The sequence below is a fragment of the Streptomyces sp. NA02950 genome, assembly GCF_013364155.1.
Classification (GTDB): domain Bacteria; phylum Actinomycetota; class Actinomycetes; order Streptomycetales; family Streptomycetaceae; genus Streptomyces.
Genome location: NZ_CP054916.1, coordinates 1,710,719 through 1,766,950, shown reverse-complemented (window position 1 = coordinate 1,766,950; position 56,232 = coordinate 1,710,719). Strand labels below are relative to the sequence as shown.

The window sequence follows — 56,232 nt, the reverse complement described above, 5'->3', positions numbered from 1 at the left end:
CCGGACTGCTGCGCGTCCTGGACCGGCTGTACGACACCCCCGCGCAGGTGGTCACCGACTGGGGCGAGGTGCTGGCCCAGAACACCATGGCGGCCGCCCTGTTCGGTGACCTCACCGCACGGCCGCCGGGGGACCGCAATCTCGTCCGGTCCTTCTTCACCCGGCGGACCGGCCCGGGACTGCCCGAGACCGCCGGGGAACGCGAGGAGCGTGAGGAGCGCCAGGATCGCGCCCGGAACCTGGTCGCCGATCTGCGGGCCGCCCTCACCGCCCGCCCCGACGACCCCGGCCCCGCCGCGCTGGTGGCCGAACTGCGGGCCGGGAGCCAGGAATTCACGGCGCTGTGGGAGGCCGGCGCGGCGGCGGTACGGCGCTCATCGATACGGCGGTTTCGGCATCCGGTGGTGGGGGATCTGGAGCTGGAGAGCGAGGTGCTGCTGAGCGCGGACCACGCCCAGCGGCTGATCGTGTACACCGCCCGTCCCGGCAGTACGGCCGCCGAACGGCTGGAACTGCTCGCGGTCGTGGGCCTCCAGGACCTCGCCCCGAGCGGATGAGTCCCCGGTCGCCCGGCCGCGTCGCCAGTTGTGCCGGTCGCGCGACGGTCGCGTCCCCGCGGCGGCGTCTGACGGCTCTGGCCCCGCTGCCGGTGGACGAACCGGCCGACCGCGCGCGCCGGGGCGCTCGGCCGGACCCACCCCACGCCCCGCCACGAGGCGTACCGCGGCGTCAGCCGGAGGTGCTGCGCTGCGCCGATTCGGGCTTGTGGGCCGCGTCGCCCGGCGCGTGCGCGGTTTCCCGGGCCGCTCCGCGCAGCACGCCCGCACCCGCCACCAGGCCCAGCGCGCCCACCGTGACCAGGCAGAACGACACCGTCAGCGAGGTCATGTCCGCGATCGAGCCCATCGCCGCGGGGGCGATCAGACCGGAGGTGTAGGTGATCGTGGCCACGCCCGCGATGGCCTGGCTGGGGGCCGGGCCGCTGCGGCCCGCGGCGGCGAACGCCAGCGGCACCACCACCGCGATGCCCAGCCCGATGAGGCCGAAGCCCGCGATGGCGAGCCCCGCGTTCGGTGCCGTGACGACCAGGAGGCCGCCGAGCGTGGCGAGCACCCCGCCCGCCCGTACCGTGCGGACCGAACCGAACCGGCCCACCACCGCGTCGCCCGCCAGCCGGGCCCCGGCCATGGTGCAGGAGAAGGCCGTGGTGCAGGCGGCGGCGACCCCGGGGGAGGAGTCCATGACGTCCCGCAGATAGACCGCCGACCAGTCCAGGCTCGCTCCCTCGGCGAACACCGCGCAGAACCCCACCGCGCCGATGATCAGCGCGGAGCGGGGCGGAAGCGCGAAACGGGGCGGCGGATGCTCCTCGGTGGCGCTGTGCAGATCCAGCACCCAGTGGCAGGCGATCGCGCCCAGCAGGGTGAGGGCCCCGGCGGCGATGGCCAGATGCGGCCGGGCGTCCGCCTCGGCGTGGGCCGCGACCGTGCCCGCCGCCGAGCCGATGAGCGCGCCCGTGCTCCACATCCCGTGCAGCCCGGACATGATGGGCCGCCCAAGCCGGGTCTCGATCTCCACGCCGAGGGCGTTCATGGCAACGTCGGACATCCCGGCGGTCGCGCCGAACACGAACAGCGCGCCGCACAGCCAGACCGGGCCGGGCACCAGCGGGGGCACCGCGAGCCACAGGCACCACAGGGCCAGCAGTCCGCGCAGTGCCGCACGGGCGCCGAAGCGGTGGCTGATCCGCCCCGCCAGCGGCATCGCGAAGGAGGCCCCGATCGCGGGGAAGGCGAGCGCCAGGCCGAGTTGGCCCGCGCCGATGTCCAACCGCTCCTGGATCCAGGGGATGCGGGTGGCGAAGTTGCCGGTGACCGCGCCGTGCACCGCGAACACCGCCGCGACGGCCCTCCGCGCCCGCCGTATCGGGACCATCTGAAGGGCCCCGGATTCCGTACCACTGCTCATGGCTGTCGCTCCCTCCCCGAAGCGCGGCCCTTCCCTTGTCCTGCCTGTCCTGTCTTTCCCCGCCCTGTCCTGGCTGTCCTGTCCTGATGCCGGTGGGAAACTATCAGGGAGCCTGCCTGATAGATAGGCGATGTCTCCGGACGTCCGTCTGGAAGGATTCCGGCATGACCTCGACGCGTGGCCCCGCCATGGGCCGCACCGCCTCTCCGCGTACGGCACGGGCCATCAACGACCGCCTCGCCCTGCATCTGCTCAAGGACGAGGGCCCGTTGACCGCGGGCCAGCTCAAAACGCTGACCGGTCTCTCCCGCCCCACGGTGGCGGACCTGGTGGAGCGGCTGCGAGCGGCCGGACTGATCGCGATCGTGGGGGAGGCGGGGGCGGAGCGGCGCGGGCCCAACGCCCGGGTGTACGGGATCGTCGCGGAGGGCGCGTACGTGGCCGGGGTGGATGTCCGCACCGACAGCGTCGCCGTCTGCGTCGCGGATCTGCTCGGCCGGACGCTGGCCGAAGCGTCGCTGCCGGTCGCCCCGGACGCCGACCCCGCGCGGACCGTCGCGGACGCGGTGGCCCTGGTGGAGCGCACCGCCCGGCGGGCCGGGGCGGACCGGCTGCACCACATCGGGGTGGGCGCACCCGGTCTGGTCGACCCGGCCACCGGGGTGCTCAACTCCCCGGCCGGACTGCCCTCCTGGCACCGCGAGCTGGCCGACGCGCTGCACGGCGGGCTGGCGGCGCCGGTGCTGCTGGAGAACGAGGTCAACCTCGCCGCGGTCGCCGAACAGCGGCTCGGCGTGGTGCGCGACCGGGACACCTTCGTCCTGCTGTGGCTCGGTCACGGGGTGGGCGCGGCCGTGGTGCTGGACCGGGTGCTGCGGCGCGGCGCCTCCGGCGGCACCGGCGAGATCGGCTTCCTGCCGGTGCCGGGGACGACGGGACTGCCCTCGGCGACCGGCTGCGACGGCGGCTTCCACGCTCTCGCGGGCAGCCGCGCGATCTGCGCGCTCGCCCGGGAACACGGTGTGGACGCGGCGTCGGCGGGCGGTACGGACGACGCGGGGGCGGCGGAGGCGGTACTGCGGGCGGCCGTCGCGGCGGGGGAGCGGGCCGCCCCCTTCCTGGACGCACTCGCGTCGCGCGTCGCCCTCGGCGCCGCGGCGGTGACCGCGGTGCTCGACCCGGGCTGTGTGGTGCTCGGCGGTGAGATCGGCCGCGCGGGGGGTACGGCCCTCGCCCATCGCGTCGAAGCGCACGTCGCCCGGATGTCCCCCCTGCGCACCGAGATCCGCCCCGGAACCGTCGGCGGCGGGGCGGTCCTCCGCGGCGCGGTCCTCACCGCGACGGACGCGGCCCAGAACGCCCTGTTCGGCGCGGACCACGCGGACTAGCTGCCGGTCGGGCCCGGCCTCGGCCCCGTCCACACACGCCGGTACGGCACCGCCATCGCCCCTGTCGCGGCCGATCCGCGACCGGTTGGGACGCGGCGGCGGCCCCCGGTCTTGCTCCACGCGCGGTAGGGCACCGCAACCGACCTCCTGCCGCGGCCGGTCCGGCACGGCCCTCGCCTCGTCGCAATCCCGCGCGGCCGAGCCGCGGCCCGAGCGGCGGGCCGCTGGTCACCGGCCTGCCGCGGTGGCCGCCCCGGTCGGGCCCCGGCTTCGCGGACCCGGGCCACCCCCCGGGGGTGAGGGAGGCCACAGGGGGTGGGCCTCCATGTCTGCTGATCGTCATGGCAGACTGGGCGCGTACCAGTGACGTCAGCGCACTCCGGGGTCGGTGAAAATCCGAACCGGCGGTTACAGTCCGCGACCCGCCCGCCGCCAGCGGCCGGTTGACCAGGTGAAATTCCTGGACCGACGGTGAAAGTCCGGATGGGAGGCAGTGCGCGGCGAATGCGACATCACCGGTGCGCCGCCATCGGCGGTCCGCGCTGTTTGGGTGTGGGCCCGTCTGCCGAGCCCGGCGTGCCGACGGCGCCGTTGTTCGCTTGTGTCGTTTCCGACAGCCCCGGAGTCCGTGCCCGAAGAGGCAGGAGGACCCGGTGGCCACCGCAGCCGAAGCCGACGCGATGCGCCATGCCGTCGCGCTCGCAGCCCGCGGCCTCGGCCACACCAGCCCCAACCCCGTCGTCGGCTGCGTCATCCTCGACGCTCGGGGCCGCACCGTCGGTGAGGGCTGGCACCAGCGGGCCGGCGGCCCGCATGCCGAGGTCCACGCGCTGCGCGCCGCGGGTGAGCGGGCCCGTGGCGGGACCGCGCTGGTCACCCTCGAACCCTGCAACCACACCGGCCGCACCGGGCCCTGCGCCCAGGCGCTCATCGACGCCGGGGTCGCCCGCGTCCGTTACGCCGTCGCCGACCCCACCGCCGCGGCCCGGGGCGGTGCCGCCACCCTCGCGGCCGCCGGAATCGATGTCGCGGCCGGACCGCTGACCGACGAGGCCGAGGCGGTCAACGAGGCCTGGCTGACCTCGATGCGGCGCGGCCGCCCCTTCGTGCTGTGGAAGTACGCGGCCACCCTGGACGGCCGCAGCGCCGCGGCCGACGGCACCAGCCGCTGGATCACCTCCGCCGCGTCCCGTGCCGATGTGCACCGGCTGCGCGCCGAGGCGGACGCCGTGATCGTCGGCTCCGGCACGCTGCGCGCCGACGACCCCCATCTGGCCGTACGTGACCGGGACGGGGTCACCCAGCCGCTGCGGGTCGCCGTCGACACGAACGCGACCGCCCTGAAGCCCGACGCCCGCATCCTGGACGACGCCGCGCCCACCCTCGTCGCCGTGGCCGAGGACGCCGACACCGGACACCTCCCGGCCGGCACGGAGAGCGTGCGGCTGCCCCGCGCCGCGGCGGGGCGCGGCCTCGACATCGCCGCGCTGCTGACCGCCCTGCACCACCGCGGGGTGCGCTCCGTACTGCTGGAGGGCGGGCCCACGCTCGCCGGGGCGTTCCTCGCCGCCGGGGTCGTCGACAAGGTCGTCGGCTATCTGGCCCCCGTTCTGCTCGGCGCGGGCCCCGCCGCCCTCGCCGACGCCGGAATCACCACCATCGCGCAGGCGTTGCGCCTTACCACGGCCGACATCACGCGGCTCGGGCCCGATCTGCGCGTCACCGCTGTTCCCGCAGCCCCCCTCGCCGAGGAGAACTGAAGTGTTCACCGGAATTGTCGAAGAACTGGGTGAGATCGTCGCCATCGAGAACCTGGGCGACGCCTCCCGCTTCCAGGTGCGCGGCCCCGTCGTCACCGACGGTGCGAAGCACGGCGACTCCATCGCGGTCAACGGCGTCTGTCTCACCGTCGTGGACCTCGACGAGGGCTCCGCGGGCGGCGAGTTCAGCGCCGATGTGATGGCCGAGACCCTGAACCGCTCCAGTCTCGGCGCGCTCGCCGTGGGCTCCCGCGTCAACCTGGAGCGCCCCATGGCGCTCGGCGGGCGGCTCGGCGGCCATATCGTCCAGGGCCATGTCGACGGCACCGGCACCATCGTCGAGCGCAAGCTCTCCGAGCACTGGGAGACCGTCAGGATCTCGCTCCCCGCCGATCTGAGCCGCTACGTCGTGGAGAAGGGCTCCATCACCGTCGACGGCATCAGCCTGACCGTGGTGGACGCGGGCCTGGACTACTTCACCGTCAGCCTGATCCCGACGACGCTCGCCCTCACCACCCTCGGCGTCAAGCAGACCGGAGACCCGGTCAACCTCGAGGTGGACGTGGTCGCCAAGTACGTCGAGCGGATGCTCGGCGACCGCGCCCACGGCCCCGCCGCCACCCCCGGCCCCACACCCGCCCGCGCGTCCGGAACCACCGACGGGGAGGCCGTCTCATGACCGCCCTCGACCGGCTGGTCGCCGGGTCCGGACCGATCCACCGCGAGGCCACGGGCGTGCCCGTCCCGAGCGCGCCCGTCCTTGGAAGGAGTGCCATGAGCGAGGCATACGCGGAGACCGAGCCGCACACCGCCGAGCCGCAGCCGACCACAACCCCCGCGCCCCTGCGCGCCGCCGGGGCGTGGCCCGACGAACTGGCGCTGGACTCCGTCGAGCGGGCCGTCGCCGACATCGCCGCGGGCCGCCCCGTCGTGGTCGTGGACGACGAGGACCGGGAGAACGAGGGCGATCTCATCGTCGCCGCCGAGAAGATCACCCCCGAGATCGTCGCCTTCATGATGTCCGAGTGCCGCGGGCTGATCTGCGCCACTCTTGCGGGCACCGACCTCGACCGGCTGGAACTGCCCCAGATGGTGGAGCAGAACTCCGAGTCCATGCGTACCGCGTTCACCGTCTCGGTCGACGCCACCGCCGAGCACGGCGTCAGCACCGGTATCTCCGCCGCCGACCGGGCCACCACCCTGCGGCTGCTGGCCGATCCGCACAGCACCCCCGGCGACTTCGCGCGCCCCGGCCACATCTTCCCGCTCCGCGCCCGCCCGGGCGGGGTGCTCGCCCGCGACGGTCACACCGAGGCCGGGGTCGACCTGGCCCGGCTCGCGGGGCTGCGCCCGGCCGCCGCGATCGTCGAGATCGCGGGCGAGGACGGCGCGATGCTGCGCCTGCCCGACCTGGTCACCTTCGCCCGTAAGCACGATCTGGCGATCATCTCCATCGAGAACCTGATCGCCCACCGCAAGGCGCTGGAGCCCGCCGTGCGGCGCGAGGCCAAGACCCGGCTGCCCACCGCCTTCGGCGACTTCCAGGCGTACGGCTACCGCTCCACCGCCGACGGCGTCGAGCACATCGCCCTCGTCCACGGCGAACTCGGCGACGGCGAGGACGTGCTGGTGCGGGTCCACTCCGAATGCCTCACCGGCGATGTCTTCCACTCGCTGCGCTGCGACTGCGGCCCCCAGCTGCACGCCTCGCTGGAGCGGGTCGCCGCCGAGGGCCGCGGTGTGGTGCTCTATCTGCGCGGCCACGAAGGGCGCGGTATCGGGCTGCTGTCCAAGCTGCGCGCGTACCAGCTCCAGGAGCTCGGCCGGGACACCCTGGACGCCAATCTGGAGCTGGGGCTGCCCGCCGACGCGCGGGACTACGCCGCGGGCGCGGAGATCCTCACCGACCTCGGGGTGCGCTCCCTGCGGCTGATGACCAACAACCCCGAGAAGACCACGGCCCTGGTCCGCCACGGACTGCGGGTCCTCGGCCGGGAGCCGATGCCGGTCCAGGCCGGGGAGCACAATCTGCGGTATCTGCGGACCAAGCGGGACCGGATGGGGCATGACCTGCCCTGGCTGGACGGCGATCGCGCCGAACCCGTGTCCGCGTGCGGTAACCAGTAGCCGGGCCGCGCCGCATACGGCAACACCGGTAAAAATCCGATCAGAACGACCCGTACATCCCCGTACGAGGGCAAGAAACGCACCGAGGAGAGACGTGAGCGGTAAGGGTGCCCCCGAACTGTCCGTGAAGAACTGCGGCGACCTGCGGGTGGCCGTCATCGCCGCCCAGTGGCACGAGAAGGTGATGGACGGGCTGGTCGACGGCGCCCTGCGCGCCCTCGGTGAACTCGGCATCTCCGAGCCCACCGTGCTGCGGGTGCCGGGCAGCTTCGAGCTGCCGGTGGTCGCCAAGGTCCTGGCGGGACGCGGCTACGACGCGATCGTGGCCCTCGGGGTGGTCATCCGCGGCGGCACCCCCCACTTCGACTACGTGTGCCAGGGCGTCACCCAGGGCCTCACCCGGGTCAGCGTGGACAGCGGGGTCCCCATCGGCTTCGGCGTGCTGACCTGCGACACCGAGGAGCAGGCCCTCGACCGCGCCGGGATCGCCGGATCCAGCGAGGACAAGGGCCACGAGGCGGTCACCGCCGCCGTCGCCACCGCCGCCACCCTGCGCTCGGTCGCCGAACCCTGGCGCTGAACCGGACCGGCCCGCACCAGTAGGATGACGGGCATCATGGCCAACAAGACGTTCGAGGAGCTCTTCGCCGAGCTCCAGCAGAAGGCCGCCACGGCCGACCCCGCCACCTCCCGCACCGCCGAGCTGCTCCAGTCCGGTGTGCACGCCATCGGCAAGAAGGTGGTGGAGGAGGCCGCCGAGGTGTGGATGGCCGCCGAGTACGAGAGCGACGCGGCGGCCGCAGAGGAGATCTCGCAGCTCCTCTACCACCTTCAGGTGATGATGGTCGCCAAGGGCATCTCCCTCGACGACGTCTACGCTCATCTCTGAGCCGTCCGTCCCTGAGCCTCGGGTGTCCGGGACCCCGGGGCCCGTGCCACCCCCTCGCAACCGATCGCTACCGAAGGAAAGAACTCTCATGCTGCGCATCGCCGTCCCCAACAAGGGTTCACTGTCCGAGCCTGCGTCGGCGATGCTCCATGAGGCGGGCTACCGGCAGCGCAAGGACCGCAAGGAGCTCGTCCTCGTCGACTCCGACAACGACGTGGAGTTCTTCTTCCTGCGCCCCCGTGACATCGCCGTCTACGTCGGCTCCGGCCGGCTCGACATCGGCATCACCGGTCGCGATCTGCTGCTGGACTCCGGCTCCCAGGCCGAGGAGATCATGCAGCTCGGCTTCGCCGGGTCCACCTTCCGCTACGCGACCCTCCCCGGCACCGCCAAGGACGTCAGCGAGTTCGGCGGGATGACGGTGGCCACCTCCTTCGCCGGACTGGTCACCAAGCACCTCGCCGACCACGGGGTGGACGCCGCGGTGGTCCACCTCGACGGGGCCGTCGAGACCGCCATCCAGCTCGGGGTCGCCGAGATCATCGCGGATGTCGTCGAGACCGGGACCACCCTGCGCAACGCCGGTCTGGAGATCATCGGCGAGCCGATCCTCCAGTCGGAGGCCGTGGTCATCCGCCGTACCGGCGCCCCCGCGGACGACCCCAAGGTGCAGCAGTTCCTGCGCCGGATGCAGGGCGTCCTGGTGGCCCGGCGCTACGTGATGATGGACTACGACATCCGCGTCGAGCACGTCGAGCGCGCCGTGGCGCTCACCCCCGGCCTGGAGTCGCCCACCGTCTCCCCGCTGCACCACGAGGGCTGGGTCGCGGTCCGCTCGATGGTCCCCTCCAAGGACGCCCAGCGGATCATGGACGAGCTGTACGACCTGGGGGCCCGGGCGATCCTCACCACCGGGATCCACGCCTGTCGGCTCTGACCGCGGCCATCACGGCCACCGCGCCCGCCCCGCCCACCCGCTTCCCACGAGAGACCGACCACGTGTCCTCCGCCGCGCCCCTGCCCGCCCTGCCCGTCACCTTCCGGCCGACCAGGACCCGGGCGGTCCTGATGACCGTCGGCACCGCCGTTGTCATCGCGCTCACCGCGGTCGGACTGCTCCTGGAGCGCCTGAGCCCGGGGGAGAAGGCCAGCTTCGTCATCACCGGCCTGATCTTCTTCGGGGTGCTGGTGCTGCTCAGCCGCCCCAAGGTGGTGGCCGACACGGACGGGGTGACGGTGGTCAACCTCACCACCAAGCGCCGTCTGGAGTGGGCGGAGGTGCTCCGGGTCAATCTGCGGCCCGGCGATCCATGGGTCTTCCTGGACCTCGCGGACGGCACCAGCCTGCCCGCCATGGGCATCCAGCCGGGCATCGCCAAGGAGCGGGCCATCAACGACGCGCGGGCGCTGCGGGCCCTGGCCGAGAAGCACGGCACGGGCGGTGAATCGGCCTGATCCGGGCCTCCGCGGCCGGTCCGCGGCGGCCGGGCGGCGCTCCGTCGGCCCGAGGGGCCTGCCCGTGACGCCCCATCCTTGATTACCCTGTTGCCGGGGCCGAACGGTGCCCCGCCCCGCCATCTCCTGTTCGCGCGCCCCGCGCGGCCGGCGGGCTCCCCTGCGACCCGAGGAGTGACTCCCTCCGCAGATGGACGGATCGTCCTGTAGTACCTGCGCCGCCGCCGGCCAGAAGGCGGCGGCATGAGCACCACCCAGTCCCTTCTGCTGCTCTCCGCGGCCCTCGTTCTCATCCTCGCCAACGGCTTCTTCGTAGCGGCGGAATTCGGCCTGGTCACCGTCGAGCGACCGGACGCCGAACGCGCCGCCGACGAGGGCGACCGGCGCGCCCGCACCGTCGTCGAGGCGCTCCGCGAGCTGTCCTTCCAGCTCTCCGGCACCCAGCTGGGCATCACCATCACCTCCCTGGTGGTCGGCATGCTGGCCGAGCCCGCGCTCGGCCATCTGCTGACCGTGCCGCTGGAGGCCGCCGGACTGCCGCACGGAGCCGTGTCCGGGGTGGCCGTTGTCATCGGCATGCTGGTGGCGTCCGCCGTCCAGATGGTCATCGGCGAGCTGGTGCCCAAGAACTGGGCCGTCTCGCGGCCGCTCCAGGTCGCCCGGTTCGTCGCGGGCCCGCAGCACGCCTTCGCCCGCTTCTTCCGGCCGGTCATCGCCCTGCTCAACACGGTCGCCAACCGGCTGGTGCGGATGCTGGGCGTGGAGCCCACCGAGGAGCTGGCCTCCGCCCGCACCCCCGGTGAGCTGGTCTCGCTCGCCCGCCACTCGGCGCGGGCCGGCGCGATCGAGCAGGACACCGCCGATCTGTTCGTCCGGACCCTGTCGCTGGGCGATCTCACCGCCCAGCACGTGATGACCCCGCGGGTCCGGGTGAGCGCCCTTCAGTCCACGGCGACCGCCGAGGACGTGCTCAACCTCACCCGCGCCACCGGGCTCTCCCGCTTCCCGGTCTACCGCGAACGCCTCGACGAGGTCATCGGGATGGTGCACCTCAAGGACGCCCTCGCGGTGCCCGCGCACGACCGGCTGCGCACCCCCGTGGGCGGGATCGCCCAGCCCCCGCTGCTGGTGCCGGAGACCCTGCCGGTCCAGCCGCTGCTGGAGCAGCTCCGCAGCGAGCAGCCGATAGCCGTGGTCGTCGACGAGTACGGCGGTACGGCGGGCGTCGTCACCCTGGAGGACATCGTCGAGGAACTGGTCGGCGAGGTCCGCGACGAACACGACGACGAAGACGCCGATATGCCCGACCTGATCCAGATCGTCACCGAGGACGGCCGTCACGCCTGGGACGCCGACGGCGGCTGCCGCGTCGACGCCCTGCGCCGGATCGGCCTGGAGGCACCCGACGGGCCGTACGAGACCGTCGCCGGACTCGTCGCCGACCTGCTGACGCGGATCCCCGCCCCCGGCGACACCGCCGAACTGCCCGGCTGGAAACTGGCCGTCCGGCAGGTCGGCCACCACCGGGCGGAGCTGGTACGCATCGTCCGCACCAAGACGGGTACGCCGGTGGGGCAGGCGGGCACCGCCGCCACCGTCACCTGTCCGGCTGCCAGTACGGCCGCCGGTACCGCCGCCGGGAAGGGGACCGAGCGATGAGTCTCGTCCAACTGCTCTTCGCCGCCCTGCTCGTCCTCGCCAACGGCTTCTTCGTGGGCGCCGAGTTCGCCCTCGTCTCGGTGCGCCGCAGCCAGATCGAGCCGCGTGCGGCCGAGGGCTCCGGTCGCGCCCGTACGGTGCTGACCGGTCTGGAGAACCTGCCGCAGATGATGGCGGCCGCCCAGTTCGGCATCACCGTCTGCTCGCTGACCCTCGGCGCGGTCGCCGAGCCGACCGTCGCCCATCTGCTGGAGCCGGTCTTCCACGCCGTCCATCTGCCCGCCCAGTTGGTCCACCCCTTCGGCTACGCCATCGCGCTCGCCGTCGTGGTCTTCCTCCATCTGGTCATCGGCGAGATGGTGCCGAAGAACCTGGCCATGGCGGCGCCCGAGAAGACCGCGCTGTGGCTCGGCCCCGGCCTGGTCGGCTTCGCCCGGCTGTGCCGCCCGGTCACCGCGGCGCTCGGGGCCTGTGCCCGGCTGGTGCTGCGGCTGTTCCGGGTCGAGCCCAAGGACGAGGTCGAGGCGGTCTTCACCAGTGAGCAGCTGACCCATCTGGTGGAGGACTCCCGGCAGGCCGGACTGCTCGAGCCCGGTGAGCACGAGCGGCTCGCCGACGCCCTGGAACTGGGCAGCCGCCCGGTCACCGATGTGCTGCTCGACCGGGCGGGCCTGGTCACCGTCGACCCCTCGGTCACCCCGCGGCAGATCGAGGAGCTGACCGTACGGACCGGCTACTCGCGCTTCCCGGTGCGCGGCCCCGGCGGTGCCTTCATGGGCTATCTGCATGTGAAGGACGTCCTGGACCTGGAGTTCCCGGAGCGCGCCGTACCGCAGCGGGTCTGGCGGCCGATCGAGACCCTGCGCGCGGAGCTGCCCCTCGACGACGCCCTCACCGTGATGCGCCGGGCCGCCTCGCACCTCGCGGCCGTCACCGACGCCTCGGGGAAGGTGCTGGGTCTGGTGGCCCTGGAGGACGTCCTGGAGATACTGGTCGGCGAGGTCAGGGACCCCGCCCACCGGGCCGTGAAGCGCCGCCGGGTGGCCGTGCCGCGCGGTGCCTCGGCGGAGCCGAAGGGAACGGAACCGGCGGAGCGGCCCGCCATGGTGGCGCGCTAGCGCGCTGACGCGCCGCGGCACGTGCCATGAGGGGCGCGCCCGGCTGCGGCGGCGTCCGTGGCTGGTCGCGCCCACGCGGCGGAGCCGCACATCGACACAGCCCCGCGCCCCTGAGGGGCGCGGCGGGGCGGTCAGGACAGCGGGTCCTGCGGGTCGCGGTACATCGGACCGCGGCCCGACAGGACCTCCCCGTACGCCTGCATCAGATCCGGCAGCCGCAGTGTGGCCAGATCGTCCCGGGTCGGGGTGCCCGTCCATCCGGACAGCCGCAGATCCCGGTACGCACAGCTCTTCTCGTACAGCGTGCGCAGGAAGCGGCCGTTGCCCAGCTCGTCGATCCAGCCCTGGTCCACCACATGGCCGCTGATGCTGCGCAGCTCCTCCACGGCCTCCTCGTCCCACACATCGCCGTTCTCCGCTGCCAGCACCTCGCCGATGCGGGTCAGCTCCAGCGGACGGTAGCTGGGGAAGTCCACCCGGGTGGTGAAGCGCGAGCCGAGGCCGGGGTTGGCGGCCAGCAGCCGGTCCATGCCCTCCGGATAGCCCGCCAGGATGACCACCAGCCGGTCGCGGTTGTCCTCGGCGCGCTTGAGCAGCACCTGAAGGGCCTCGTCGCCGTACGCGTCGCCCTTGCTGTAGCCGGAGTTGGACAGGCTGTACGCCTCGTCCACGAAAAGCACTCCGCCCAGTGCCGAGTCGATCAGCTCATTGGCCTTCACGGCCGTCTGGCCCAGGTACTCGCCGACCAGATCGGCGCGCCCTGCCTCCACCAGATGGTCGCCGCCCAGCAGCCCGAGCGCGTAGAAGACCCGGCCGAGGATGCGGGCCACGGTCGTCTTGCCGGTGCCGGAGGGGCCGGAGAAGACGAAGTGCCGCTTGGGGGGCTGGACCGGCAGGCCCTGCCCGGCGCGCAGCCGCGCCATGTGGAGCTGTGCGGACAGCGCCCGCACCTGCCGCTTGACCGGCTCCAGGCCGACCATGCGCTCCAGCTCCTGCAACGCGCTCTCCAGCAGCGCCGGATCGGAGGGCCCGGGCTGGGCGGGCGTCCCGGACCGCTCACGGGTGCCGCCGGAACCCGCCACGGCGGCGCCGAGGAGCGCCGCGCCACCGCCGGGTCCGGGCTCGCCGCCCGTCCGCAGCTCACGGCCGTCGCCCGGGTCGGCGGCGGGCAGCGGGTCGGGGTCGGCCGCCGCGCCGTCGCGGAGGTCGCCCGCGTCCTGGCCGCCGACTCCGGCCAGCGAGACGGCCGCCAGGTCCGCGGGCTCGTCCAGCCCGTCGGACTCGGCTATCGCCGCGAGCCGCGCCGAGGTGTCCATGAAGGTGGGATCGATCCGGTGCACCGCGCGGTACAGGGGGAGCGCGGCGGCGCTGCGCCCGGTGCCCTCGTGGGCGCGGGCGAGCCAGTAGCGCAGCTCCTTGCGCTGGGGCTGTTCGCTGCGGCAGCGCATCAGGGCGGCGGCGAGCAGCGGTTCGGCCTGGCCGAACATCTCCAGCCGGACCCGGGCCATCCCGCCGAAGAGCCCGGCCTCGATGCCGAGGAGCGGATCGTCCAGCAGTGGTTCGGTGTGCCGCACCAACTGCTCCCAGTCCTTGACGAGATAGGCGCGGCAGGCGTGCAGAAAACGGGCCTGGGGGTCCGCCTCCACCGGCGGGCAGCCGGCCAGCGCCCGGTCCAGCTCGGGGACATGGCGGCCGTCCAGCCAGTGGGAGGCGTGGGCGAGTAGCAGATCACGGCTGGTCTCCAGCACCGGCTGGACCCACCAGCCCAGCCAGTACCAGGAGTTGAGGGTACGGCGGTGGCGGGCGCGCTGTTCACCGAAGCGGTCGCGGTGGCGGTACATCCGCAGCAGCGCGGTGGCGGTGTCGGCGCGCAGTGCGTGCAGACCGAGCCAGGCGTCGGCCATACCGGGGTCGTGCCGCACGGCGGCCCGGAACTCCTCCTCGGCCTGTGCGTAGGCGCCCATCGTGTAGGCGTCGACGGCCCTCAGCCAGGCGAGGTCGGCCGGGGCGTGCGATCCTTGCGAGCCGAAATCCATCACGTCCCCCACCACCCCTGCCCCCGTGGATGCCGCAGGGGCGACTGCCCCTTGGGCATCGTACCTGCGCAGGCGGCACCGGCCGAGGGTGCCGCACTGTTGTTCGTCGCAATCGCACAATGCCGAGCGGGTGTGCACGGGGGCGTATATGGGGCGCGAACAGCCACGCCCCGCCACACAGCGCATGGTCACCGAGGGTGAGCCGGGCTGTGCGCAAAGCACCGGAAAACCGGCGCCAGACAGGACGAAGCCCCCGATCACGGGGGAACAACCGGGGGCTTCGCGTTGTGGGGCGACTCGTACGAGTCGCACATTGAGAACGTAAGACCTGTATGGCCCCCAGGTCAAGCCGAGTTGGGGCACGCGTCGCACCTCGGGCACCGAGTGGCGGACTGGTCGGCCAGGCTAGCTCACGCTGTGTGAGCCGGGGGGTCGTTTCGGTCGACCACTGCCGGTCCCGGCAGCAGCGCGTACCCCTTCGTTCCCTGCGCCACCAGGGTGTCGGCGTGCGGACGCGAGGGGTCGGCGGCGAAGTGCAGACGTTCGGCGTGTCGCCAGCCGTCCCAGAATGCGGACAGCTCCGGTCCATCGCGGAGCTCGCCACGCCGCCAGGAGAGATGGTCGGGCAGCTCCATCCACAACAGATGGGCCAGCCGTGGGCGTACGGCGCGACGGCCGCTGCCCACCCCCTCCAGCAGGACGACCGGAGCGGGATCCAGCCGCCGCCGGTCCGCCGCGAAGCGGCGCGCCACCCAGTCGTACGGGGCGTACCGGGCGGCGGTGCCGCGGGCGAGCGGGTCGAGGACCTGCCGGTGCAGCCGCTCCGCCCACCCGAACAGCTCGTCATGGGTGGCGAGGTCGTCGGTGTGCAGGACCGGGGCGCCGCCGAGCGCCGCCGCCAGCCGCCCCGCGAAGGTCGTCTTCCCCGAACCGGCGTGTCCGTCCACGGCGACGATCCGCACCGCACCGCAGGAGGCCGGCAGGGCACGCAGCCGCCGGGCCAGTACGCCGAGCGTGTCGGTGCTGCCGGTGCTGCCCGGGGTGCCGGTGGGCTCGTTTGTACCGGGTGTGCCGGTCGGTTCGGGTGAGTCCATCGCCGCCCAGCCTACGGCGCCCGCCGTACACGTTCACTCCACTGGTCCACACCAATATTGATGAGCGAACGGGGTGGGAATCACTGGTCTGAGACCACCCGTGGCGGCCATAGTTGTGCGACTGTCACGCACCCGCCGCCCCATGGGACGACTGGACGACGACTGGGGGAACCCCGTATGAGCAGATCCGGATCCACGCCCCGCCGTTCCGTACTCGCCGCCGCGCTCGGTGTCGCGGGCGCCGCCGCCGTCTCCACCGCCGGCGCCTCCGCGGCCCCGGCCGGGACCGCCCGCCCGGCCGGGGCGCCGCGGCCGGAGGCGGGCGCGGCGCGGAAGCCGAAGGGCAAGGCCGCGGCGGTCGCGGAGTACCACGGCTGGAGCAGTGCCGCCGACTGGAAGGCCGGGACCGCCAAGGGCGTCCGCGCCCAGTCCGGCACCCGTCCCGGCATCGTGATCGCCACCCCCGCGGGCACCGCGGACTACACCGATCCGCACACCGGCACCAAGGCCGCGTGGGAGTACGCGACCTGGACCTCCCCGGTGCGCAAGCTCTCGATCCCCGCGACCGAGGCCATCGTCTCCTGGAACGCCCGCACCCCGGCCGGTGCCTGGATCCAGGCCGAGCTGAAGGCCACCTACTCCGACTCCACCAGCACGCCCTGGTACGTGATGGGCCGCTGGGCCTCCGACGACGGCACCGCATCCATCCGGCGCACCTCGGTGGACGACCAGAGCGACGGCAAGAGCTCGGTGTGGACCGACACCCTCTCCGTCGACGCCCCGGAGAGCGGGCTGCGGCTGGTCTCCTACCGGATCCGGCTCACCCTCTACCGCAAGCCCGGCACCACGCTCACCCCCACCGTGTGGCGGGTCGGCGCGATGGGCTCGGACGTCCCCGACCGCTTCGAGGTGCCCGCCTCCGAGCCGAGCCCGGGCGGCGTGCGTGAACTCACCGTCCCGCGCTACTCGCAGGAGATCCACAAGGGCCAGTACCCCGAGTACGACAACGGCGGCGAGGCGTGGTGCAGCCCCACCTCCTCGCAGATGATCATCGAGTACTGGGGTCGCAAGCCCACCGCCGACGACCTCGCCTGGGTCAACCCCGACTACACCGACCCCCAGGTCTGCCACGCCGCCCGCGCCACCTTCGACTACCAGTACGACGGCTGCGGCAACTGGCCCTTCAACGCCGCCTACGCCGCCACCTACCGCGACCTCCAGGGCGTGGTCACCCGGCTCGGCTCGCTCACCGACGCCGAGAAGCTGATCAGCGTCGGCATTCCGCTGATCACCTCGCAGTCCTTCCTCAAGACCGAGCTGGACGGGGCGGGATACGGCACCTCGGGCCACCTGATGACCGTCATCGGCTTCACCGCCGACGGCGATGTCATCGCCAACGACCCGGCCTCGCCCACCAACGACGCGGTCCGCCACGTCTACAAGCGGCGCCAGTGGGAAAATATCTGGCTGCGCACCAAGCGCTACAACGCCGACGGCAAGGTGGTCTCCGGCACCGGCGGCGTCTGCTACCTCTACTTCCCGGCCAAGCCCACCGCCGCCCAGTGCCGGGTGCTGAAGGAACTCGGCATCGGCTGAGCTCCCACCCCCGCGCCCTGGTCCGCTCGCGGCGCTCCGCCTAGTCCGCTCCACCCCGCGTGATCTTCCACATCCGGGTGGCCACCTGGAGGTTGAGCCTGCTCTCCACATCCGCGAGATCCATCCCGGTGATCTCGCGGATGCGCCGCAGCCGGTAGCGCAGGGTGGAGCGGTGGATGACCAGGGCCGCCGCGGCCTCGCTGTAGTGTCCGCCGCAGTCGAAGTACTGGGACAGCGTCTCCACCAGGGCGCTGTGGTGCCGGGCGTCGTAGTCCAGCAGCGGGCCCAGCCACTCCCGGACGAACCGGTCCACCTCCCGGTGGTCACCGCCGGGCGGCAGGATCCGGTAGAGCCCCAGGTCGTCGAAGAAGGTCATCCCGTGCGCGGGGCGCGAACGGCTGCGCACCTCCAGCGCCCGCAGCGCCTCCTGGTAGGAGCGCGGCACCTCGTGCGGACCCTCGCAGCGCCCGCCCACCCCGATCGCCCCGGCCCCGCTGCCGACCTCCCGGCTCAGCGCCCCGTACAGCGAACGCGCGCCCGGCACGCCCCGGGCCACCAGCACCGCCGTACCGCCGCGCCGGGTGGGCAGCACCGGCAGGCCCAGGCCCGCGGCCGTCCGGACCACCGCGTCCAGGAACGCGTCGTCCACCGCCCGGCCGGACCAGCGCACCGCGATCACATGGTGCGGACCGTGCAGATCGTGGCCCACCGCCTCGGCACGGGCATGGGCGCCGGGTGCGTCCGTGTCCGCGAGCAGATCGTCGACCAGTTCATGCCGCAGCCGCAGCTCCACCTCGGCCAGTTCCCGCAGATGCGCCAGCTCCAGGGCGAGCGAGGTCGCGGCGTGGTCCAGGGCCCGTACCGCCCGCTCGTCGGCCCGGCCCCCGGGATCCACCAGCGACAGCGCGCCCAGCACCTCACCGCGCCGGGCGGCCACCGCCACCAGCCGGTCCCTGGCCCGCACCGGATGCGGCCGCCGGGCGGCGTCGCGCAGCAGCTCCTCGCGGTGGGCCGGGTCGGGCTTGGGATACGGATCCGGGCGGCCCGGCCCCGCCCAGGCGCGGAGATTGCCGAACCGGTCCTCGATCGCCGCGGGCAGACCGGTGACCCGGTGCAGCGCCCGGACGATGCCGTCCTCACCGTCGCCCCGGGCGGCCGCGCGGGCCAGGGCGTCATGGACCGCGCGCAGATGCCCCAGGTCGGACAGGGAGGAGTGGAGTCGCCGCCGGATCTCCTCCCGCTCGTCCCGGGCCCGGCGGGCGTCCGCGGCATGGGCCCGCTCCCGGCGGTGGGCCGCGGCGATGGACAGCGCCGCGGCCGTCTGCCGCACCAGCACCGAGAGCAGGAACCGCTCGTCGTCACCGGGCCGGTCGCGTGAGCTGACCACCAGCGCACCGCGCAGCCCGCCCGGCTCACGCAGACCGAACGCCCAGCCCCAGGCCCGCCGGGGGAACCGCACCGGCCCGTCCCGTCCCGCCAGCTCCCGCACCTGGGCGTCGAGGGCGGCGGTGGCCCGCGGCCCGTTGTGCGGACAGCGCACCAGGGCATCGCCGAGCAGCAGATAGCCCGCCTCGGCACGGCCCGGCCCGACCGCGCTGACCTGCGCCATCGCCCGGCGCAGTATGTCGGCCTCGTCCCTGCTGTCGAACATCGTCAGACAGCGCGACAGCAGATCGTGGATGACGCCTGAGGGAGCCATGGACGGCGGAGTACCCATTTCCTGAAGAATCACCCCATACAGCGTCGAGTCTTCTGTATCCGCGGGGTGGCTCCCGCGGGGCACTCTCGACCCGCCAGGTGCAGGCGCACCGACCTCCACTCTTGTCACACTTGTCACCAGTGGCGGTCCACCGCCACTGGTGACACCGGTGGCGACGCCATGCCGACGGCGGCGGCGAAGGGCGAAGGCGATGACCATCGAAACGGATCCGCATCTGGAGATGGTGCGGGACGTCACCCCGCGTACCCTCGAGGGGTGCGAGGAGTGTCTGCGCATGGGTTCCCTCTGGGTCCATCTGCGGCTCTGTCTGACCTGCGGGCATGTGGGCTGCTGCGACTCCTCGCCGCTCAAGCACGCCCGCGTCCACGCCGCCGATCAGGGCCACCCCGTCATGGCGTCCATGGAGCCGGGGGAGGACTGGCGGTGGTGCTACGAGCACCACGCGCCGGTCTGAGACCGGGGGGAACGCGCGAGGATGTGAGCCGCCCAACATCCCCGCGCTCCACCGGAGATGGGGGACGACGGGCACAGCTCCGCCCGGGCCGGGGCGGATTGGCGGACAGTGTGCTCAGCATCACCGTCCCCGTTCCGGGTGGCCGAACCCCGCCGTATCGGCCCCGCCGCTGCCCCCGGCCGTCATGGGTCCGGACGCCGCGGCATACGCCGCCTGAGCACCCCGGTCACCGCCTCCGCGGACCGCCGCATTCCCGCGCCGTCCTGCGGCGGGGCCCGATCCGGAGGGGTGCGCGATGGCGCGATCCGGACGGTGGCAGGTGCCGCTGACAGGTGCCCGGCTTCTCCCGGCTTCTCCCTTCTCCCCGGCTCGATACGGACTGTCGATTTCCGTTTTTCCTTTCCCCGCCGAGCGGTTGATCAGTAATCTCGCCTCAGCAGCGGGTTGCCCTGCCGCTCTTCGTCGTGCTCCACTTCCCCGAGGACGCGGACGACCCGAGGGCGGCCCCGGAAGCCGGAAGAGGGCGAAGGAAGTGCAGGACGTGGACTGGCGGCCGGAGGGAACGAGCGCCGCGGACAAGGGCGGAACGGGCCGGGCGGGCCATTCCGCGGAGCATGCGATATGACGTCGGAGCCGGGCGGGCCGAGACGTGACGGCGACGCCGGAGAGGGCGCCGTCGAGGAGCGTACCGAAGACGCCGCCCGCGCGGCGGACATCAGGCTGAAACGCTTCGCGGCGCTCTGGAGCCGCGCTGTCCACCCGGTCGCGGCCACGACCGTGACCCTCGAGGAGTTCGAGGACCATCTGCTGCCGCTGGCCCGCCAGTTGGCCACGGCGCTGCACACCCGTCCCTTCGACACCGCGGCGGCCTACGAGGTCGGGGCCGCCCTGGTCGACGCCCAGTGCACCGAACCCGAGGCGCTGCCCGCCGTCCTGGGCGCCGTCGACGCCCATCTGGTGGACCACTGCCCGCCGGACGAGCTGGACGAGGCCGAGGCGCGCGCCCGCTGCGCCCGGTTGCAGCACGCGCTGGCCGCCGGGTTCGTCCGCGAGCTGCGCGCCCGCGAACGCGACGCCCAGCAGGCCATCTCCCGGGCGGCGCTGGCCGCCCGTACCGAGGCCGAGAGGGCCCTGCACGCCAGCGAGGCCAAGTTCCGGGCGGTGTTCGAGGGTGCCGTCATCGGCGTCGGTATCGCCGCGCTCGACGGCGAGATCCTCGTCGTCAACGACCCCATGGCCGCCATGTTCGGCGGACGGGACTTCTTCCGGCCCGGCCGCAACGTCAACGAGTTCGTCCACCCCGACGACGCCCCGGGCGCCCATGAGCTCTACCGCCAGCTGGTGCACGGCGAGCGCGACCACTTCCGCATCGAGAAGCCGCACTACCGCGACGACGGCAGCGTGCTGTGGACCAATCTGACGGTCACCCTGCTCCGCGACTCCACCGGTGCCCCGCAGTACCAGCTCACCCTCGCCGAGGACATCACCGAGCACCGCGAACTCCAGGAGCGGCTGCGCTACGAGGCCACCCACGACGAACTGACCGGACTGCCCAACCGGGCCCTGTTCCTCGAACGCCTCGACCAGGTGCTCGCCGCCGACGCGGACGCCGAGCGGTTCGGTGTGTGCTACCTCGACCTCGACGGCTTCAAGGCCGTCAACGACAGCCTCGGCCACTCCACCGGCGACCGGATGCTCATCGCCGTCGCCGAACGGCTGCACGCCTGCCTCACCTCCCCCGACGAACTCATCGCCCGCGTCGGCGGCGACGAGTTCATGGCCCTGGTCACCGGCCCCTCCGCACAGGCCGACGGCACCGCGCTGGCCCGCCGGATGCTCGCCGCGCTGGCCGAGCCCGTCCGCGTCGAGGGCCGCGAACTCCAGGTGCGGGTCAGCATCGGCGTCGTCGACGGCCGGGCCGGTGAGATCGGACGGGCGGAGGTGCTGCGCAGCGCCGACATCACCATGTACCGGGCCAAGGCCGCGGGCGGCAACCGCTACGAACTCGCCGACGCCGACTCCAACGCCCGGGTGATCGCCCGGCACAGCCTCACCAACGGTCTGCCCTCCGCCCTGGAGAAGGGCGAGTTCTTCATCGAGTACCAGCCGCTGGTACGGCTCGCCGACGGCACCGTACGCGGCGCCGAGGCGCTCGTCCGCTGGCTGCACCCGGTGCACGGGGTGCTCGGCCCCGACCAGTTCATCCCGCTGGCCGAGGACACCGGCCTGATCGTCCCGCTCGGCCGCTGGGTGCTGGAGCAGGCCGCCCGGCAGGCCCGGAAGTGGCGGGACGGCGCCGAGGACGACGGCGAGCCGCTGCGCGTCAACGTCAACCTCTCGCCGTGCCAGCTCAGCCACCCCACCCTGGTCTCCGACACCGTGGCGGTGCTGGAGAACGCCGGGCTGTGCCCCAGCACCCTGTGCCTGGAGGTCACCGAGAACGACCTCATCGGCGCCGACGAGGACGCCCTGCGGCCGCTGCGCCAACTCGCCGACCTGGGCGTGGACATCGCCCTGGACGACTTCGGCACCGGCTACTCCAACCTCTCGTACCTGCGGCGGCTGCCGGTCAGCCAGCTCAAACTGGACCGCTCCTTCACCCGCGGTATGCAGCGCGCGCCGGCCGACCCCGTCGACGTCAAGATCGTCGAGGGGATCGTCTCGCTCGCCCACACCCTCGACCTCGCCGTGACCGTGGAGGGCGTGGAGACCGCGGTGCAGGCCGAACATCTGCGGATGCTCGGCTGCGACACCGCGCAGGGGTGGTACTACGCCCGCCCCGGCCCGCCGGAGCGGCTGCACACCCTGGCACTGGCCGACGCCAGCTGAAAGGCGCCGGAGCCGCAGTCGACCGACAGCGGCGGGGGCCGGGCTCCGGAGCCGCTATCCGGCGTCCAGCAGCCGTGAGCGGATCAGGAACCGGACGCCCTCCGGCGCCTCCAGCGAGAAGCCGCCGCCCCGCCCCGGCACCACGTCCACCGTCAGATGCGTATGCCGCCACCGCTCGAACTGCGACGCCGACATCCAGAAGCCCACCGGCCGCTCGACCCCGTCCACCACCAGCTCCCCGAGCAGTACGTCGGACGCACCGGTACGGAACTCGCCCAGCGGATAGCACATCGGCGCGCTGCCGTCGCAGCAGCCGCCCGACTGATGGAACATCAGCGGCCCGTGGACCGCGCTCAGTCGGCGGATCAGGTCGGCGGCGGACGGGGTCAGCGCGATCCGCGACACCTCGGACATCCTGCGGCTCCTCTCCTGACCGGCACCCCACGGTACCGACCCAGCCAACCCGCTCCCACGTTGCGAGATGGTTGCACGGGTGCGTGCCCGGCCGCGCGGGGTGCGCCGACGGCGCCCCCTCGGCCGCTCGGCCGCTCGGCCGCTCGGCCGTTCCGTCACGCGGACAGCAGCTGCCGCAGATGTCTGCGGTCGGTGGCACCGGTCTTCTGGTAGATCCGGTACAGGGTGTTGCTCACGGTCCGCGGTGAGATCACCAGTTGGCCCGCGATCTCCTTGTCGGTCAGCCCCTGGGCCGCCAGCCGTGCCACCGTGCGCTCGCGCGCCGACAGCGGTGTGCTCTCCCCGAGGAAGTCCAGGGGCGGGGTGACCACGTCGTCGCAGCGCTTGAGCAGCGTACGGGCCTGGGCCGTCGCCGCGGTCGCGGCCCGGCCGCGGCCCGCTCGGTGGTGCAGCCGCGCGAGTTCGGCGTAGCCCTCGGCCGCGTACAGATGGGCACCGGTCTCGGCCAGCGTCCGCGCCGCCTGCCCCAGGAGCCTGGCGTCACCGTCGGCCACCGCGCGGGCGTAGAGCAGCCGGGCGCGCAGCGACGGCCCCTGGACGGGGTGTTCGCGGTGCACCGCGGGATGCTGCTCCAGGCCCAGGCGCGCGCACTCGTGCAGCACCGCCACCACATCCGCGTAGCCGTCGTGGGAGAGCGCGTCCTCGACGGCGTCGTGCAGGACGCGGGTGGCGCCCTTGACGTCCCCGGCGCGGTGGGCCCGGCGTGCGCGGGCCAGCCGCAGGGCGCCGCGACAGTGGCCGCCGAACAGCCCGCCGAGGGTGTCGTCGCCGCTGACGTCGCCCTCGGCGGGACCGGCCCCGGACGGCAGACAGCTCATGGCCAGCTCGGAGTAGACGCGGGACATGGCCTCCCACGGCTGCCAGCCGACCTGGTAGGCGGGGGTGAAGGTGAGGTACGCCAGGGCCTGGCGCGGGCGGCCGCGCTCGTACAGCACCGCGCCCAGGGAGAGCCCGCGCTGTGCGTCGACCCGGGTCGCGTACTCGCGGGTGGCCGCGTGGTACTCGCGGGTCAGCAGGATCTCCGCCTCCTCGAGCCGGCCGGCGAACAGCAGTGCCACCGCGTGCAGTTCCTCCAGGGAGTCCTGGATCAGCGGCCAGGCGGTCGAGGAGGGCAGCTCGGTGTCCTCCCGCAGCCGCCTGTAGTGCTCCAGGGCGTCCGACGGCCGCCCCTGGTAGCACAGGGTCGCCATGGCGAAGAGGCCCGACTCCAGCCGGTGCGTGGCCAACGGGGCGCGCAGCAGCGGCGCGCAGTGCTCCAGCGCCTCGCCGAAGTGCCCCCGGAAGAAGCACACCATCCCGCTGACCAGCGCCGCGTCGGCCGCGGGCAGCCCTCGCGCCATCTCCTCGGCGTCACCGGGACGCCCCTGGAAGACGAAGGCGCGCGCCCGGACGGGATCCAGCGCCGCGCCGTACTCCGGGTGTTCGGCACGCACCGCCGTGACGAAGGCGTGGAGTTCCACGAACTCGGCGCGGGCCAGGAGTGTACGCGCCCTGACCTCGGCCGCCTCCGCCGTGCCGTAGTGGTCCCAGGCCGCGGCGGCCAACCGGACCGCGGTCGGCAGCTCATGGGCCCTCAGGGCGTCCTGTGCCGCCTCCAGCAGCGCGTCCTGGGCGGGCACGTCCCCGGCGTCCAGATGCCACTGGGCCAGCAGGATCCGCTCGGCCGGGAGCCGCACCCCGGGACCGGGCAGCGCGCCGGTCCAGGTCCGCAGATAGTGCTTGCGGCGCAGCGGCGCCACGCCCTGGCGCAGCACATGCCCCAGATACGGGTGGGCGATGCGGACCGCCGCGGCGGTGGGCCCGGCGGCCCGGCGGCGCGGGTCGGGGACCTGGATCAGCCCCCGGTCCTCCAGGTCCAGCAGGGTGGGCAGCCCGACGAGACCCTCCAGGACGTCCAGCCGGGCGGGCTCGGCCAGCGCGATCAGCTCCAGGGCGCGCCGGGACTCGGTACCGAGCGGCCGGAGTCTGCGGTCGGCCAGGTCGCGCAGCGCGTCGGAGGTGGGCAGGGCGTCGTCGAGGTGCCACCAGCCCCCGTCCTGCCGCAGTACGCCCTGGGCGAGCGCGGCGCGCACCAACTCGCGCAGCAGCAGGGGGTTGCCCGCGGACATCCGGGCCAGCCGGGCGACACCGGTCTGGGCCAGCCGGTCGCCCAGCAGGGCACCGGCCAGCCGCCGGGAGGCCGGGACGTCCAGCGGTGCCAGATCCACCCGGGCGAGGTGCTGGTCCTTCCACAGCGCGTGCAGATGCGACGGGGCCTCGTCGGGGTTGACGGCCAGGAGCATCTTGTCGCGGCGCCGCCGGAGCAGGAGCAGCAGCGGTTCGATCGCCTGCGGCGACAGCAGATGGGCGTCGTCGATCCACAGCAGACGTGGCCGCCGGGCCTCGGCGTGCAGCAGCCGCCGGACGGTGGGCAGTACGCTGCCGGGCGCCAGCCGGTCGACTCCGGTGACGGCACCGGCCGTGGGCACCGGCGCGCCGCCGGGGTGCGGCGGGAGGATCGCCGCGGTGAGTTCCTCTCCGAGACGGCTCTTGCCGATCCCGGCGGGTCCGGTCAGCAGTACACCGCCGGGTCCCTGGCGGCGGCCGAGCACGGTGAGGCCCGCGGTCAGCTCGCGCTCCCTGCCCACGAGGGGCGGCTCGCTGGTCAGACCGACCGTGTGGAGTGCGTCCGCCTCGTCGGGGGACGAGGGCGTCGGCCCTCCGGAGTACGGGGGCGGCGGGGACGGTGCCGCGGGAACTGCGGTAGCCATCGAGATGTCCTTCAGCGTTCGGAACGGGCAGCGGGTCCGCCGTACGCAGCCGTCGGCATGCGGCACCGCCAGCTTGGGCCCCGGGGCCCGTCGCCCGAATCCGTGACATCACTGGTCCGTCCCCGAGGACCGGCTCGGCTCCGTGGGCCGAGCCGGTCCTTCCTCGCAGAGGATCCCCCGGCCGCGGGGCCCGGACATGAGCAAGTCGTACTCAACGGGCGACCGAAGCCGCCGGGACCGGCCTCCCACGGCGGGGAGTAGCGACTACTCGCGGAATGGCGCCGCGGCGGAGTGACGATGCTTTCCTCGCATTGCGGATCCGCGATGCGGAAAACCCGGTGAGGAGATAGCCATGACCGAGCCCGATGGCATACGGAACGATGAATTGCCGAACGGTGACATGCCGGACAAGGGCGCCGAACGCCGTCGCGTGATGATCTGGGTCGCAAGCGCCGTGGTGGCCGCGATCGTCGTCCCGGCCGGGGTGTACGCGCTCGACTCCGATGACCACGGCCGCTCCGGCCCCGCCACGTCGGAACGGAGCGGCACCGGAAAGGAATCCGGCTGGATCGAGGAGTCCTTCTTCGCCCGAGTGCCCAAGGACGGTGTCTTCGAGACGCACCAGGGGAATCTCCCGCTGGCGGTGTTCCCCTCCGGGATCGCGAAATTCACCGAACCCGAACTGCGGAAGGCCTTCGCCCTGGGCGGGAAAATCCGCGACAAGAACGGCAAGGTCGTCGGTTTCTCCACCGAGATCGAGGAGGTGCTGCCGAAGACCGACTTCGAGTCCGGCACGATGCTCACCCACACGGTCTGGACCCTGTTCTTCCCCGGCCGCGGGTCCCTCGTCCTCGACCAGATCGAGAACTCGACGAAGGTCGCCACCAAGGTCTTCAAGCCCGCCTTCGCCGGCAGGAAGCCCTGGGTGGGCAGGCTGAACGCGACCACGACAGCGGGCCCCCGGAAGGACGGCCGCGGGGTCATCCTCGGCGGCACCGGGGAGTTCGCGGGCATTCGCGGCAGCGGTATCGAGATCGCCGACCTCAGGCGCTTCGACCCGGCGACCGGGAGCCTCAAGGGCGTCTTCGAGCTCCGTTTCCGCTACAGGCTGCCCCGCCGGTGAGGGCGCAGGTGGCGCGGACGTCATCCGTCTGCCGATGATCCGCGACGGATCGATCGTCGTTGCGCCGGCGGACATGGCGGCTACCGCCTGGCCAGGGACGAGCGGGAGGTCTGCCTCAGCGTCCGGTGACGGCACTTCGCGGTGCGGGGCCGTGGATGTCGGGCGTCGACGGCTGATTTCGTCACTCGAACCGCGCGGTGTCCCCAGCCCCTCGGCGGATGATCTCGGCTTCGCCGCTGGAGAAGTCGATGACCGTGGTCGGCTCGGTGCCGCAGTCGCCCGAGTCGACGACGGCGTCGACCACGTGGTCCAGCCGTTCCTTGATCTCCCAGCCCTGCGTCATCGGTTCCTCCTCGTCGGGGAGGAGCAGGGTGCTGGAGAGCAGCGGCTCACCGAGATCGGCGAGCAGGGCCTGAGCGACGACGTGGTCGGGAATCCGGACCCCGACCGTCTTCTTCTTCGGGTGCAGCAGCTGGCGCGGCACCTCCTTCGTCGCGGGGAGGATGAAGGTGTAGCTGCCGGGGGTGGCCGCCTTGACCGCGCGGAAGACGTCTTTGTCGATATGCACGAACTGGCCCAGCTGAGCGAAGCTCTGGCAGACCAGGGTGAAGTGGTGGCGGTCATCGAGGTTCCGGATCGACCGGATCCGGCCGAGCCCTTCACGGTTGCCCAGCTGGCAGCCCAGGGCGAAGCAGGAGTCCGTCGGGTAGGCGACGAGCGCGCCGGAACGGATCCGGTCGGCCACACTGCCGATGGTGCGCGGTTGGGGGTTTTCGGGGTGCACATCGAAATACTTCGCCATCCGCCGAGCCTACGGGATCCGGCCGAACCGCTCATATAAAATAGTGTGCCAAGCGGCTCGGGGGCGTCTGCCGGGCAGCTGCCCGGCAGACGCCCCTTCGGGTCTCTAGAAGAAACCGAGCTTCTTGGGGGAGTAGGACACCAGCAGGTTCTTGGTCTGCTGGTAGTGGTCCAGCATCATCTTGTGGGTCTCGCGCCCGATTCCGGACTGCTTGTAGCCGCCGAAGGCGGCATGGGCCGGATAGGCGTGGTAGCAGTTGGTCCAGACACGGCCCGCCTGGATGGCGCGTCCGGCGCGGTAGGCGGTGGAGCCGTCGCGGGTCCAGACGCCCGCGCCCAGGCCGTAGAGCGTGTCGTTGGCGATCTCGATCGCGTCGGTGAAGTCGGCGAACCGGGCGACCGCCACCACCGGGCCGAAGATCTCCTCCTGGAAGACCCGCATGTGGTTGGCGCCCTCGAAGATCGTGGGCCGGACGTAGTAGCCGCCCTCCAGCTCACCGCCGAGCTCCGCGCGGGTGCCTCCGGTGAGGATGCGGGCGCCCTCCTGCTTGCCGATGTCCAGATACGAAAGGATCTTCTCGAGCTGGTCGTTGGAGGCCTGGGCGCCGATCATGGTCTCGGTGTCCAGGGGGTGCCCCTGCACGATCTTCTCGGTGCGGGCCACGGCCGCGTCCATGAACTCCTGGTAGTGGCCGTCCTGGACCAGCGCCCGCGACGGACAGGTGCACACCTCGCCCTGGTTGAGGGCGAACATGGTGAACCCCTCCAGCGCCTTGTCCCGGAAGTCGTCGTCCGCCGCCCAGACGTCGTCGAAGAAGATGTTCGGGCTCTTCCCGCCCAGTTCGAGCGTGACCGGCTTCAGGTTCTCGCTCGCGTACTGCATGATCAGGCGGCCGGTGGTGGTCTCACCGGTGAACGCCACCTTCGCCACCCGCGGACTGGACGCCAGCGGCTTTCCGGCCTCCACACCGAAGCCGTTGACGATGTTGACCACACCCGGCGGCAGCAGATCGGCGATCAGCCCCATCCACACATGGATCGAGGCGGGTGTCTGCTCGGCGGGCTTGAGGATCACCGCGTTGCCCGCGGCCAGCGCCGGGGCCAGTTTCCAGGCGGCCATCAGGATCGGGAAGTTCCACGGGATGATCTGCGCGACCACGCCCAGCGGCTCATGGAAGTGGTACGCCACCGTGTCGTCGTCGATCTCGGAGAGACTGCCCTCCTGGGCCCGGATCACCCCCGCGAAATAGCGGAAGTGGTCGATGGCCAGCGGGATGTCGGCGGCCAGCGTCTCGCGCACCGGCTTGCCGTTCTCCCAGCTCTCGGCGACCGCCAGCTCCTCCAGGTGCTGTTCCATCCGGTCGGCGATCTTCAGCAGGACCGACGAACGGTCCCCGGGCGCGGTACGGCCCCAGGCGGGGGCGGCGGCGTGCGCGGCGTCCAGGGCCCGTTCGACGTCCTCGGCGGTGCCCCGGGCGATCTCGGTGAACGTCTTCCCGTCGACCGGACTCGGGTTCTCGAAGTACTGCCCCTGGGCGGGCGGTACGTACTCCCCGCCGATCCAGTGGTCATAGCGTGGCTGGTAGCTGACGACCGAACCCTCGGAGCCCGGGGTTGCGTATCGCGTCATGGGGCGGCCCTCCCGTGGTGGTTCCTCTTCTCGGCCGCCCACCCCGGGAAGCCGCCACCCCTCGGCGGCGCTCCTCGTGGCGGCGGCACTCCTCGTCGAAGACGGAACGAGGCTAGGCACCGGGACGTTGCGCGGACGTTGCGCACCGACGGCCGGTTCAAGCCAGCGGCTCCACGGCGGCTCGTGTCGGCGGTGCACACCGGTTCGGGCCCGGTCACGCCAGCCCGTACACCTCGCGCAGCCGCCGCACCCGCGCCGCCGGGACCGCCCGGCCCGGCGCCCCCTCCGGCACCGCCGCCACCAGTGCCTCCGCCACCTCCAAGTCGTCCTCGCCCCACGGTGTCTGCGCCCACCGCCGCAGCAGCTCCGGATCACCGTGGGACACCACGGCGCGCCGCAGACCGTCCTCCAGCACCTGCCGCATCCGGCACACCCCCGGCGCCTCCGACAGCGGCAGCAGCGGACCCGGATAGGCATCGAGCGCCGTGCGCGTATCGCCCGCCGCCAGCGCGTCGGCGGCCACCGCCACATCGGTGCGCACCGGCGCGCACAGCCGGTACGGACGCGAGCCCAGCAGCGGCCCCACCAGACGGCGCAGCCGGGACAGCTCCGCGCGCAGCGTCACCGGGGACCGCCGGTCGGCCCGCTGCCCGTACAGCTCCAGCGCCAGCCGGTCGCCGCTCAGCCCCTCCGGGTGGCCCGCCAGCAGCACCATGATCTCGCTGTGCCGCCGCCCCAGCCGCAGCCGTCGTCCGTCGGCCACCAGCAGCGCTTCGTCCCGGCCCAGTGCCGACAGACTGACCCGCGGTCCGCGTGTCCGTGGCGAAGTGGCGGCGAGCTGCGCCTCGGCGGCGCGCGCGGTCGCCTGCACCAGGGCCAGGCTGTGCGGGGCGGCCAGATGGTCCCCGCCGGTGATGTCCACGGCGCCCAGCAGCCGTCCGGTGTGCGGATCGTGGACCGGGGCAGCGGCACAGGTCCACGGTTGCACGGTGCGGTTGAAGTGCTCGGTGGCGAAGATCTGCACCGCGTGGTCGATGCTGAGCGCCGTCCCCGGCGCGTTGGTGCCCGCGTGGCGCTCGTCCCAGCGCGCCCCGGCCACGAAGTTCATCCGCTCGGCCCGGTCCCGTACGCCGGTGTGCCCCTCCACCCACAGCAGCCGCCCCTGCTCGTCGCAGACCGCCATCAGATGGGCCCCGTCGTAGGCGATCGCGCCCAGCAGCTCCCGGAACAGTGGCATCACCCGCGCCAGCGGATGTTCCGCCCGGTACGCCTCCAGCGTGTCGTCCGCCAGTTCGATCGGCGCCACGCACTCCTGTGTCACCCGGGCGTCGGCCGAGCGCCGCCACGAATCCGCCACCACGGGACGGACGGTGGGATCCACGGCCCCCTCCGTCAGGAACTCCTCATGGGCGCGGCGCACGGCACGGGTGCGCTCCGCCGGGTTCGTGCCGGGTGCCATCGCCAGCCAGGGGTTGACCACGGGGGGCCTCGCTCAGCAGTACGGACGGAGGGGTCTGGGGCCGGGGGCTCAGGTGGGCAGGGACGGGGCGGGTGCGACGCCGGGCGGCGAGGCATAGCCGCAGGAGTGACAGATCTTCCACCCGTCCTGGTTGACCGCGAGATGGCCACCGCAGTTCGGGCACTGCTCGGAGCTCATGATCGATCCTTTGGTTCACACACGGGCGGTGTGGGGCCGCCTGCGTTCAGATTTCCTTGTGAGGCGGATGCCCCGCAATAGTCGGAACAAGTCGCGTTCAGGTACGGCGTGGCGCCTCTCCGCGTTCATGGGACGGTGGGGTGCGTCAGTGCGCCCCCGGCGTCGGCGCGGACGCCACGAATGCGACGATGAGGGCGTCATGGAAGCGGGGCACGGGCTACGGGCGTAGCGGGCAGCACTGTTCGCGGCGGTCTGTGTGCTGCTCGCCGCGCTCGGCCACGCGGTGATGTCCGGTACGGGTGTGCCGTGGTGGGCCATCGGGGTGGCGGTGCTGGTCACCGGTGGTGCCGCATGGGCCGTGGCGGGGCGGGAGCGCGGGCCGCTGCTGATCACGGCGGCGACGGTGGGGGCGCAGTCGGCGCTGCACATGGGTTTCACACGTGCGCAGGAGCTGACGGCGGGGGCGGCCGGGGCAGCGGGTTCGACGCCGGGGGCCGGTGCGATGTCCGGGGCCGGACATGCCCGCCACGCCACGCACATGGCCCACGGCCACCTTCACGCACATGACTCCATGGACACGATGTCCATGGACGCCATGTCCGCGCACGGCGCCATGGGCCACGGTGTCATGGGCCACGGCGCGCCCGGCATGTGGTCCGCCCACGTCCTGGTGGCCCTGGTGTGCGGGATGTGGCTCTCGGGTGGCGAACAGGCCGTGTTCCGGCTCTTCCGGCTGGTACGCACCCTGGCCACCCGGCTCTTCGCGCCGCTGCTGGCCCTGCTCCTCGGCACCCCGCTGCCACCCGGCCCACCGCGTCCGCGCGCCGCGCGCGAGGGCACCGCGCAGCGGCTGCGCCGACTGCTGCTCGTCCATGTCATCGCCACCCGAGGTCCGCCGGTGCGGTCCGCCGTCCCCGCCCTCTGAGGGGCGCCACGCGACGGCACCCGCACACCGAACCGTGTCACCGGACCGACCGCCCAGCGGCGGTGTCCGGACTCCAGGAAGGACCGCAGGCGATGACCCCTGCCCGCAGCCGCCCGGCCGTGCCACGACGGCATCCGGCCCCGGCCACTCTCCCCGCCCCGGCCCCGGGGCGCTCACTCCCGGTCGAAGCGCACCTCGAGCCGTGCGCCGTCGAACCGCGCATCGTCGATGCGTGCCGCCAACTCCCGCAGTTCCCGGGCTCGTTCACCCCAGCCACGGCACTCCGGGCACACCCGCAGATGGGCGTCGAGCGCCCCCTCCGGCATCTCCGGCGGGAGCGCCTCGCCGTCGACACGAGCGGAGAGGGCGGTACGGAACGCTGCGCAGCTCACTCCCTCATCGTCCCCGATGGTGTCCGCCGCGCGGCGACCGGAGGTGCCCGTGCCGGAGCGTGACGACGAGACCGTGACGGCCTGGGCGCTCGCCGCGCGCGGTGGCGACCCCGACGCCGTCGACCGCTTCATCCGCGCCACCCAGCGCGATGTGTGGCGCTATGTGTCGCGGCTGAGCGACGATCCGCAGTCGGCCGACGACCTCGTACAGGAGACGTATCTGCGCGCGCTGGGCGGTCTGCCGCGCTTCGAGGCCCGGTCCTCCGCGCGCACCTGGCTGCTGTCGATCGCCCGCCGCACGGTGGTCGACCGGCTGCGCCGCAACGCGGCCCGTCCGCGGCTGTCGGACACCGACGACTGGCAGGCGGCGGCCGAACGCACCCAGAGCCGGGGGCTGCCGGTCGTCGGCTTCGACGAGGGCGTGGCGCTGACGCAACTGCTGGCGCTGCTGCCGTACGAGCGGCGCGAGGCGTTCGTGCTGACCCAGATGCTGGGTCTGCCGTACGCCGAGGCGGCCGTCGTCGCGGGCTGCCCGGTGGGCACGGTCCGCTCCCGGGTGGCCCGCGCCCGCGAGGCCCTGATCGGCGAGCTGACGGCGCCGGACCAGCCCGACGGGCTCCCGTCGGCCCTGTGCGAACCCGAGTTGGCGGGCACCGGGTAGCGGCCGACCGGCCGGTCACGCGACGGTCGCGTGACCGGCCGGGGGCGCGGGGACGGCGCCGTGGCCGGGGCCGCTGGAGAGCTCGCCGAGCGGGCCGCCACGCACTGCCGGAGAGCCGCCGGGGGTGCGTCGGCGTGCTGCCGGGTTGCCGCTGGAGAGCTCGCCGAGCGCCGTTCGGAGAGTGGCTGCGGGGGCCGGCCAGGGACGTGGCCGAGGGCCGCCCCAGGGACGGCTGAGGACCGCCCCAGGGGCGCCGGCGTCCGGCCGTAGGGCCCGTCGACGCCCGGACGCGCCGAACGGAACACCGTGGCGCCGTGTGCCAATCGCCCGGCGCCCGTTGCCAACGACGCGTCGCGCGGGAGACGGCAGCATCGTCTGCGCGGCGTGGCGACCCCGTGTCGGCCGCCGCGCACCGGCCGGCGGGGGGCGGCCGGTGCCGAACGCCCCGGTGCCACGCCGGGCGGTGTGATCACGGGCCCTCCTCACACCCGAAGAGGGCCCTGATCACCGCCTCATGTGCCGGGCATGCGAGGAGACGCCGCTCGGTCCGCCGCGGTGCCCGGCCGGACCGCAACAGCCGCCACCCGAACCCGCCCGCTCTCACGGAAGTGCAGCACGAACGGCACCCGGTCACCGGCCCGCAACCGCCTCGGCGCGGGCCGGAGCATCACATCCAGCTCCTCCGCCGACATCCGCAGGGTGCCGTGGGCGGCGATACGCGCCGAGGACACCATGCGCATCGAGCCCGCGCCACGCCGTACGACCCGGCGGCTGAGCATGGCGCGATCGGTCAACGGCGTGGTGACGCACAGGAGTTCGTCGTCCGCGCCACCTGTATTGCGCAGGTCGAAGAAGGCGGCGGTGGCGTCGGGGTTCGAGGGCAGCAGCACTCGGGCGCGGGTGACGTGGACGTCGGCGGGGGAGCCCGCGGCACCGGTCACCGTCCAGGCGACGAGCCCGACGAGGGTGAGCGCACACGCGACGACGGGCGCCGGCGCGGCACGCAGCAGGGAGCTCATCACCGGCCGGACCTCCCCAGCGACCCGCGCATCCCGCGCATCCCGCGCATCCCGCGCGATCCACGCGCCCCCGACGGCTCCCAGCCGCGCAGCCGCAGGCTGTTGCCGACCACCACGACCGAACTGACGGACATCGCGGCGGCGGCCACCATCGGGCCGAGCCGGCCGACGGCCGCCAGCGGCAGGGTGAGGAGGTTGTAGCCGAACGCCCACAGCAGATTGGCCCGTACGGTGCCCAGGGTGCGACGGGCCAGCCGGACCGCGTCGGCGAGCGCGTGGATGTCCTCGCGCACCAGTGTCACATCGGCCGCGCCGATCGCCGCGTCGGTGCCGCCGCCCATGGCGATGCCGAGGTCGGCGTGGGCGAGGGCGGCGGCGTCGTTCACCCCGTCGCCGACGACCGCGACCCGGTGCCCACGTGCCCGCAACTCCCGCACCAGCTCGGCCTTGCCCTCGGGCGTCATCCGGGAGCGCACCTCGTCGATGCCGAGTTGCCCGGCGGCAGAGCGGGCGGCGGCGGGTCCGTCGCCAGTGGCGAGCACGGGCCTCAGGCCCAGCCGTTTGAGATGGTCGACGGCGCGGTAGCCGCCGGAGCGGAGGCCGTCCCCGAGCGCGAAGACCGCCTCGGCCCGTCCGTCGACCCACAGCACCACGGCGGTGTGCCCCTCCCGTCCGGCGGCCTCCGCGGCGTCGCCGAGTTCGGGTGGAAGGGGCTGGTCGTCAGGACGGAGCAGTTCCACGTGGTGGCCCTCGACCCGGCCGGTCACCCCGCGTCCGGGCGTCGCCACGAACTCGGTCACCGGCGGCAGTGCGGTACCGGCGTACGCCACCAGGGCGCGGCCGATCGGGTGTTCCGAGCCGTGTTCGGCCGCGCCGGCCAACCGGACCGCCTCGGCCCGGCCGAGGCCGTCGGGCCGGGCGCGGGAGGTCACCTCGGCCACCTCCATCACCCCGTGGGTCAGCGTGCCCGTCTTGTCGAGGACCACGGTGTCCACCCGACGCAGCCGCTCCAGCGCGCGCGGACCGCTGACCAGGATGCCGAGTTGGGCGCCGCGGCCGGTGGCGGCGAGCAGGGCGGTGGGGGTGGCAAGACCCAGCGCACAGGGGCAGGCCACGACCAGGACGGCCACCGCGGCCGTGACGGCCGCCTCGGGGGCCGCGCCCGCGCCCAGCCAGAAGCCGAGCACGCTGACGGCGACCGCGAGCACGGCCGGTACGAACACGGCGGCGATGGCGTCCGCGAGCCGCTGCGCGCGTGCCTTGCCGGACTGGGCGTCGGCCACCAGACGGGCGATCCGGGCCAGTCGGGTGTCGGCCCCGACCGCCTCGGCCCGTACCTCCAGCAGTCCGCCGGAGTTGACCGCGCCACCCACGACCGGCGAGCCCGCAGCCACCTCGACCGGTGCGCTCTCGCCCGTCACCAGCGACAGATCGAGGGCCGAACCGCCCGCCGTGACCACGCCGTCGGTGGCCACCCGTTCCCCGGGGCGCACCACGAACCGGTCGCCGACGCCCAACTCACCGATGGGGACACGGCGTTCCGGTGTGTCCCCGTCCGCCGCGAGGACGACGTCCTTGACCGTGAGCGAGGCCAGGGCGCGCAGCGCGGAGCCGGTGCCGTGCCGGGCGCGCGCCTCGAGCAGCCGTCCGGTGAGGACGAACAGCGGGACGCCGACGGCCGCTTCCAGATACACATGCGGTGTGCCGCCCGGAGCGCTCGGCAGCGGCGAGAACGGCATCCGCATCGACGGATCCCCGGCGCCGCCGAGGAACAGGGCGTACGCGGACCACGAGAACGAGGCGAGGACGCCCAGCGAGACGAGCGTGTCCATCGTCGCCGCGCCGTGCCGCAGCCCGCGCAGTGCACGGGTGTGGAACGGCCAGGAGCTCCAGACCACCACCGGTGCTGTCAGGACGAAGCACAGCCACTGCCAGTTGCGGAACTGGAGGGCCGGGACCATGGAGAGCACCAGGACCGGCGCCGAGAGCAGCGCGGTGACCGGTACGCGGTGCCGGTCGGCCGCCTCTGTCCCGGCTCCCTCTGCCGTGGCCCGCTTCGCGGACGGCCCCGGCGGCGGCCCCGGCGGCGGGCCCGGGGGCGGCACCGGCCGGGCGGTGAAGCCCGCGCCCTCCACGGCCGCCACCAGTTCGGCCGTCGGCACGGCGGCCGGGTGGGTCACCCGGGCCCGCCCCGTGGCCAGGTTGACGCTCGCCTCGACGCCCCCGACCCGGCCGAGCCGCTTCTCGACGCGTCGCACACACGCAGCACAGGTCATCCCGCCCACCACCAACTCGGTGGTGAAGGACGTGGATCCGGTGGCCGGGGGAGCGCTCATCGGGCTGTCCCCATGCCGTGCATCCCGCCCATGCCACCGCCGTCCGCCCCACCGCCGTCGTGCCCGGTACGGCCGTCACCAGGACCGGTCCCGGACCCGGAACCGCCGCCGTCGTGCATTCCGGGGGCGACGGGGCCCACCGCCGCCCCGACCGCGTAGGCCGCGCCGAACATCGCGGCGAGCAGCAGGACGAAGGCGGTCAGGAGCACGAAGGGGCTGTGCTGACGTGAAGTCATCGCCGCATCGTGGCACGGCCGGAGCCACCCCGGCCGCCCTCCGGGCCCCTGCCGCCGGGTGACATTCCTCCTGTCCGTCCCGGGGAACCGGAGCGCTCCCGCGGACGACGCGGCGCATGCCACGGGCGGGGAGCCGGAGCGCGGCTCCCCGCCCTGGGGGGGTGGTGCGGAGGGTCAGCTGATGGACTTGATCAGCTCACCGTTGGTGGTGTCGCCGCTGAGCTCCCAGAAGAAGGTGCCGCCCAGTCCCTGCTGCTGCTTGTAGGTCATCTTCCCGGCGATGGTGGCGGGGGTGTCATAGCTCCACCACTGGTTGCCGCAGTGGGCGTAGGCCGTACCGGCGACGGTGCCGGTGGCCGGGCACGAGTTCTTGAGCACCTTGTAGTCCTCGATGCCCGCCTCGTAGGTGCCGGGGGCGGCGCCGGTCGCGGTGCCGCCGGGGGCGCTCTGGGTGACGCCGCTCCAGCCGCGGCCGTAGAAGCCGATGCCCAGCAGCAGCTTGGAGGCCGGGATGCCGAGTCCCTTGAGCTTCTGGACGGCGGCGTCGGTGTTGAAGCCCTGCTGCGGGATACCGCTGTAGGAGGTGAGCGGGGAGTGCGGGGCGGTCGGGCCCTGGGCCGCCCAGGCGCCGAAGAAGTCGTACGTCATCGGGTTGTACCAGTCGACGTACTGGGCGGCGCCCGCGTAGTCGGCGGCGTCGATCTTGCCGCCGGACGAGGCGTCGGCGGTGATGGCCGCGGTCACCAGGTTGTTCTGGCCGAACTTGGCGCGCAGCGCGGACATGAGCTTGGGGAAGGCGTCCTTGCCGCTGGTGTCACAGCTGTTGCCGCAGGCGTTGGGGTACTCCCAGTCGATGTCGATGCCGTCGAAGACATCGGCCCAGCGCGAGTCCTCGACCAGGTCGTAGCAGGACTGGGCGAAGGCGGCGGGGTTCTTCGCGGCCTCGCCGAACCCGGCGGACCAGGTCCAGCCGCCGAAGGACCACAGCACCTTGAGCCCCGGGTGCAGCTTCTTGAGCTTGCGGAGCTGGTTGAAGTTGCCGCGCAGCGCACCGGCGTCCCAGGTGTCGGCCTTGCCGTCGACGCTGGTCGTCGCGTCATACGCCTTGTCGTAGTCGGCGTAGGCGTCGCCGATGGCGCATTTGCCGCCCGTGACGTTGCCGAAGGCGTAGTTGATGTGGGTCAGCTTGGCGGCCGAGCCCGAGGTCTCGACGTTCTTCACGTGGTAGTTGCGCTGGTATATGCCCCATTCGGTGAAGTAGCCGACGACCTTGTTGCCGGCGGCCTTGTGCCCGGCCGCCTTGTTTCCGGCGGCGGTGGCGGCCGGGGCGGTGGCGGCCTCGGCCTTGGTGCGCTGTTTGGTGGCGCCCGCGTCGGCCACGGCCGAACCCGCGAGCAGGGTGGCGGCCAACACCGCCGTACAGAGCGCCGCGAGAGCGGCGAGCAGTCCGCGTGGTCTGAGCATGGAATCTCCTCGGTGGGGGGTGAGGGGAGAAGTGAAGTGCCCGACGACCTGCCCAAATCTTGACATGCACGCGCAGGGCGCGGTGCAGAAACGTTAGATGGACTAGACCAGTGGGGTCAATGGTCTGGGCCAATGCTCTTCTGTTCGGCGTCCCGTTCCGCACCGTTCCGCACCGTTCCGCACCGTCCCGTGCCCCGCCCGGCGTGCCGCCCCGCGCGCTGTCCGAGAAGCTGTCCGAGAAGGTGGTTGAAGATCGATCGACCGGTGACGGACCGCTGCCGATCGGGCATACTCCAACCGCCGCGGTGCAGGTCATCACCCGCTCGAGACCCGACGGGAACCGGCCGGCCAGCGGTGACAACGGCGGCGCCGCCACATCCTCGGCCGCCCGCCGCCGCCGTGCCCTACAGGGAGAGGAGAGCGCCGCCATGACCGACCACGGCCCGCAGCCGGTGGAACGCGAACTGCCCACCGATGAGGCGCGCGATCTGATCGCGCTCGTACGTGAGCTGATCGACCGCGAGATCAAGCCTCGTGCCGCCGAGGAGGAAGCGGCCGGCCGCTTCCCCCGCGAGCTGTTCACCCTGCTGTCCGAGTCCGGACTGCTGGGGCTGGTCCACCCCGAGGAGTTCGGCGGCGGCGACCAGCCGTACGAGGTCTACCTCCAGGTGCTCGAGGAGCTGGCCGCGGCCCGGCTCACCGTCGGTCTCGGCGTCAGCGTGCACACCCTGGCCTGCCACGCCCTCGCCGGTTTCGGCAGCAAGCAGCAGCTGGCCGAGCACCTGCCCGCGATGCTGGGCGGCGGACTGCTCGGCGCGTACTGCCTGTCCGAGCCCTCCTCCGGCTCCGACGCCGCCGCCCTCACCACCCGTGCCACCCGCGACGGGGACACATGGACGCTGGAGGGCACCAAGGCGTGGATCACCCATGGCGGTATCGCCGACTTCTACACCGTGCTCGCCCGCACCGGCCCCGAGCGCACCCGTGGCATCAGCGCGTTCCTCGTCCCCGGTGACGCACCCGGGCTCAGCGCCGCCGCGCCCGAGCACAAGATGGGCATGAAGGGCTCGCCCACCGCGCAGATCCACCTCGACGGCGTCCGGGTCCCCGACGCCCGGCGCATCGGCGACGAGGGGCAGGGCTTCGCCATCGCCCTGTCCGCCCTCGACGCGGGGCGGCTGGGCATCGCGGCCTGCGCGATCGGCGTCGCCCAGGCGGCCTTGGACGAGGCGCTCGCGTACACCGCGCAGCGCCGCCAGTTCGACCGCCCGATAGCCGATTTCCAGGGGCTGCGCTTCATGCTGGCCGACATGGCGACCCAGATCGAGGCCGGGCGCGCGCTCTATCTGGCCGCCGCCCGGCTGCGGGACGCGGGCCGCCCGTTCTCCAAGCAGGCGGCCATGGCCAAGCTGTTCTGCACCGACACCGCGATGCGCGTCACCACCGACGCGGTCCAGCTGCTCGGCGGATACGGCTACACGGCGGACTTCCCCGTGGAGCGGTTCATGCGCGAGGCCAAGGTCCTTCAGATCGTGGAAGGCACCAACCAGATCCAACGGGTGGTCATCGCCCGCGCTCTCGCGGGCCCGGAGAGCCACTGATCAGGTCGCGGTTCCGGGGGCGCGGCAGCGCCGGGCCCCCGCCGCCCGGCCCGCTACACGCGGGGTGCCGGGCCCCGCCGCAGGACCGGCATGCTGATCGGGCGCGACCCGGGTCCGCCGATGTGCGAGAACGGCTGCATCCGCCAGTCGAGGCCCTCCGGCAGCGTCAGCAGTAGCGCCGCGTCCTGCTCCTGGGCGTCGAGCGACGCGTCGGCGGGGGAGGCGTCGGCCACCCCGCGCCCCGTACCGGCGCACACCGTGAGCCCGAACGGGTCCCACGGAGACGGGCACAGCGCGTGCTCCGGGAGTACGTCCTCGTCCGCGAGCAGGGCGATGGGCCGCGCGCAGTCCGGGCAGACGACCCGGAACATCTCGTAGGTCTCGTTCTCGTGAGAATCGATGTCGCCTTCGTCGAGGCGCTCAAGGTAGGGCATGAGTTTCCCCCTCGGGTGGGCTGGTCAGGCGCGTCGGCCTCGACCACAGCAAGCATTTCCCGCGCCGCCCGGGAGGTAATCTCCGCACTTTCGCGGACCCCCCCGACGGGATGTGGCGTTCGTCACATGCCCCGCGCGGATGCGGTGAACAAGGGCCGTCCGGCCCACGCTCCGGGGCCGGTGACCCGCTGTGCCGGAACGCCCGCGACCACATAAGGTGATCGGCTGTGGAGGAGTTGGACAGACAAATCGTGGAGCTGCTCGTCAAGGACGGGCGGATGAGCTACACGGACCTGGGCAAGGCCACCGGCCTGTCCACATCGGCCGTGCATCAGCGGGTCCGCCGCCTCGAGCAGCGCGGGGTGATCCGCGGCTATGCCGCCGTTGTGGACCCGGAGGCCGTGGGTCTGCCGCTGACCGCCTTCATCTCGGTCAAACCCTTCGACCCCAGCGCGCCCGACGACATCTCCGAGCGGCTCGCCGAGGTGCCCGAGATCGAGGCGTGCCACAGCGTCGCGGGGGACGAGAACTACATCCTCAAGGTGCGGGTCGCCACCCCACTGGAGCTGGAGCACCTGCTCAGCCGGATCCGCTCGCTGGCCGGGGTCTCCACCCGCACCACCGTGGTCCTCTCCACCCCCTACGAAGCGCGTCCGCCGCGCGTCTGACCGCCACCGGACGCGCCCGCCGGGCGTGTCCCGTCCCGACCCGACGCGCCCGGCGCGCGTGAGTGCGAGAACCGACCCCATGAGGCAGCCCGCCGTGAACGACCCCACCCCTGACCGGACCGCTGACCGGACCGACGAGGGCCGCACCGTGCTGCTGCGCGGCGGCGAGGTCCACAGCCCCGCCGATCCGTTCGCGACCGCGATGGTCGTCGAGCGGGGCGCCATCGCGTGGGTCGGCTCCGAGGGAGCCGCCGACAGCTTCGCCGACGGGGTCGACGAGGTGATCCAGTTGGACGGGGCGCTGGTGACGCCCGCGTTCACCGATGCGCATGTGCACACCACCGCCACCGGACTCGCCCTCACCGGACTGGACCTCGCCGGGGCCCGGACGCTCTCCGACGCCCTGGCCCGGATCCGGGCCCATGCCGCCGCCCGCTCCGAGGACCGGGTCCTTCTCGGCCACGGCTGGGACGCCAGCGGCTGGCCCGAGGGCCGTCCGCCCGGCCGCGCCGAACTCGACGAGGCCACCGGCGGCCGCCCCCTCTATCTGACCCGCGTCGATGTGCACTCCGCGGTCGTCACCACCGCACTGCTCGATCTGGTGCCGGGCGTGTCCGGCCTGGCGGGCTACCACCCCGACGCGCCGCTGACCGGCGCCGCCCACCACGCCGTACGCGCCGCCGCCCAGGTGAGCGTGACCGCGCGGCAGCGCGCCGACGCCCAGCGCGCCGCCCTGGCCCGCGCCGCCTCCCTGGGCATCGGCTCCCTCCACGAGTGCGCGGGCCCCGAGATCTCCGGCGAGGACGACCTCACCGGACTGCTGGCGCTGGCCGCCGAGGAGCCGGGGCCGCGCGTGTTCGGCTACTGGGCCGAGGCCGCGGAGAGCGCCGCCGACCTGGAGAAGGTGCGGGCCCTCGGCGTCCTCGGCGCCGCCGGAGATCTCTTCGTGGACGGCTCGCTCGGCTCCCACACGGCGTGTCTCCACCAGCCCTACGCCGACGCGCCGCATACCGGCACCGCCTACCTGGACCGCGCGGCCGTCACCGCCCATGTCGCCGCCTGCACCGAGGCCGGTGTCCAGGCCGGGTTCCACGCCATCGGCGACGCCGCCGTCACCGCCGTCGTCGAGGGCGTGCGGGCCGCCGCCGAACGGATCGGACTCGCCCGGGTGCGCGCCGCCCGGCACCGCGTGGAACACGCCGAGATGCTCACCCCCGAGACCATCGCGGCCTTCGCCGAACTCGGCCTCACCGCCTCCGTCCAGCCCGCCTTCGACGCCGCATGGGGCGGCGAGGACGGCATGTACGCCCAGCGCCTGGGCGCCGAACGGGCCCGGACCCTCAACCCCTACGCGGCCATGCTGCGTGCCGGAGTGCCCCTCGCGCTCGGCTCCGACAGCCCGGTCACCCCGCTCGACCCCTGGGGCACCGTGCGCGCCGCCGCCTTCCACCGCACCCCCGAGCACCGCGTGTCGGTCCGCGCCGCCTTCACCGCCCATACGCGCGGCGGATGGCGGGCGATCGGCCGCGACGACGCGGGCGTCCTGGTGCCCGGCGCGCCCGCCGACTACGCGGTCTGGCGCACCGGCGAGCTGGTGGTGCAGGTTCCCGACACGCGCGTCGCCGGATGGTCGACCGATCCGCGCTCGGGCACACCCGGCCTGCCCGACCTCACCCCCGGCGGTCAACTGCCCGTGTGTGTGCGCACGGTGGTCGGTGGACGCACCGTTTACCTCCGGCCGGACGAGTGACGCGCGGGCGCCCCGTACCGCCGAACGATGTGCCCCCGGCCTGTCGCGGCATCTGAACACCGTCCGTACTGACCTGGTCATTTGAGGAAACGGCGCAGGTCATGCGGCTGTTGACAGGGTGCGGTCGGTGGCCGGTAGGTTCGGCCGAGTCCACCACTGGACGCCCGACCGGGGAATCTTCACGCAGTCGTCGAACGCCGCTGGGCCAGAGGGAGACGCACCGCACCGGTGCGCCACCACTGGGAGCCAGGTCCAGCGCACGGGGGCGAGGGAGGGATCGCCGGGTCGGCAGGTGCGACCCGGGAGGGGCCCGGACGCTCAGTAGACAACGGCTCTCGGTCGACCCGCAGCCAGCGGGTCCCAGGTCGGCCCGAAGGGCGTCGGGCCCCCATCCGCACGCACACGGCGGACCGCCCCCGGCCGCGGGGGCGGCGCCGCCGAGCCCCGGGAACCCTGGCCGTGGCCGAAGCGTTCCGCACCCCCAGGAGCACATTCCGTACCTCGGGACCACTTCCGCGTGCCCGCGTTATACGGTCACCTCACTACAGCACGCATTGCAGGAAGGCCGCACCGTGCCCTCGGGTTCCGACACCACCGCCGAAGCCGCCTCGCCCGGCCCGGCCGCAGACCGACCGGGCGAGACGCCCGGGCCCGCCGCCGCCCCGCCCTCCGGCGACGGCGAGGCCGCAGCGCCCGTGCCCGCCGCCGGGGACCGGCCGGGCCGGTTCCGCCGGCTGGCCCGGCTGGCCCGCCGCGAGGCGCGCCGCAGCCTGCTCGCTGCCCTGAGCGGCCTCGCGCTCGGCTTCGCCTTCCCGCCGTTCGGCGTGTGGCCGCTGTCCCTGCTCGCGGTGGCCGCCCTGGCGCTGCTCACCCACGGCCGCACCGCCCGCCAGGGCGCCTGGACGGGCTTCGCCTTCGGGCTGCCGTTCTTCGTGCTGCTGCTGAAGTGGCTCAGCGTGGTCGGCTGGGACGCGACGGTGGGCCTGTCCGTCATCGAGGCGGCCTTCATGGCGCTGCTGGGTGCCGGGCTCGCCCTGGTCTCCCGGCTCCCGGTGCCGGCCCTGTGGCCGCTGTGGACGTCCTGTCTGTGGGTCGCCGAGGAGTGGGCCCGCGACCGGACGCCGTTCGGGGGCTTCCCCTGGGGCCGGCTGGCCTTCGCCAACACCGGCTCGCCCTTCACCCCGCTCGCCGCACTGGGCGGTGCCCCGCTGGTCACCTTCGCGGTGGCGCTGGTCGGCGGACTGCTGGCCTCCGTGCTGCTCGTCCTGTGGCGGCTGCGCGGTGCCTTCTCCCCGCGGGCGGTGCTGCCCGCCGCCGCCGCTCTGGTGGTCGCCGGGGCGGTGACCGCGGCCGGGTCCGCGGTGCCCATCCCGACCGGTGCCGTGAAGTCGGTCGACATCGCGGTCGTCCAGGGCAATGTGCAGCAGCCCGGCATGGACTTCCTGGGCCGCCCCATGAAGATCCTCAACAACCATGTCAAGGCCACCCTCGCACTGGCCGAGGACGTGAAGGCAGGCCGGATCAAGAAGCCGGACCTGGTGATCTGGCCGGAAAACGCCTCCGACCTCGATCCCTTCCAGTACAGGGAGGCATACGCCCGGATCGACGAGGCCGTGAAGGCCATCGACGTCCCGGTGCTGGTCGGCGCCCTGGTGGACCACCCCACCAAGGACGGCTACGTGGAGAACCAGGGCATCGTCTGGGACCCGAAGAAGGGCCCCGGCGCCTCGTACACCAAGCAGCACCCGGTGCCCTTCGGTGAGTACGTGCCCTTCCGCCAGCAGCTCAGCAAGGTCATCACCCGGCTCCAGCGGGTGCCCCGCGACTTCTACCCCGGTGACCACACCGGTGTGCTGAACGTCGGCCCGGCCCGGCTCGGCGATGTGATCTGCTTCGAGGTCGCCTACGACGAGATCGTCCGCGACACGGTCAACGCGGGGGCCCGCGCGATCGTCGTGCAGACCAACAACGCCACCTACGGCCGCAGCGGCCAGCCCGATCAGCAGCTGGTCATGTCCCGGCTGCGGGCCATCGAGCACGGCCGTCCGGTGATCACGGCGGCCACGAGCGGGATCAGTGCCGTGGTCTCCCCGGATGGCACGATCGAGCAGCGGACGAAAGAATTCACGCAAGATGTGCTCACCGCGCGCATCCCCCTGCGTGACGGCAAGACCCTCGCCGACCGCGTCGGTGCGACCCCGGAGTGGGTGCTCGCTATGGTGGGCCTTCTGTCCTGCGCGGCCGCGATCATGATCGGCCGTCGGGGACGTACGGACGAGAAGGGGCAGTAGCCGTGAGCGACGCACGCGAGGCCGACCAGCCGCGCCGGAGCAGCGACCGTGAGGATGCGCCTCGCGGGCGGAGAAGCGAACAATCCGACGCCGTGAGCGACGCACGCGAGGCCGACCAGCCGCGCCGGAGCAGCGACCGTGAGGATGCGCCTCGCGGGCGGAGAAGCGAACAATCCGACGCCGTGAGCGACGCACGCGAGGCCGACCAGCCGCGCACCGAGGCGGATGAGCCGGTCACCGGGGCCGAGGAGCGGCCGGGCACCGGGGACACGGCCGCGGAGCCGCGCCGCACCACCCAGGAGGAGGGCGGCCGCCGGAAGTACGGCCCGCTCGGCACCACCTTGGTGATCATTCCGACCTACAACGAGGCGGAGAACATCAAGCCCATCGTCGCCCGGGTCCGTGAGTCCGTCCCGGAGGCGCACATCCTCGTCGCCGACGACAACAGCCCGGACGGCACCGGCAAGGTCGCCGATGAGATCGCGGCCGAGGACGACCACGTACGGGTGCTGCACCGCAAGGGCAAGGAGGGCCTCGGCGCCGCCTATCTGGCCGGGTTCCGCTGGGGCATCGAGCACGGCTACGGCGTCCTGGTGGAGATGGACGCCGACGGCTCCCACCAGCCCGAGGAGCTGCCCCGGCTGCTGACCGCCCTCAAGGGCGCGGACCTGGTGATCGGCTCGCGCTGGGTGCCCGGTGGACGGATCGTCAACTGGCCCAAGTCCCGCGAGTTCATCTCCCGGGGCGGCAGTACCTACTCGCGGCTGCTGCTCGACGTCCCGATCCGCGACTTGACGGCGGGTTTCCGGGCCTTCCGCAAGGAGACCCTGGAGGGCCTGGGCATGGAGGCGGTCGCCTCCCAGGGCTACTGCTTCCAGATCGACCTGGCCTGGCGCGCCGTCAAGGCGGGCTTCCACGTCATCGAGGTCCCGGTCACCTTCATCGAACGCGAGCGCGGTGAGAGCAAGATGAGCCGCGACATCGTCACCGAGGCGGCGTGGCGGGTCATGACCTGGGGTGTGACCAGCCGGGTCAACAAGCTGCTGGGCCGCAGGAACGCCTGAGCTCCGCGGGACGTGCCGCGAGGTGCGGTCGTTCGTCTGCGGCTGCGGCATGGCTGCTCGCGCCCCACGCGGCGGAGCCGCACATCGGCACAGCCCCGCGCCCCCGGCCCTACCGCTCGGAGTAGTCCCACGGGCATCCGGCCGCCCTGTCCCCGAGACTTGAGGCGGAAGGAGGCGGAACATGCCTAAAACGCCCATGAGGAGCAGCAAGAGCACCTCGCGCCGGACGATGCCCCGCCGGGGTGCCAAGTCCGGCACGATGGAGTCGCAGACCAAGGAAGAGCTCTACCGCAAGGCCAAGAAGGCCGGTATCGAGGGCAGGTCGCAGATGTCGAAGAGCGAGCTCATCTCGGCACTGCGGCAGCGCTGACACCGGCCGCGGGCGGTTCCCCTGCCCCTGCCCCCCGCCCGTGGGAGGGGCGGGGGGCAGGGGACCACCTTCCGGCGGCTTTCCGGCTTCCGGCGACCTGGCTCCTCGAACTCCACCGGCTCCTTCACCTGATCCCCGGCAGGGCCAGGGCGGCGAGCAGCGCCGTACCGGCGACCGTCCAGGCGACGTAGTCGCCGATGTGCCCCGACTGGAGCCGCCGCAGGGGCGCGAGCACCGCGGCCGCCCCGCCGGCGGCGGGCCCCCGCCGTACCGCCACCTGGGCCAGCGCGACGGCGAGTGCCGTGGACAGCAGACCGAGCAGCACCCCGGCCGCCGACCAGTGCGGCGCCGTGAACGAGGGGGCGGCCGCGGCCCGCCCGTCGAGAACCGCACCACGGTAGCCGGTGCCGTCGGCGAAGAGTGCCCCGGCACGGCCCGCACCGGCCGCGACCGCGGGGGCCAGCCCCACCGCCAGCGCCGCGGCCAGCAGGGCGACCGATACCCCGAGCATCGTCACCGGAACGCGGCCGAGCCTGCCGCGGGTCTCGGGCTCCTCCTCGCCCGTGGTCTCCGGTCCGCTCTGCGGCCCGTTCCGGGGCCGCCGCCCCGCCCCGGCGAACACCCGCAGCGCCGCGCGCAGCACCGCACCGCCGGTCACGGCCGACACCAGCACGAACAGGGCGGGCAGCCAGCCCGCCGTATGCCCCGCCGCCTCCTCCGCGACGGCCTTGCCGAGGCCCGTCCCGAACGGCGGCAAGCCGCACAGCGCCAGGCCGCCCACCGCGAAGACCGCACCCGCCAGCGGAAGTTCCCGGGCCCGGCCGAACAACTCGTACTCGTCGACGGAGGAATAGCGGTCCAGCAGGATGCCGGTGCACGCGAACAGGGCGGCCTTCACCCCGGCATGGCCCAGTACGTACAGCGCCGTGCCCGAGACGCCCTCGGGGGAGAGCACGGCGACACCGACCAGGAACAGCCCGGTGTGGGCCACCGTGGAGAACGCCAGCAGCCGTTTGAGATGGCGCTGCTGCCAGCACATCACCGCGCCGAGCAGCGCCGTGCCGGTGCCGATGACGAGCAGCGCGTGGCTGAAGGCCGGCTGCGCGATCCCGCCCGGCCCGGAGAAGACCGTCCGGTGGACCCGGGCGACTCCGTAGACCCCCAGCTCCACCATCACCCCCGACAGCAGCATGCACACCGGGGTCGGGGCGACCGCGTGGGCGTCGGGCAGCCAGAAGTGGAAGGGCACGGCCGCGGCCTTCACCAGCAGACCGGTCGTCACGAGCACGAATGCCGCCAGCACCAGGGCGTCCGGCGCGCGGGTGTCCAGGCTCCGCCCGATCGGCGCGAACCCCAGCTCCCCGGTCCGCGCGTAGAGCAGGGTGATGCCCAGCAGGGTGCTGTAGCCGCCGAGGGAGTTGACCACGCCGAAGGCCAGCGCCCCTTGCAGCGGTTTGGGCTCCTCCACCCGGAAGCCGGTCAGCGCGTAGGCCACCACCCCCATCAGCTCGAAGAAGACGAAGGCGTCGAAGAGGTCGCCGGTGAGCGCGAATCCGGACATGCCCGCCTGGAACAGCAGGATCAGCGCGGGGAAGGAGCCGGCGTGGCGGCGCGGCGGCTCCGCGAAGTAGCGCCAGGAGTAGACGAGCACGGCGACGACGAGGAGTGAGACCAGGGCCGCGAGTCCGACGCCCAGCGGATCGCCGACCAGCACGATGCCCACGCCCTTGCCGTCCACCGGACGCCAGCCGCCCACCCACTCCACCGGGCCCCGCCGTCCCGGACCCGCCGCGGAGCCGCCGGTCCCGGCCAGCAGCACCAGCGTCAGCGCGGCGGTGGCGGCGGCGAACGCGGTGCCCAGCACATCGGACGCGATCCTCGGCAGCCGTCGCCCGCAGGCCACCAGCACCGCCGCGCCGAACAGCGGGACGGCGACCACCAGCGGCAGCAGTCTCGCGGTGTCCACCCGGTCAGCCCTTCAGCTCGGACAGGGCGTCGGGGTCGACCGTCCCGTGGCGTTTGCGCAGCTGCACGACGAGCGCGAGGAGCAGTGCGGTCACGGTGGCGCCGACCACGATGTCGGTGAGGGCGAGCGCCTGGACGACCGGGTCCACGACCCGGCTGCCGGTGGGCGCGTCGGCGTAGACCGGGGCGGTGGCGTGGCGGCGGTAGCCGACGGCGAGCAGCAGCACATAGGTGGAGGACTGGGTGACGGCCAGACACCCCACAGCGTGGATCAGGTTCCGGCTGGTCACCAGCCCGTACACGCCGATCAGGAAGATCCATCCGGCGACCGGGTAGGGCAGGACCGTCATGTGGGCTCCTCCTCGTCCGTTCCGTCGTCCGTTCCGTCGCTGTTGTCGTCGCTGTTGTCGTCGCCCGGGTCGCGGCCGCCGCCCGCGCCGTCGTCCGGCAGCACGATCTCCACGGCCTGGTCCAGGAAGCGGGCCAGCAGCACCACGACCCCACTGGCGACCTCCACCCCGACGGCCGCGTTCAGCACGATGACCGTGCCGCCGGAGGACAAGGTGGCGAAGGTGCCGAGCGGGAGGACATTGGCCAGGAACGCCGATCCCGCGAGCACCGCCGCGAACCCGGTGACCACATAGGCGAATTCACCGGCCGCCTCCCCGATCTCGTACAGCGCCAGCGGGCGGATCCGCTCCAGCGCCCGGTAGTCGGCGGCGAGATAGAGCAGATGCAGGGCGGTGGCGGCGACCACCCCGCCCTGGAAGCCGCCACCCGGACTGATCTGGCCATGGGCGATCACATAGAGGCCGATGAGCAGCGCGACCGGCAGCGTCAGCAGGGCGAAGCGGCGGACCGGGGGGTGGACGGCGGCGGGTGCCGGAGGCGTACGGCGCTCGTCGGCGGTCTGACGCAGCAGAACCACCGCGCCGAGCACCGCGGCGAACAGGATGCTCTCCTCGCCGAGGGTGTCGAAGGCCCGCAGATCGAAGTTGACGGACGCGATGGCGTTGGCCGTGTGGTGGCCCAGGGCGGCGCGTACGGCCCGTTCACCGTACGGGTGGTGCTCGGCGCCGAACGACGGCAGACCGAAGCACGCGGCGGTGAACAGGGCCGCGAAGGCGGCCGCGCCCACGAGGAAGAGCCCCAGCCGGCCGCGGGCGCTCACCGCTCACGGTCCCGCGGCCGGGGACCGGTGTCGCTCCCGCCCGTACCGCGTCCGTCGCCTCCGTCGCCCGGCCGGCGACGCACGGTGCGGACGGTCAGCAGGATCATCAGCGGAGTCACCGCCGAGCCGACCGCGAGCTGGGACAGCGCCACGTCGGGCGCCTGGAGGAAGGTGAACAGCAGTGCCAGCGCGAGTCCGAGGAAGGAGAGAACCAGTGCCTGCCGCACCGGGTCGCGGTTGAGGACGGCGGCGGTGGCGGCGCCCGCGACCAGCAGCAGTGTCACGCCGATCAGCACGTCGGTCATCCCGTCCCGCTTCCGCCGTGGCGCCCGGCCGGACCGCCGGGGCGGCCCGCGAGCACCCGGTGGCCGCCGTACCCGCTGGTCACCAGGCTGCCCGCGATCAGCAGCGCGCCGATCAGCAGCAGCTTCAGCGCGGCCCGGCCGGGCCCGGCCGCCACGCACAGCGGCACCACGGCGGCGGGCACGCCCAGCAGGGCGGTCCACCGCACCAGCGGGGCGTCGGGCAGGACGTCGAGAAAGCGGGCGTAGATCAGCGTCCCGGTCGGCCCGAGCACGGACAGCACCAGCGCCACATCGACGTACGAGGGGCGGCCGAAGCCCTGGGCGGCCAGCAGCAGCGACAGACCGGCCAGCAGCGAGGTGAGGTTCTGGGCGATCAGCCGGCCCTCCGTACCGCCGAAGGCGATCCACCCCAGCACCGGGCAGAGCGCCACCAGCGGCACCAGTGCGGCCAGCAGCCAGCCGTCCGCGGGGCTCACCGCCCCGCCACCGCATGGCGCGCGGCGCGGACCAGCAGGGCGGCGGGGAGTGCGGCGCCCGCACCCACGACGACCTCCAGCGGGTCCACGGTGCTGATGAGCACCAGCCACACCCCGGTCAGCGCCACCCACCAGGCGAGGATCTCCAGCACGACGGCCATGTGCGACACCTCCGCGGCAGCGGGTACCCGGACCGCCGCCGCCGACTCCCTGTGGATTCCGCAGGCGTCCCGTGGGAGCCCTGGCCCCGGGGTCCGTGTCCGCCGCGGGCCCGGGCACACTTGGAGGCATGATGACCGGCGCATCGCAGCAGAGCGACCCGACCCGCCCGAAGCGCTCGCGCGCCCGCACCTTCGTACCGCTGGGGATCGCCGCCTGGCTGGTGCTGGAGATCTGGCTGCTGACCGTGGTGGCGCGCGCCACCGGTGGGCTGACCGTCTTCCTGCTGCTGGTGGCGGGGGTGGTGGTGGGCGCGGCCGTGGTCAGGCGCGGCGGGCGCCGGGCCTGGCAGAGCCTGGCCCAGTCCATGCAGCCGGGCGCCGACGCCTCGAAGCCCGCGGCGCGGCCCGGGTCCTCGTTCACCATGCTGGGCGGGCTGCTGCTGATGATGCCGGGGCTGATCTCCGACGTGGCCGCGCTGGTGTGTCTGTTCCCACCGACCCGTGCGCTGCTGCGGCGCCGTGCCGAGGGGGCGCTGTCGCGCCGGATGGGATACGTCCCGGGGGCGCCCGGCGATCCGTTCCGTCAGGGCCGGGGCCAGGGCCGGGAGCGCGCGAGGGAGGGTCAGGTCATCCAGGGCGAGGTGATCCGTGACGACCAGCGTGGAGACGGCGACCGCCGTGCCGACGGGGGCCACGGCGGCCCCGACACCATCCGGGGTGAGATCCGGGGCGACGAGGACGGCCCGCGCTCGGCGCGCCGCGACTGAGCCGCGGCCGGGCCCGGTGGGTCCGGCGACAGCCCGGGGCAGGCCGTGACGCCGTGACATGGACGCACGAGGGCCGGGGCCACCGCTCGGCGGTGGCCCCGGCCCTCGTGCGTCCATGCTTCCGCAGGCCTGCGGATCAGGCAGACTTGCGGGTGTCCCGCGGATGCACGGCGATGTTCATGGCGCCGGAGCGCAGGACCGCCAGCCGCTCGGCCAGCACCTCCTCCAGCTCTTCGCGGGTGCGCCGCTCCATGAGCATGTCCCAGTGCGTGCGCGCGGGCTTGCCCTTCTTCTCCTCAGGACCGTCGCCGTCCACCAGGAGTGCCATGGCGCCGCACGCCTTGCACTCCCACTCCGGCGGGATCTCCGCCTCTACCGAGAACGGCATCTCGAATCGATGTCCGTTCTGGCATGCGTACTCCACCGCCTGGCGCGGGGCCAGATCGATGCCGCGGTCGGTCTCGTAGCTGGTCACCACGAGTCGCGTGCCGCGGAGAGCTCGCTCACTCATGAATCGTGCCTCCCGGGCTTGTCGCCCACAGGACAGGTGTCGCTGTCGTCGTCATCCGGTCAACGTCCGGTCGGCGGTGAAGATTCCCGTGTTGGGACATGCGTCGCCCGTCGTGCCGCCCCGTTGTTCTACCCACAGGCGCCCGGTTTGTCACATCTGGCAGCAGATGTCACCCAGCGTTTCTGGTACTTTAGCGCGCAGTAACGGTCCGCCTGGTAGGCCAAGGGCGTACACTACCGCTCCACTGCCGTGAGCTCGAAATCAGATCTCCGATCTGTCCGGGATCTGGTCTTCGGCGCCGCCCCGCGCGACCACCTCGGAGCCCGCTCCGGTGGCGGTGGGGATCGCGAAGAGACGCAGGAAGAGCTGTGACAGCGGCCCGATGGCCAGCGCGAAGAGTACCGTGCCCGCGCCCACGGACCCGCCCAGGATGAATCCCGTCACCAGCACCGCCACCTCGATCCCGGTCCGGACCAGACGGATCGAACGGCCGGTGCGCCGGTGCAGCCCGGTCATCAGCCCGTCCCGCGGCCCCGGGCCGAAGCGGGCCGAGATGTACAGCCCGGTGGCCGCGCCGCACAGCACGATCGAGAAGGCCAGCAGCGGAATCCGCACCGCCGGCGCCTCGGGGGCGGGCACCAGCCACAAGGTGGCGTCCGCCGCCGGTCCCACCACCAGCACATTGGATACCGTGCCCAGCCCCGGCCGCTGCCGCAGCGGTATCCACAGCAGCAGGACGGCGGCGCCCACGACGACCGTCACCGTGCCGAACGAGAGCGGGACGCGCTTGGCGATGCCCTGGTGGAAGACGTCCCAGGGGTCGAGGCCGAGCGTGGCCCGCAGTTGCAGTGCCATGGACGTGCCGTACAGGACGAGTCCGATGTAGAGCTGGACGAGACGGCGGGTGAGGCGGCGGGATCCCCCCGGTGGGTCTGCGGACAACGCGTACTCCTTCTTTGTTGCTTCGTCCTGTTTCGTCGTGCCTGCTTCGTCGCGCCCTGGTGGCGGTGGGCGGTGGCATGTCACTCTGTGATCCGGGACCAGTCCAGTTCCATGGCCAATCCGGGAAAGGTGGACCGCTTTCGATGAGTCCGTGGACTTCCGCGGTGGGGGCACCGCAACTCGCGCGGCTGCTCGGATCGCAGCACACCCGTGACCGCGTGCCCGCGGCCGCGGTCACCGCCCTGAACGGCGGCCGCCGGGTGCCCGCCTACCGGGCCCTGGCCGACGGGGTGCGGCTGCTCATCCTGGAGGGCCGGGTTCCGGTCGCCGCCCGGCTCCCCGCCGAGCGTGAGCTGGCCGCCGCGCTCGCGGTCAGCCGTACCACCGTCGCCGCCGCCTACGAGGCGCTGCGCGGCGAAGGGTTCCTGGAGTCACGGCGCGGCGCCGGAAGTTGGACCGCCATGCCGGCCGGGAGCCCGCTGCCCACCCGCGGGCTCGATCCGCTCCCGCCGGAGGACGCCGCCTCCGTGATCGACCTCGGCTGTGCCGCGCTGCCCGCCCCCGAGCCCTGGCTCACCCGCGCCATGCGCGGTGCCCTGGACGAACTCCCGCCCTACGCCCACACCCACGGTGACTACCCCGCCGGGCTGCCCGCCCTGCGCCAGGCGCTCGCCGACCGCTACACCGCGCGCGGCATCCCGACCATGCCCGAGCAGATCATGGTCACCACCGGTGCCATGGGCGCGGTGGCCGCCGCCTCCCGGCTGCTGGTGCGGCCCGGGGAGCGGGTCGCCGTCGAATCGCCCTCGTACGCCAACATCCTCCAGCTGATGCGGGAGGCGGGCACCCGCCTCGTCCCCGTCGCGATGGCCGACCGGCTCGGCGGCTGGGACATCCCGTCCTGGCGCCAGGTGCTGAGCGCCGCCGCCCCTCGTATGGCCTATGTGGTCGCGGACTTCCACAACCCCACCGGCGCGCTCGCCACCGAGGAGCAGCGCCGGCAGCTCGTGGACGCCGCCCGGTCGGCCGGGACCGTGCTGGTCGCCGACGAGTCCATGGCCGAACTGCGCCTCGACGACAGCGTGGAACTGCCGCCTCCGCTCTGTGCCTTCGACCCGGCGGGCAGCACCGTGATCACGGTCGGCTCGGCCAGCAAGAGCTTCTGGGCCGGGCTGCGCATCGGCTGGGTGCGCGCCGCCCCCGAGGTGATCCGCAGCCTCGTCGCCGCCCGTGCCTACGCCGACCTGGGCACCCCCGTCATCGAACAGCTCGCCGTCGCCTGGCTGCTGACCACCGGCGGCTGGGAGGAGGCCGTCGCGATACGCCGCGAGCTCGCGCGCGGCCACCGCGACGCGCTGGTCGACGCCCTGCGGCGGCACCTCCCCGACTGGGAGTTCACCGTGCCGCACGGCGGTCTGACCCTGTGGGTCCGCACCGGCGGCCTCTCCGGATCGCGGATCGCCGAGGCGGGCGCACGGCTGGGGGTGCGGGTGCCGTCCGGACCGCGCTTCGGGGTGGACGGGGCCTTCGAGGGCTATGTGCGGCTGCCGTTCACCGTCGGCGGCGCGGTCGCCGAACAGGCCGCCACCCGGCTGGCCGCCGCGGCCGAACGGGTCGCCACGGGCGCCGTCACCGAGGCCGAGGCCCCGCGGACGTACGTCGCCTGAGCCCCGCCGTCCCGGCGTCCCGGGCCCTCGGCCGGAGGGCCCCGGGACGGCGCGGGAACGGCTCAGGCGCCGGACGGGGCCGAGGTACGGGGCTGCTCCGCCGTCCGCGCCGCGGGAGCGCCCTCCGGCCGCGGCAGCAGCCTGAGCACCGCCTGCCGCTGTGCCTCGCTCGTCGCGTCGTCGTACGGATCCGGGGTGGCGGGCACCTGGAGCCGGTGCACCGGGCCGGTGCCGAGCCGGGCGTAACCGCGGCCCGCGGGCATCTCCGGGGTCGGTGTGGTGTGCGGGGGCACGCCGAGGACGGCAGCGGCCTGGTCGAAGGAGGCCGGGCCGAGCAGCACCCGGGCCCGGGTGTGGGTCCGTACCGCCTCGGAGAGCCCGTCGGCCGCGTCGAGCTGGTCGGCCACCACGACCCGCACGTTCGCCGCCCGGCCGTGCCGCAGCGGTACGGCCAGCAGTTCCTGCGGATCGGGGCGGCCGTCGGCGGCGGCGAGATGGCTGAGCACCGAGGGGCGGTCCAGCAGGATCCACAGCGGGCGCTGGATGTCGTCCGGCAGCGGATGGCCCAGCTGCCGCGCGCGGTTGGCGGCGATCAGCCGCCGCTCGGTCTCGTGCCCCGCCCACTCCAGCGTCGCCAGCGTCCCGGCAAGACCGCACTCCACGGCCAGCACCCCGGCCCGTCCGCCCAGGCAGGCGTACTCGCTGGTGCCGCTGCCGTCGACCACCAGGACGTCCCCGTGGTGCAGCGCCTGGAGCGCGATGGAGCGCAGCAGGGTCGTGGTGCCGCTGCCGGGCTGGCCGAGCGCCAGCAGATGCGGTTCGGTGGAGCGGGGGCCGGTGCGCCAGACCACCGGGGGGACGTCGCGTGTCGCGGGTTCGGCGGGCGTGCCGCCCCGGCCTCCCCGGGAGCGGTCGCCGCCGGTCACGGCCGGGCCCGTACCGCCGTCACCGCCGTCACCTCCGTCACCGCCCTCGACACCTTCGACGCCCTCGAGCACCGGGAGGGTGCGCTGCACGGAGGAGGTGTCGGTGAAGCCGAGCACGGTCTCGCCGGGGGTGGTGACGAAGCGCTGGGCACAGATCGCGGTGGACAGCGGGGGCAGCACCGTCAGGGTGAGCCGGTTCGCCTCCTCGTCCCATGCGAACAGGTACTCCCGGCCGCGTCCGGACTTGGCGTGCAGGAGCTGCTCGATCCGGGCCCGGGAGCCGGGCTCGCCGTCGGTGAAGTACGCGGGGTAGCGCAGATGCAGCCGGGTCAGCCGTCCGCCCTCGTCGAACGCGTAGGAGTCGAAGGCGCGCGACCAGTCCCCGCCGTGGGCGTACAGCGGGCTGGGGTCCTCGGCGGCCGAGAAGTACGGCACCAGTGCCTCGTAGAGGGTGCGCAGCCGCTCGGTGCCGTCCGGACCGGGGCCGCCCGGGGCGGCGGTGGCGCGCTCCCGGCCCGCCCAGCAGGCCGCTCCTATCAGGCAGACCGCCGCCGCCAGCGGCCCGTACGGCAGCAGGAAGACGACGAACACACCGGCGGCCGCGAGGAACAGCGCGGGGCCGCGGCGCTCGCCCGGCAACTCCACCCACTTCCGCCGCCCGGCGGCGGCCATCACGCGCAGCCCCCGGGTGAGCGCGATCAGCGGGTGGAGCACATCGGCGGCGCTGTCGGCGGCCGTGCGGGCGAAATCGCGGCCGCGCAGCAGTGGGGCCGGGGCACTGCCGAGACGGAGGCGGGGGAGCGGTCGCCGGGCCACGTCAGATCTTGATTCCGCCCAGCAGGCTGGCCAGGCTCGCGCCGCCCGCCTTGATGCTCGGGGCGATCGCGGTGCTCGCCAGGTAGAACCCGAAGAGGGCGCAGACGACGGCGTGGGAACCCTTGAGGCCGTCCTTGCGGAAGAACACGAAGACGACGATGCCGAGCAGTACGACACCGGAAATGGAGAGGATCATCACGGTCTCCTGGCTGGTGGGGGACGGTCACCATGAGTTGTTCCAGGCTCACAGCATGTATCCATCCAGGCAAAGGTGCAAATGGGTGGATTATCGGTGTAATCATCACAATGGGTGTGTGGTGAGGGTGCGCGGCGGCCCGGTGCGGCTCCGGTGCGGGGTCCTCTCCGGGCCCCGCCCTTCCCTAGGGTGTATGTGATCACGTAGAGAAGTGATCGCAAGAAGAGTGATCGCGTGCACGGACAAGCCGGAAGCCGAGCCGGAGGCGAGACGCCATGAGCGAACCGAACCCCGAGACCGAGCCCGCCCACGACCCGGAGGTGCTGCAACTGGCGGCCAAGGTCTTCGACCTGGCCCGGCACGGCGACACGGACACCCTCGCCGCCTATGTGGACGCGGGCGTCCCGGCCAACCTCACCAACGACAAGGGTGATTCGCTGCTCATGCTGGCGGCCTACTACGGCCACCCGGCGGTCGTATCGGCCCTGCTGGAGCGCGGCGCCGACCCCAATCGCGTCAACGAGCGGGGCCAGACCCCCATCGCCGGGGCCACTTTCAAGGGGGAGGAGGAGGTGCTGCGGGTGCTGCTC

General features: G+C 73.3%; 52 protein-coding genes and 1 riboswitch (2 of these 53 only partly in view). Of the genes, 26 read left to right on the top strand and 26 right to left on the bottom strand.

The genetic code is table 11. The features are described from left to right. A protein-coding gene (locus HUT19_RS07190; protein ID WP_176179654.1) for a helix-turn-helix transcriptional regulator crosses the window boundary here: on the top strand, positions 1-557 show its 3' portion. The gene continues 310 nt to the left of window position 1, outside the view; the window shows 557 of its 867 coding nt (coding positions 311-867); its start codon lies beyond the left edge, outside the window; it ends in the stop codon at positions 555-557. Between the two features lie 172 nt (positions 558-729). On the opposite strand, the gene HUT19_RS07185 is transcribed toward HUT19_RS07190, so the two are convergent. Beyond that, positions 730-1,968 carry an MFS transporter gene (locus HUT19_RS07185; protein ID WP_176179653.1) on the bottom strand — a complete coding sequence of 413 codons (1,239 nt, stop codon included), beginning with the start codon at positions 1,966-1,968 and terminating at the stop codon, positions 730-732. A 164-nt stretch (positions 1,969-2,132) separates the two neighbouring features. On the opposite strand from HUT19_RS07185, the gene HUT19_RS07180 reads away from it, so the two are divergent. The 10 genes from HUT19_RS07180 to HUT19_RS07135 all read left to right on the top strand — a co-directional run bounded on the left by HUT19_RS07180 (position 2,133) and on the right by HUT19_RS07135 (position 12,364). Beyond that, entirely contained in the window at positions 2,133-3,356 is a 1,224-nt protein-coding gene (locus HUT19_RS07180; RefSeq protein ID WP_176179652.1) for an ROK family transcriptional regulator, read from the top strand. 370 nt (positions 3,357-3,726) lie between these two features. Then, positions 3,727-3,857, top strand: a riboswitch (FMN riboswitch). A 152-nt stretch (positions 3,858-4,009) separates the two neighbouring features. Next, positions 4,010-5,116, top strand: a complete 1,107-nt coding sequence (gene ribD / locus HUT19_RS07175; protein ID WP_176179651.1) for a bifunctional diaminohydroxyphosphoribosylaminopyrimidine deaminase/5-amino-6-(5-phosphoribosylamino)uracil reductase RibD — start codon at positions 4,010-4,012, stop codon at positions 5,114-5,116. A 1-nt stretch (position 5,117) separates the two neighbouring features. After that, positions 5,118-5,795 carry a riboflavin synthase gene (locus tag HUT19_RS07170; RefSeq protein ID WP_176179650.1) on the top strand — a complete coding sequence of 226 codons (678 nt, stop codon included), beginning with the start codon at positions 5,118-5,120 and terminating at the stop codon, positions 5,793-5,795. A gap of 95 nt (positions 5,796-5,890) precedes the next feature. Then, positions 5,891-7,243 (top strand): bifunctional 3,4-dihydroxy-2-butanone-4-phosphate synthase/GTP cyclohydrolase II, encoded by a 1,353-nt coding sequence (locus tag HUT19_RS07165; RefSeq protein ID WP_176179649.1) that lies wholly within the window; start codon positions 5,891-5,893, stop codon positions 7,241-7,243. Positions 7,244-7,337: 94 nt separating this feature from the next. Further along, a complete protein-coding gene (gene ribH, locus HUT19_RS07160) occupies positions 7,338-7,823 on the top strand; it encodes a 6,7-dimethyl-8-ribityllumazine synthase (RefSeq protein WP_176179648.1) in 486 nt (161 codons plus the stop codon). A 36-nt stretch (positions 7,824-7,859) separates the two neighbouring features. Next, complete coding sequence (locus HUT19_RS07155; RefSeq protein ID WP_176179647.1) at positions 7,860-8,132, top strand: phosphoribosyl-ATP diphosphatase; 273 nt, start codon at positions 7,860-7,862, stop codon at positions 8,130-8,132. Between the two features lie 88 nt (positions 8,133-8,220). Further along, complete coding sequence (hisG, locus tag HUT19_RS07150; RefSeq protein WP_176179646.1) at positions 8,221-9,069, top strand: ATP phosphoribosyltransferase; 849 nt, start codon at positions 8,221-8,223, stop codon at positions 9,067-9,069. A gap of 62 nt (positions 9,070-9,131) precedes the next feature. Continuing rightward, positions 9,132-9,587: a PH domain-containing protein gene (locus HUT19_RS07145; RefSeq protein ID WP_254885473.1), complete on the top strand. Its 456-nt coding sequence runs from the start codon at positions 9,132-9,134 to the stop codon at positions 9,585-9,587. 243 nt (positions 9,588-9,830) lie between these two features. Further along, complete coding sequence (locus tag HUT19_RS07140; RefSeq protein ID WP_176179645.1) at positions 9,831-11,246, top strand: hemolysin family protein; 1,416 nt, start codon at positions 9,831-9,833, stop codon at positions 11,244-11,246. Beyond that, positions 11,243-12,364, top strand: a complete 1,122-nt coding sequence (locus HUT19_RS07135) for a hemolysin family protein (protein WP_176179644.1) — start codon at positions 11,243-11,245, stop codon at positions 12,362-12,364. The genes HUT19_RS07140 and HUT19_RS07135 overlap by 4 nt, the downstream gene beginning before the upstream one ends. Before the next feature lie 131 nt (positions 12,365-12,495). Here the strand turns inward: HUT19_RS07135 and HUT19_RS07130 are convergent, their stop codons facing one another. Continuing rightward, positions 12,496-14,400 (bottom strand): AAA family ATPase, encoded by a 1,905-nt coding sequence (locus tag HUT19_RS07130; protein ID WP_176179643.1) that lies wholly within the window; start codon positions 14,398-14,400, stop codon positions 12,496-12,498. Positions 14,401-14,810: 410 nt separating this feature from the next. Continuing rightward, complete coding sequence (locus tag HUT19_RS07125; RefSeq protein ID WP_254885472.1) at positions 14,811-15,494, bottom strand: uridine kinase; 684 nt, start codon at positions 15,492-15,494, stop codon at positions 14,811-14,813. Positions 15,495-15,671: 177 nt separating this feature from the next. On the opposite strand from HUT19_RS07125, the gene HUT19_RS07120 reads away from it, so the two are divergent. Continuing rightward, the gene (locus HUT19_RS07120) at positions 15,672-17,090 is read left to right on the top strand and encodes a peptidase C39 family protein (protein ID WP_176179642.1); all 1,419 of its coding nucleotides are present in this window, start codon (positions 15,672-15,674) and stop codon (positions 17,088-17,090) included. A gap of 40 nt (positions 17,091-17,130) precedes the next feature. On the opposite strand, the gene HUT19_RS07115 is transcribed toward HUT19_RS07120, so the two are convergent. Further along, complete coding sequence (locus HUT19_RS07115; RefSeq protein WP_176179641.1) at positions 17,131-18,789, bottom strand: CdaR family transcriptional regulator; 1,659 nt, start codon at positions 18,787-18,789, stop codon at positions 17,131-17,133. A 211-nt stretch (positions 18,790-19,000) separates the two neighbouring features. On the opposite strand from HUT19_RS07115, the gene HUT19_RS07110 reads away from it, so the two are divergent. Beyond that, positions 19,001-19,264: a UBP-type zinc finger domain-containing protein gene (locus HUT19_RS07110; RefSeq protein WP_176179640.1), complete on the top strand. Its 264-nt coding sequence runs from the start codon at positions 19,001-19,003 to the stop codon at positions 19,262-19,264. Positions 19,265-19,885: 621 nt separating this feature from the next. Then, positions 19,886-22,093: a bifunctional diguanylate cyclase/phosphodiesterase gene (locus HUT19_RS07105; RefSeq protein WP_176179639.1), complete on the top strand. Its 2,208-nt coding sequence runs from the start codon at positions 19,886-19,888 to the stop codon at positions 22,091-22,093. A gap of 54 nt (positions 22,094-22,147) precedes the next feature. Here HUT19_RS07105 and HUT19_RS07100 read toward each other — a convergent pair whose 3' ends face one another. Continuing rightward, positions 22,148-22,507: a DUF779 domain-containing protein gene (locus HUT19_RS07100; RefSeq protein ID WP_176179638.1), complete on the bottom strand. Its 360-nt coding sequence runs from the start codon at positions 22,505-22,507 to the stop codon at positions 22,148-22,150. 155 nt (positions 22,508-22,662) lie between these two features. Next, positions 22,663-25,317 carry a LuxR family transcriptional regulator gene (locus HUT19_RS07095; RefSeq protein WP_176179637.1) on the bottom strand — a complete coding sequence of 885 codons (2,655 nt, stop codon included), beginning with the start codon at positions 25,315-25,317 and terminating at the stop codon, positions 22,663-22,665. A gap of 352 nt (positions 25,318-25,669) precedes the next feature. On the opposite strand from HUT19_RS07095, the gene HUT19_RS07090 reads away from it, so the two are divergent. Beyond that, entirely contained in the window at positions 25,670-26,440 is a 771-nt protein-coding gene (locus HUT19_RS07090) for a hypothetical protein (protein WP_176179636.1), read from the top strand. A gap of 181 nt (positions 26,441-26,621) precedes the next feature. Here HUT19_RS07090 and HUT19_RS07085 read toward each other — a convergent pair whose 3' ends face one another. From HUT19_RS07085 to HUT19_RS43920, 4 genes are all read right to left on the bottom strand, one after another. Then, positions 26,622-27,242, bottom strand: a complete 621-nt coding sequence (locus HUT19_RS07085) for an L-threonylcarbamoyladenylate synthase (protein ID WP_176179635.1) — start codon at positions 27,240-27,242, stop codon at positions 26,622-26,624. A gap of 105 nt (positions 27,243-27,347) precedes the next feature. Further along, the gene (locus tag HUT19_RS07080; RefSeq protein ID WP_176179634.1) at positions 27,348-28,871 is read right to left on the bottom strand and encodes an aldehyde dehydrogenase family protein; all 1,524 of its coding nucleotides are present in this window, start codon (positions 28,869-28,871) and stop codon (positions 27,348-27,350) included. 214 nt (positions 28,872-29,085) lie between these two features. Further along, the gene (locus HUT19_RS07075) at positions 29,086-30,351 is read right to left on the bottom strand and encodes a GAF domain-containing protein (RefSeq protein WP_176179633.1); all 1,266 of its coding nucleotides are present in this window, start codon (positions 30,349-30,351) and stop codon (positions 29,086-29,088) included. A gap of 48 nt (positions 30,352-30,399) precedes the next feature. Continuing rightward, positions 30,400-30,528 carry a hypothetical protein gene (locus tag HUT19_RS43920; protein WP_303331592.1) on the bottom strand — a complete coding sequence of 43 codons (129 nt, stop codon included), beginning with the start codon at positions 30,526-30,528 and terminating at the stop codon, positions 30,400-30,402. 256 nt (positions 30,529-30,784) lie between these two features. Between HUT19_RS43920 and HUT19_RS07070 the strand changes: the two genes are divergently transcribed. Then, positions 30,785-31,453, top strand: coding sequence for a hypothetical protein (locus HUT19_RS07070; protein WP_303331591.1), 669 nt, complete (start codon positions 30,785-30,787; stop codon positions 31,451-31,453). A 173-nt stretch (positions 31,454-31,626) separates the two neighbouring features. Here the strand turns inward: HUT19_RS07070 and HUT19_RS07065 are convergent, their stop codons facing one another. Further along, the gene (locus HUT19_RS07065) at positions 31,627-31,845 is read right to left on the bottom strand and encodes a zf-HC2 domain-containing protein (protein ID WP_176179632.1); all 219 of its coding nucleotides are present in this window, start codon (positions 31,843-31,845) and stop codon (positions 31,627-31,629) included. A gap of 49 nt (positions 31,846-31,894) precedes the next feature. On the opposite strand from HUT19_RS07065, the gene HUT19_RS07060 reads away from it, so the two are divergent. Continuing rightward, complete coding sequence (locus tag HUT19_RS07060; protein ID WP_254885471.1) at positions 31,895-32,506, top strand: sigma-70 family RNA polymerase sigma factor; 612 nt, start codon at positions 31,895-31,897, stop codon at positions 32,504-32,506. Positions 32,507-33,018: 512 nt separating this feature from the next. Here the strand turns inward: HUT19_RS07060 and HUT19_RS07055 are convergent. The 4 genes from HUT19_RS07055 to HUT19_RS07040 form a co-directional block, all read right to left on the bottom strand. Further along, positions 33,019-33,525 (bottom strand): copper chaperone PCu(A)C, encoded by a 507-nt coding sequence (locus HUT19_RS07055; protein ID WP_176179630.1) that lies wholly within the window; start codon positions 33,523-33,525, stop codon positions 33,019-33,021. Beyond that, positions 33,525-35,861, bottom strand: a complete 2,337-nt coding sequence (locus HUT19_RS07050; RefSeq protein WP_176179629.1) for a cation-translocating P-type ATPase — start codon at positions 35,859-35,861, stop codon at positions 33,525-33,527. The genes HUT19_RS07055 and HUT19_RS07050 overlap by 1 nt, the downstream gene beginning before the upstream one ends. Beyond that, positions 35,858-36,097, bottom strand: a complete 240-nt coding sequence (locus HUT19_RS07045) for a hypothetical protein (RefSeq protein WP_176179628.1) — start codon at positions 36,095-36,097, stop codon at positions 35,858-35,860. Before HUT19_RS07045 ends, HUT19_RS07050 begins: the two co-directional genes overlap by 4 nt. 174 nt (positions 36,098-36,271) lie before the next feature. Next, entirely contained in the window at positions 36,272-37,561 is a 1,290-nt protein-coding gene (locus HUT19_RS07040) for a glycoside hydrolase family 18 protein (protein ID WP_176179627.1), read from the bottom strand. Between the two features lie 428 nt (positions 37,562-37,989). Between HUT19_RS07040 and HUT19_RS07035 the strand changes: the two genes are divergently transcribed. After that, positions 37,990-39,162, top strand: coding sequence for an acyl-CoA dehydrogenase family protein (locus HUT19_RS07035; RefSeq protein ID WP_176179626.1), 1,173 nt, complete (start codon positions 37,990-37,992; stop codon positions 39,160-39,162). Positions 39,163-39,215: 53 nt separating this feature from the next. Here the strand turns inward: HUT19_RS07035 and HUT19_RS07030 are convergent, their stop codons facing one another. Further along, positions 39,216-39,596, bottom strand: coding sequence for a hypothetical protein (locus HUT19_RS07030; protein WP_176179625.1), 381 nt, complete (start codon positions 39,594-39,596; stop codon positions 39,216-39,218). A 227-nt stretch (positions 39,597-39,823) separates the two neighbouring features. Here HUT19_RS07030 and HUT19_RS07025 point away from each other — a divergent pair, with 227 nt between their 5' ends. The 5 genes from HUT19_RS07025 (at position 39,824) to HUT19_RS07005 (ending at position 45,739) form a co-directional block, all read left to right on the top strand. Then, entirely contained in the window at positions 39,824-40,264 is a 441-nt protein-coding gene (locus HUT19_RS07025) for an Lrp/AsnC family transcriptional regulator (RefSeq protein WP_020866923.1), read from the top strand. A 79-nt stretch (positions 40,265-40,343) separates the two neighbouring features. Then, positions 40,344-42,014, top strand: coding sequence for an amidohydrolase (locus HUT19_RS07020; RefSeq protein ID WP_254885470.1), 1,671 nt, complete (start codon positions 40,344-40,346; stop codon positions 42,012-42,014). 572 nt (positions 42,015-42,586) lie between these two features. Beyond that, a complete protein-coding gene (gene lnt / locus HUT19_RS07015; RefSeq protein WP_176179624.1) occupies positions 42,587-44,305 on the top strand; it encodes an apolipoprotein N-acyltransferase in 1,719 nt (572 codons plus the stop codon). Positions 44,306-44,646: 341 nt separating this feature from the next. Further along, complete coding sequence (locus HUT19_RS07010) at positions 44,647-45,369, top strand: polyprenol monophosphomannose synthase (protein WP_176186573.1); 723 nt, start codon at positions 44,647-44,649, stop codon at positions 45,367-45,369. Positions 45,370-45,550: 181 nt separating this feature from the next. Further along, the gene (locus HUT19_RS07005) at positions 45,551-45,739 is read left to right on the top strand and encodes a Rho termination factor N-terminal domain-containing protein (protein ID WP_176179623.1); all 189 of its coding nucleotides are present in this window, start codon (positions 45,551-45,553) and stop codon (positions 45,737-45,739) included. A 124-nt stretch (positions 45,740-45,863) separates the two neighbouring features. On the opposite strand, the gene HUT19_RS07000 is transcribed toward HUT19_RS07005, so the two are convergent. From HUT19_RS07000 to HUT19_RS06975, 6 genes are read right to left on the bottom strand one after another with little or no spacing between them, the layout of a single operon-like run. After that, entirely contained in the window at positions 45,864-47,705 is a 1,842-nt protein-coding gene (locus HUT19_RS07000) for a complex I subunit 5 family protein (RefSeq protein WP_176179622.1), read from the bottom strand. Positions 47,706-47,709: 4 nt separating this feature from the next. Then, positions 47,710-48,054, bottom strand: coding sequence for a sodium:proton antiporter (locus HUT19_RS06995; RefSeq protein ID WP_176179621.1), 345 nt, complete (start codon positions 48,052-48,054; stop codon positions 47,710-47,712). Then, positions 48,051-48,875, bottom strand: a complete 825-nt coding sequence (locus tag HUT19_RS06990) for an MnhB domain-containing protein (protein ID WP_176179620.1) — start codon at positions 48,873-48,875, stop codon at positions 48,051-48,053. Before HUT19_RS06990 ends, HUT19_RS06995 begins: the two co-directional genes overlap by 4 nt. Continuing rightward, on the bottom strand, positions 48,872-49,180 hold the full coding sequence (locus tag HUT19_RS06985; RefSeq protein WP_176179619.1) for a DUF4040 domain-containing protein: 309 nt from the start codon (positions 49,178-49,180) through the stop codon (positions 48,872-48,874). The genes HUT19_RS06990 and HUT19_RS06985 overlap by 4 nt, the downstream gene beginning before the upstream one ends. Continuing rightward, the gene (locus HUT19_RS06980) at positions 49,177-49,656 is read right to left on the bottom strand and encodes an MrpF/PhaF family protein (protein ID WP_176179618.1); all 480 of its coding nucleotides are present in this window, start codon (positions 49,654-49,656) and stop codon (positions 49,177-49,179) included. Before HUT19_RS06980 ends, HUT19_RS06985 begins: the two co-directional genes overlap by 4 nt. Beyond that, positions 49,653-49,817, bottom strand: a complete 165-nt coding sequence (locus HUT19_RS06975; protein ID WP_176179617.1) for a hypothetical protein — start codon at positions 49,815-49,817, stop codon at positions 49,653-49,655. Before HUT19_RS06975 ends, HUT19_RS06980 begins: the two co-directional genes overlap by 4 nt. Positions 49,818-49,948: 131 nt before the next feature. Between HUT19_RS06975 and fxsA the strand changes: the two genes are divergently transcribed. Then, positions 49,949-50,584: an FxsA family membrane protein gene (fxsA, locus tag HUT19_RS06970; RefSeq protein ID WP_176186571.1), complete on the top strand. Its 636-nt coding sequence runs from the start codon at positions 49,949-49,951 to the stop codon at positions 50,582-50,584. A 136-nt stretch (positions 50,585-50,720) separates the two neighbouring features. Here the strand turns inward: fxsA and HUT19_RS06965 are convergent, their stop codons facing one another. Then, complete coding sequence (locus HUT19_RS06965) at positions 50,721-51,095, bottom strand: RNA polymerase-binding protein RbpA (protein ID WP_014056358.1); 375 nt, start codon at positions 51,093-51,095, stop codon at positions 50,721-50,723. Positions 51,096-51,356: 261 nt separating this feature from the next. After that, the gene (locus tag HUT19_RS06960; protein WP_176179616.1) at positions 51,357-52,037 is read right to left on the bottom strand and encodes a YitT family protein; all 681 of its coding nucleotides are present in this window, start codon (positions 52,035-52,037) and stop codon (positions 51,357-51,359) included. Between the two features lie 143 nt (positions 52,038-52,180). Here HUT19_RS06960 and HUT19_RS06955 point away from each other — a divergent pair, with 143 nt between their 5' ends. Further along, positions 52,181-53,704, top strand: coding sequence for a PLP-dependent aminotransferase family protein (locus HUT19_RS06955; RefSeq protein ID WP_176179615.1), 1,524 nt, complete (start codon positions 52,181-52,183; stop codon positions 53,702-53,704). A gap of 62 nt (positions 53,705-53,766) precedes the next feature. On the opposite strand, the gene HUT19_RS06950 is transcribed toward HUT19_RS06955, so the two are convergent. Both HUT19_RS06950 and HUT19_RS06945 read right to left on the bottom strand, forming a co-directional pair. Then, the gene (locus HUT19_RS06950) at positions 53,767-55,446 is read right to left on the bottom strand and encodes a hypothetical protein (protein WP_176179614.1); all 1,680 of its coding nucleotides are present in this window, start codon (positions 55,444-55,446) and stop codon (positions 53,767-53,769) included. A 1-nt stretch (position 55,447) separates the two neighbouring features. Continuing rightward, the gene (locus HUT19_RS06945; protein ID WP_176179613.1) at positions 55,448-55,642 is read right to left on the bottom strand and encodes a hypothetical protein; all 195 of its coding nucleotides are present in this window, start codon (positions 55,640-55,642) and stop codon (positions 55,448-55,450) included. Positions 55,643-55,917: 275 nt separating this feature from the next. Here HUT19_RS06945 and HUT19_RS06940 point away from each other — a divergent pair, with 275 nt between their 5' ends. After that, on the top strand, positions 55,918-56,232 hold the 5' portion of the coding sequence (locus HUT19_RS06940) for an ankyrin repeat domain-containing protein (RefSeq protein ID WP_176179612.1). 108 nt of this gene lie beyond the right edge of the window; 315 of the gene's 423 nt are visible here — the first part of the coding sequence; the start codon lies at positions 55,918-55,920; its stop codon lies off the right edge, out of view.

Coding starts and splice junctions, on each gene's coding strand:
- HUT19_RS07185 (WP_176179653.1), bottom strand. CDS start 1,968: ATGAGCAGTGGTACGGAATCCGGGGCCCTTCAGATGGTCCCGATACGG.
- HUT19_RS07180 (WP_176179652.1), top strand. CDS start 2,133: ATGACCTCGACGCGTGGCCCCGCCATGGGCCGCACCGCCTCTCCGCGT.
- HUT19_RS07165 (WP_176179649.1), top strand. CDS start 5,891: ATGAGCGAGGCATACGCGGAGACCGAGCCGCACACCGCCGAGCCGCAG.
- HUT19_RS07155 (WP_176179647.1), top strand. CDS start 7,860: ATGGCCAACAAGACGTTCGAGGAGCTCTTCGCCGAGCTCCAGCAGAAG.
- hisG (WP_176179646.1), top strand. CDS start 8,221: ATGCTGCGCATCGCCGTCCCCAACAAGGGTTCACTGTCCGAGCCTGCG.
- HUT19_RS07140 (WP_176179645.1), top strand. CDS start 9,831: ATGAGCACCACCCAGTCCCTTCTGCTGCTCTCCGCGGCCCTCGTTCTC.
- HUT19_RS07135 (WP_176179644.1), top strand. CDS start 11,243: ATGAGTCTCGTCCAACTGCTCTTCGCCGCCCTGCTCGTCCTCGCCAAC.
- HUT19_RS07130 (WP_176179643.1), bottom strand. CDS start 14,400: ATGGATTTCGGCTCGCAAGGATCGCACGCCCCGGCCGACCTCGCCTGG.
- HUT19_RS07125 (WP_254885472.1), bottom strand. CDS start 15,494: ATGGACTCACCCGAACCGACCGGCACACCCGGTACAAACGAGCCCACC.
- HUT19_RS07120 (WP_176179642.1), top strand. CDS start 15,672: ATGAGCAGATCCGGATCCACGCCCCGCCGTTCCGTACTCGCCGCCGCG.
- HUT19_RS07115 (WP_176179641.1), bottom strand. CDS start 18,789: ATGGCTCCCTCAGGCGTCATCCACGATCTGCTGTCGCGCTGTCTGACG.
- HUT19_RS07110 (WP_176179640.1), top strand. CDS start 19,001: ATGACCATCGAAACGGATCCGCATCTGGAGATGGTGCGGGACGTCACC.
- HUT19_RS07105 (WP_176179639.1), top strand. CDS start 19,886: ATGACGTCGGAGCCGGGCGGGCCGAGACGTGACGGCGACGCCGGAGAG.
- HUT19_RS07100 (WP_176179638.1), bottom strand. CDS start 22,507: ATGTCCGAGGTGTCGCGGATCGCGCTGACCCCGTCCGCCGCCGACCTG.
- HUT19_RS07095 (WP_176179637.1), bottom strand. CDS start 25,317: ATGGCTACCGCAGTTCCCGCGGCACCGTCCCCGCCGCCCCCGTACTCC.
- HUT19_RS07090 (WP_176179636.1), top strand. CDS start 25,670: ATGACCGAGCCCGATGGCATACGGAACGATGAATTGCCGAACGGTGAC.
- HUT19_RS07085 (WP_176179635.1), bottom strand. CDS start 27,242: ATGGCGAAGTATTTCGATGTGCACCCCGAAAACCCCCAACCGCGCACC.
- HUT19_RS07080 (WP_176179634.1), bottom strand. CDS start 28,871: ATGACGCGATACGCAACCCCGGGCTCCGAGGGTTCGGTCGTCAGCTAC.
- HUT19_RS43920 (WP_303331592.1), bottom strand. CDS start 30,528: ATGAGCTCCGAGCAGTGCCCGAACTGCGGTGGCCATCTCGCGGTCAAC.
- HUT19_RS07055 (WP_176179630.1), bottom strand. CDS start 33,525: ATGAGCTCCCTGCTGCGTGCCGCGCCGGCGCCCGTCGTCGCGTGTGCG.
- HUT19_RS07050 (WP_176179629.1), bottom strand. CDS start 35,861: ATGAGCGCTCCCCCGGCCACCGGATCCACGTCCTTCACCACCGAGTTG.
- HUT19_RS07045 (WP_176179628.1), bottom strand. CDS start 36,097: ATGACTTCACGTCAGCACAGCCCCTTCGTGCTCCTGACCGCCTTCGTC.
- HUT19_RS07040 (WP_176179627.1), bottom strand. CDS start 37,561: ATGCTCAGACCACGCGGACTGCTCGCCGCTCTCGCGGCGCTCTGTACG.
- HUT19_RS07035 (WP_176179626.1), top strand. CDS start 37,990: ATGACCGACCACGGCCCGCAGCCGGTGGAACGCGAACTGCCCACCGAT.
- HUT19_RS07030 (WP_176179625.1), bottom strand. CDS start 39,596: ATGCCCTACCTTGAGCGCCTCGACGAAGGCGACATCGATTCTCACGAG.
- HUT19_RS07020 (WP_254885470.1), top strand. CDS start 40,344: ATGAGGCAGCCCGCCGTGAACGACCCCACCCCTGACCGGACCGCTGAC.
- HUT19_RS07005 (WP_176179623.1), top strand. CDS start 45,551: ATGCCTAAAACGCCCATGAGGAGCAGCAAGAGCACCTCGCGCCGGACG.
- HUT19_RS06995 (WP_176179621.1), bottom strand. CDS start 48,054: ATGACGGTCCTGCCCTACCCGGTCGCCGGATGGATCTTCCTGATCGGC.
- HUT19_RS06985 (WP_176179619.1), bottom strand. CDS start 49,180: ATGACCGACGTGCTGATCGGCGTGACACTGCTGCTGGTCGCGGGCGCC.
- HUT19_RS06975 (WP_176179617.1), bottom strand. CDS start 49,817: ATGGCCGTCGTGCTGGAGATCCTCGCCTGGTGGGTGGCGCTGACCGGG.
- fxsA (WP_176186571.1), top strand. CDS start 49,949: ATGACCGGCGCATCGCAGCAGAGCGACCCGACCCGCCCGAAGCGCTCG.
- HUT19_RS06965 (WP_014056358.1), bottom strand. CDS start 51,095: ATGAGTGAGCGAGCTCTCCGCGGCACGCGACTCGTGGTGACCAGCTAC.
- HUT19_RS06955 (WP_176179615.1), top strand. CDS start 52,181: ATGAGTCCGTGGACTTCCGCGGTGGGGGCACCGCAACTCGCGCGGCTG.
- HUT19_RS06945 (WP_176179613.1), bottom strand. CDS start 55,642: ATGATCCTCTCCATTTCCGGTGTCGTACTGCTCGGCATCGTCGTCTTC.